Raw genomic sequence first — 57,671 nt, 5'->3', positions numbered from 1 at the left:
GTTTGGCCACGCAGATGGGGCCCATGCCGGGACCACCGCCACCGTGAGGGATAGCGAAGGTTTTGTGCAGGTTCAGGTGGCATACGTCTGCACCGATAATGCCCGGAGCAGTGAGACCTACCTGTGCGTTCATATTGGCGCCGTCCATATATACCTGGCCACCGTGTTCGTGGATGGTAGCGCAGATTTCTTTCACAGACTCTTCATATACACCGTAGGTAGAAGGGTAGGTGATCATGATACCGGCGAGGGCTTCAGCATGTAAAGCAGCTTTGGCTTTCAGGTCTTCCACATCGATGTAGCCGTTTTCCAGTGCTTTTACTACTACTACCTTGAAACCAGCCATTACTGCGGAGGCAGGGTTGGTACCGTGGGCGCTGATAGGGATCAGCATCACGTTACGGTGTCCTTCACCTCTGCTTTCATGGTATTGACGAATCACCAGCAGACCAGCGTATTCGCCCTGGGCGCCGCTGTTAGGCTGCAGGCTGCAGGAGTCGAAACCGGTGATCTGGCTGAGGTACTCGCCCAGTTCAGAAGTCATTTGCAGATAACCGCCGGCTTGTTCTTTCGGGGCAAACGGGTGCATTTTGCTCCAGTGGGCCCAGCTCAGCGGAATCATTTCAGAAGCTGCGTTCAGCTTCATGGTGCAGGAGCCGAGAGAAATCATGGACGTGTTCAGGGACAGGTCCTTGTTTTCCAGCATTTTCAGGTAACGCATCATCAGCGATTCGCTGTGATAGCTGTTGAATACCGGATGTTGCAGGTAAGGGGAAGTACGTTCCAGACCAGCAGGAACAGCGACTTTGCCGGCAGAGATGCTGGCTGCGTCTACGCTACCGGCACCGAATACACGGAGCACGTCGTTGATATCGCCAATGGTGGCGGTTTCATCGAGGGAGATACCTACCAGGCCATTAGCGAAATAACGCAGGTTGATACCGGCTGCTTCCGCTGCTGCTTTCACATCGCCGGCGTTCTCGATCACGATCGTGTCGAAGAAGTTGCCAGCGGCCAGTTTCAGTCCTTTCGCCTGTAATTTTTCTGCCAGTGCGGCCGTGAGCAACGCCACGCGGGTAGCGATGTTCTTCAGTCCTGCAGGGCCATGGTATACGGCATACATAGCAGCCATATTAGCCAGCAGCGCCTGTGCGGTACAGATATTGGAAGTTGCTTTTTCGCGTTTGATATGCTGTTCACGGGTTTGCAGCGCCATACGCAGGGCACGCTGGCCTTGCGCGTCGATGCTCACACCAATGATACGGCCGGGAATAGAACGTTTGAAGTCGTCTTTCACGGCAAAGAATGCCGCGTGAGGACCACCAAAGCCCAAAGGAACGCCAAAACGTTGTGCAGAACCGAAAGCGGCGTCAGCACCCAGCTCGCCCGGAGAAGTCAGCAGGGTCAGTGCCAGCAGGTCGGTAGCTACGCCTACAAAAGCGCCCACCGCATGTACTTGCTGGATGAATTCCTGATAATCTTCCACAGCGCCCACATTGTTAGGGTACTGTATCAGCGCGCCGAAGTAATTGGCGTCGAACTGTGCTGTTTTGTAATCGCCCACCACTACTTCAATATGCAGCGGAGTAGCGCGGGTCTGGATAACGTCCAGTGTCTGAGGGTAAACGTTGGTATCTACAAAAAACTTAGGCCTGGTTACGTGGTCATGGTCTTTGTTGAGCGCGTTGAAGAACATTGTCATGGCTTCTGCAGCGGCAGTGGCTTCATCCAGCAGCGACGCATTGGAGATCGGCAAACCTGTCAGGTCACTTACCATTGTCTGGTAGTTCAGCAGGCTTTCCAGCCTACCCTGGGAAATCTCCGCCTGATAAGGCGTGTACTGCGTGTACCATCCTGGATTCTCGAATACGTTGCGCAGAATTACGCTCGGTGTGATCGTGTCGAAATAACCTTGACCGATGTAGTTGCGCATTACCTTGTTCTTCAGGGAAACCTCTTTCAGATGGCGTAGGTAGTCGCTCTCGCTCATCGCAGCCGGAACTGCCAGCGGATGCTGCATGCGGATGGCACCGGGAACAGTTTTGCTAATCAGCTCATCCAGATTGGCTGTACCTATGGTTTCCAGCATCTGGTTTTTCTCAGCTTCATTCGGACCAATGTGACGGTGCACGAATTCAATTTGTTGGATATCAAAAAGATTCATGATGTAAGCAGGTAATTTGAAAAGAATGCGCAAAGCTATGCAGATTTTAAGCAATCGCCAAAACACTGGCCGGAGAGAGGGAAAACAGTGATAAATGATACCACCGGTTAGCATACTTCTGTCATGATTTTGTCCACCAGGTATTTACTTATCTTTGCGCCAATGAGCAAGATTTTAGAAGACTGGGAACAGAAGGCCAAAGACAAACAAAAGGCCAACAAACAATTCCTGCAGAAGTTGCAGACACGCCGCGGTAAAGGGGTGGAGAAGCTGCTGCCGGAACTTCATGAAGAGGCATTCAGCCATATCGACTGTATGGACTGTGCCCGCTGCTGCAAATCTATCAGCCCCCGCTTCAAAGCCCCGGATATCAAAAGGATTTCCAAATACCTGGGTATGAAAGAAGGCGCTTTTATTGATACCTATCTGCGTATTGACAAAGATGAAGATTATGTGGTGAAATCTAGCCCCTGCCCGTTTTTAGGGGGAGACAACGGCTGCAGCATCTACGACGTACGCCCCGGCGACTGCGCCAATTATCCCTATACAGACAGCTACGACTTTTTTAAACGTCCCAATATCACCTACGAAAACAGCACGATCTGTCCCGCTGTATTCTACATACTTGAAAAGTTGAAAGACAAGATGAAGATTTAGGAATTTTTTGATTTACGATTTACGGATTTCGGGAATAAACAACGCAGACATCAAAAAATCCGTAAATCAAAAAATCCCTAAATCCCTACGGTTTGAGGTCCAGCTTACGCATGGCCGGACTGATAACATAGGTGGTAGCCACCACGGCCAGCGTTACGCAACCCCCAAACACCACAGAGGTGACCAGTCCCAGCTGCCGCGCCATAAAGCCGCTCTCAAAAGCACCCAGCTCATTGGAGGAGCCTACAAACATAGAGCTTACGGAGGCTACACGGCCACGCATGTCATCAGGTGTTTTCAGCTGAAGAATAGTTTGACGGATAATAACACTGATGCCATCCAACGCTCCGCTGATCAGCAGGGCTGCCATAGACAGCCAGAAGCTGGTGGATACACCAAAGAGGATAATTGTCAACCCAAAAACAAATACGGCAGCGAGCAGTTTAATACCCGGCTTGTTAACCAATGGTTTGTGCGCGATGATAAACATGGTGATCAGCGCGCCGACAGCCGGCGCGGACCGCAACAGTCCATAACCCAGCGATCCCACATGCAGCACATCGGTGGCGTAAGCCGGCAACATGGCTACGGCGCCGCCAAACAGCACGGCAAACATATCCAGGGCCATAGCTCCCAACACTACTTTGGTCTGCCATACAAAACGCATCCCGCTGGTCAGTCCCTGTAAGAACGTTTCTCCCTTTTCCTTATAATAAATCGGCTTGGGCTTGATCTGTATCAGGCTGTAAAGCGGCGCCAGGAAAATAGCCACCACCAGCAACATCGACCAGTGTACACCGAACCAGTGTATACAGAGTCCGCCCAGCGCAGGTCCCAACACACCGCCGATCTGCCAGGCAGAACTGCTCCAGGTAGAGGCGTTGGCATATAAGGCGCGGGGCACCAGCAAAGACATCAGGGAGAAATTAGAAGGACTGACAAATGCCCGGACAATACCGCCGGTAAATACCAGGAAGTAGATCGAGAGTAATATCCATTGGGTGGAGAGGCCCGCCACGGCTTTGTCCCACGTTAGCAGAAAAAGACCGGTGCTGATAAAGAGGTAGGCGATCACACATTTCAATAACAGTCCCCGCTTTTCCCGCTTGTCTACCAGATGACCGGCGAAAGGCGCCAGTGTCACAGCAGGAATAACTTCAGATAGGCCTATGAGCCCAAGAGAAAAAGGGTCGTGCGACAAGGCATATACTTTCCATTCGATGATGGCGAACTGCATGGCCAGCGCAAATACTAAAGCAAAGCGGATGACCAGATAATAGTTGAACTCCTGATAGCGTAGCGATGCGTATGGGTCGTTTCTGGGTGTAGAGGCCGTTGTGTCCAAGCGGGTGTAATTTACTGCTAAGGTAAAAAGCAGGAGGGAAAAAGCAAAAAGTCATCAGTAGAGGGATAATAATCTGCTATTTTTAGTGCATCAAAATTCCGCACGATGATGAAAATACGAGGGTTGTTATGTGGGATGTTCATTCCCCTGTTATTCAACCACGCTGCACTGGCCGGAGAGCCGGACAAAGCAGCGCCTCCCGCCAGAAAAGCCAGACTGCAACTGGTAACGGACAAGTTCATTTCCCCGGTCAATATGGCCGTGCCGCACGATGGTACCGGTCGGCTGTTTTTCTGCCAGAAAGAAGGAAAAGTATGGATTGTGGACAGGAAGGGAGCGCAGTTGTCACAACCCTTTCTGGATGTCAGCTCAGATATGGTAAAGGTCAATCCTGCCTACGATGAAAGAGGCCTGCTGGGCATGGCTTTCCATCCTGATTTCAAAAAGAACCGCAAGTTCTATGTGTATTACAGCGCCCCGGTGCCCAACCCGGTAAAACGGGTGCTGGACCACAAAAGCAGGCTGGTGGAGTTTACTGCATCGGCTACCAATCCCAATGTGGCCGACCCGGCCTCTAAAAGGATACTGATGGAGATCAACCAGCCGGAGTCGAACCATAACGGTGGCCAGCTGGTCTTTGGCCGCGATGGATACCTCTACGTCGGTCTCGGCGATGGCGGCGGTGGCGGCGATAAGCACGGTACCATCGGTAATGCGCAGGACCTGAGCACCGTGCTGGGAAAGATACTTCGTATAGACGTGAATGGTACCCCCTATAAGGTACCGGCCGACAATCCGTTTGTGAAAACAGCCGGCGCAAAGCCAGAGATATGGGCCTATGGCCTGCGTAACCCATGGCGCTTCTCTTTTGACAAAGCTACCGGCAAACTGTTCGCCGGTGATGTGGGACAAGCCAAATATGAAGAAGTGGACATCATCACCAAAGGTGGTAACTATGGCTGGCGCATCATGGAAGGATATCATGATTTTAATGTCCCTGCCGACGCGGACCGCAACAAACTGACGCCTCCCATACACGAGTACGACCACGATCTGGGCATCAGCATCACCGGTGGTTATGTGTACAGAGGCTCCGCTATTCCTTCCCTGAAAGGCCTGTATGTTTTCGGCGACTACAACGGAAAAGCCTTTGTGCTCGTGCCGAATGGCAACAAATGGGAGCGGGCCGATCTGGAACTGTCCAACAGGCCCGCTGATAACCCCTTCATTCTCAGCTGGGGAGAAGATGAGCAGGGCGAAATTTATATGCTCACCAGTATGTCTACCAAAGATGGCTTTAAAGGGGCTGTTTATAAGCTGGTAAAGGATTGAGTTCACGCAGAGGCGTCACGCAAAGGCGCAAAGCAGCAAAGACGCAAAGAATTACATAAGCGAGCGAAGAAAGCAAAGGCATGGAGATCAAAAATATGATCTCCGTGCCTTTGCTTTCTTTATGTTCTTCCTCTTTTCTTTGCGCCTTTGCTGCTTTGCGCCTTTGCGTGACGCCTCTGCGAGAACCCCTTGCCCCTCCGCGCGACCGTTTGGCCCAATTTTTTGTTAAAAGGAAATAATTTCAAGTGGCAACGGACGATTTTATTTTATATTTGATCAGACAACGTTTACGTTAATAGAGATACATATGAGACTGAAAGTGATTATCCCGGTTGTGCTCCTCAGCATATCCGCCGGCGTGTTGGCTTTTAACAAGCTGGGCCATGCAGACGACCCCCCTGGCCGTTACGAAGTCATCATGAACCTGGTAGGCCAGATGCTGAAGGAAGGGCACTACCAACCCAAAGCCATTGATGACGCCTTCTCCAGAGAAGTTTTCAATAAATATGTGCGTAGCCTGGATGTGGAGAAGAAGTTTTTCCTCAAATCTGACATTAACCGTCTGGAGCCACTGGCCACCCATATAGATGATGAGTTGAAAGGTGCGCCGGTAGACTGTTTCCGCAATATCAACACCCTGATCAAACAAAGGGTGGCTGAAGCGGCGGCCATCTACCCCGAAATCCTCTCCAAACCGTTCGATTTCACCGTGGACGAGAAAGTGACCCTCGACCCGGAAAAGCTGGACTACCCGGCAGATGAAAACGCACGGAAGGAAGCCTGGCGCAAAGTGCTGAAATATCGCACCCTGGAAAAACTCACTGATCTTCAGGAGATGAGAGAAAAAGCAAAAGACGGCGACAGCGCCAAAACAAAAACCGACGCCCAGCTGGAAAGCGAAGCCCGTGTGAAGGTAAAACAGCTGTATGACCGCTACTTTGACCGCCTGAAAACCAGACAAAACGACAACGACCGTTTCAATTTATACGTGAACGCCATCACTACCACGATGGACCCGCATACCGACTACTTCCCACCCGATGAAAAACGTGCCTTTGAAGAACAAATGGCCGGTAAATTCTTCGGCATCGGCGCACAGCTGAAAGAAGAAGGCGACCGTATCAAAGTGGTAAGCATCGTTACCGGAAGCCCCAGCTGGAAACAAGGTCAGCTGAAAGCAAACGACGTTATTCAGAAAGTGGCCCAGGGCAACGCAGAACCGGTTGATATCACAGGTTATCCTGTAGAAGATGCGGTGAAACTGATCCGTGGTAAAAAAGGCACGCCTGTAAAACTGACGGTGAAAAGTGTTGACGGCACCACCAAAGATATTACCATCGTCCGCGACGAAATCGTAACGGAAGAAACATTCGCTAAATCCGCCATCATCAATGGCCAGCATAAAATCGGCTATATCTATCTGCCGGAATTTTATGCCGACTTCAACGACCGTAACGGCGCCCGCAGCGCGGAAGACGTGGCCAAAGAAGTGGCCAAACTGAAAGCGGAAAAAGTAGAAGGTATCATCCTCGACCTCCGCTTTAACGGCGGCGGTTCCCTCCAGGACGTAGTACAGATGGCCGGCCTGTTTATTCCGGAAGGCCCCGTGGTACAGGTGCGCTCCAGAGGCGGCGACGCAGTGGTACTGCGCGATCGCGATAAAAACGTGCAATACGACGGCCCGCTGGCTATCATGGTCAACGAATACAGCGCATCTGCTTCTGAGATCATGGCGGCAGCTATGCAGGACTATAAACGTGCGGTGATCATCGGTAGCGGCCAGACCTTCGGTAAGGGCACGGTACAGCGCCTGTTTAACCTCGACGATTTCTACCCGGTAAAAGACGGTGGCAGCCTCGGCGCCCTGAAGCTTACCCAACAGAAATTCTACCGGGCTAACGGCGGCTCCACCCAACTGAAAGGCGTGGCATCCGATGTAGTGCTGCCGGACCCATACTACGATGTGGCAGAACGCAAAGACAGCGACGCGCTGGTATGGGATGAAATCCCCCGCGCTTCCTTCACCCCCTGGATCAATCCGGTGCCTGCTGAAGCGCTGAAAAAGAACAGCGAAAAAAGAATGGCTACCAGCCCTGCTTTCAAGCTGCTCACCGAAAACCTGAACACGCTGAAGAAACTGGAAAAGCAGGAGACATATTCACTCAACCTGCAAACCTTTAAAGCCGAACAGAAAACAAATACCGCTGCCCTGAAAAAATATGACGCCGTAAACGATAAAGTGAAAGAACTGAGTATCGTTAACATCAGGTCAGATATGGAAAAACTCGGCAACGATTCCTCCAAGATCGCCCGTAACAAGGACTGGATCAAGGTAAGGACCAAAGATATCTATCTCGATGAAGCGGTGAATGTGATGAATGATCTGATTGCCATGTCACTGCCGAAGATGGAACGCAAACCAAACCGCTAAGCGGACCATCCAGCGAAAAAGAACATATACATAAAAGCGCATCGCCCGTTGATACTGTATCAACGGGCGATGCGCTTTTATGCTGTGATGCGTTCTTTATTTCTGTTTGCTCAGTTCTTCCAGTGCCTTCTTCACTACCGGGTCTGTAGCATTGATCGTTTCGTAGAACCCTTCCGTGCGGTACAACTGGCGGGCCAGCATGGCTTTAAGGCGGGTTTTGATCTCATTGTCGTCATGACCGCTCAGGTGTTGCAGGCCAGGGACACTGTCTTTCTGTGCGTATGTTTTGAACTCCTCGAACAGCGCAGGGCTGGTCTGGAAGCTTTTGGTGAAATCATCTGCGTCCTTATAACGTTTGAAGGCTTCTTTGTTGCTGGTATAATACTGATAAGCGAAGTTGCTCAGCGTATTACGTGTATAGATCGCCGTTAGCGTCGGGGAGAAACGGGAGGTATCAAACGGTACGAAGATATCAGGGGTGATACCGCCACCGCCGTATACGCGGCGTCCGGAGGCTGTCTTGTACGGCACCGTGTCGGTGATTTTGATACTGTCTTTATTCACCAGTTCGCCGTGATGGTAGCGTTCGAGGATATCTTCATCGTAGGAGGTGCCATCGCCGTAAGGTTTCTGGATACTTCTGCCGGAGGGGATATAATACCGGGCTACGGTGAGGCGGAGCGCGCCGCCGTTGTCCAGATCATATTGTTCCTGTACCAGGCCTTTGCCGAAGGTACGGCGGCCGATGACAGCGCCGCGGTCCCAGTCCTGTATAGCACCGGCGAGTATTTCACTGGCGGAAGCGGAGCCTTCGTCGGTGAGGATGGCCAAGGCGCCACGTTCAAACATGCCGGGGCGTTTGGTTTTATAATCGGTACGTGGGTAGTCTTTGCCTTTGGTATATACGATCAGCTTATTGTCGCCCAGCAGTTCATCTGCAATACGAACAGCGGCGTCCATGAATCCGCCGGGGTTCTGGCGTACATCGATGATGAGTTTTTGCATGCCCTGTTTTTCCAGCTTACGCATGGCTTTCATGAACTCATCGAAGGTGGTGGCGGAGAATTTGTTGATTTTGATATAACCAACGCCGGGAGCGGCCATATAGCTGGCATCCAGGCTATAGATAGGAATGATGCCTCTTTTAATAGGCACCTGGATTTTTTTCTGTTGACGCAGCAGGACGGTGTTTACCAGGGAGCCTGCGGGACCGCGCAGCAGTTTACGGATTTTATCAGGGGTGATGCCATTGCCGGCCACGAGGCTGTCGTTGACCTTCAGTATTTTATCGCCTGTTTGTACACCGGCCGCTTCTGACGGGCCGCCGCTCAGCACAGATATGATGTTTACAGTATCGGCAGTGATGTTGAATTCCACGCCGATGCCCTGAAAGTTGCCTTCCAGGTCTTCATTCACCGCCTGTAACTGAGAAGGGGGAATATAGATTGAGTGCGGGTCGAGGTGGCTCAGCAGCCCATCAATGGCTTCCTGTTGTACTTTATCGGCATCCAGTGTATCGACATATTTTGTTTTGATGAGGTCCATCACTTCCTGCAATGGTCCTTTGGTGGGCTTGGTGAAGAAGACAGTGGTACCGCCGGTGTTGGACCCTGGCATTTTATGACCGAGGAACATCCCGATGGCCAGTACTACCGCAAAGAGAAGAGGTAAAAAAACATTCAGCTTCCTGTTTGACATAATTTGATTATTATCCCGCTAATTTATGACCAATCTAACCATGTAATATAAGCCGCAGGCGGAAGGAAATCTGCTGCGTGCATGCATCATCATAGCTTAAACTCGGGGGTGGCATTTGTTTTTATGAAACCCTTTTGTTTAAATTGTGACAAAAATAGCATAAATCAGGAGCAAACGCTTACGATTCTTTAATTTCATAAATTACAGGATGGCTGCAAGAACAAAGCTGATCGCTGACAGCGGATCTACAAAGACGGAATGGGCCTTGTTGGGAGACCACGAGCCGGGGATCTTCAACACCCAGGGCGTGAGCCCTTATTTTCAGACAGCAGAACAGATCCGGCAGATCATGGAGGTGGAGCTGATCCCCCAGATGCCAGCCGGCACCGTGATCGATGAGGTGTATTTTTATGGTACCGGCCTCGCCCAGCAAAAGAATACCCAACTGGTAACCGCATGCCTGAAGGCCGTTTGGCCCTCAGCCGTGGTAGATGTCAACCATGACCTGATGGGAGCTGCCCGCGCATTGTGCGGCCGTACACCCGGCATCGCCAGCATCCTTGGCACCGGCTCCAATTCCTGCTTTTTCGACGGCACCACCATCGTGAAAAACAATCCCGGCCTGGGTTACATCCTGGGCGACGAAGGCAGCGGCGCCTATCTGGGCAGAAAAGTATTACAATACTATCTGTACAATACCTTCGATGAAGAACTGATGGCCCGTTTCGACCTGAAGTATCAAACCAATAAAGACGAAATTCTCGAGAACGTATACCGTAAGCCGCTGGCCAACCGTTATCTGTCCACGTACTCCACGTTCCTGTCAGAAAACAGGGGGCACTTCCTGATCGAAAATATCCTCGAAGATGGCCTGAACGACTTTTTCTTCAACCATCTCTATAAGTACCGGGAGAGCTGGACCACCGCGCTACACTTCACCGGCGGCATCGCCTGGCATTTCCGGGACATCCTGAAAGAGCTGTGTGAACTGTACGAACTGCCTATCGGCAAAATCCTGCGTACTCCCATGGAAGGGCTCATTGAATATCATCGTTAATCATTTCTACAACAGATCATATATGGCATTTGTAAAAGTAACTGAACAGACTTCAAATTATCGTCACCTCGAAAAGATGAGCCTGACGGAATTATTGACCAACATCAATAATGAAGACAGGTCAGTTCCCGTGGCCGTGGAAAAATCCATCCCACAGATTGAAAAGCTCGTGGCAGCAATAGCAGACAAAATGCTGGCGGGTGGACGCTTGTTTTATATCGGCGCCGGTACCAGCGGCCGCCTGGGCATCGTAGACGCTTCTGAATGCCCGCCTACGTTTGGTGTGCCACAAGGACTGGTAATAGGCCTGATCGCCGGTGGCGACGCTGCCATCCGCAAAGCCGTGGAGTTTGCAGAAGATGATCGCGAACAAGGCTGGAAAGATTTACAGGAATTTAATATCACCGATAAAGATGTGGTGGTAGGCATCGCGGCCAGCGGTACTACGCCGTATGTGATCGGTGCGCTCGATAAATGCCGCAGCAACGGTATCATTACCGGTAGTATCAGCTGTAACCCCGATTCTCCCGTATCTGCCGCAGCAGACTTCCCGGTGGAAGTAGTGGTGGGACCTGAATTCGTGACCGGCAGCACCCGCATGAAAAGCGGCACCGCGCAGAAACTGGTGCTCAATATGATCTCAACTGCCGTGATGATCCAGCTGGGCAGGGTAGAAGATAATAAAATGGTCAACATGCAGCTGAGCAACGAAAAATTAGTAGACAGAGGCGTGAAAATGCTGATGGAAAAACTGTCTATTACAGATTACGAACAAGCGCAACAGCTGCTGCTGAAGGCTGGCAGCGTGAAAAAAGCGATGGACGATTTTGCCAAAGCCTGATTTAATCTGACATTTGTAGCCGGAGACTACGCATGCATACTATCGAACCATATTATAACTGGAGGCACCTGTACGCCGCAGAGGAAGACGAACAATCGCCCTTCTATGGAAGGGAGTACAGTGAATTTGAATTCTCCAATACGGTCTACAATTACTATGTTCACCCGCAGTGGGACGACTTTGGGTCCCGTAACCTGTACCTGAAAATCCTCTTCGCCGACTACCAGTACAACTTCGCCATCATCGAGCTGCTGGGAGAATGGAACGACGCGATTGACAATGATATCATGACCCTCAAACGCGAAATCATCGATGTCCTCATCGCAGAAGGGATCTACAAGTTTATCCTTATCTCTGAAAATGTCATGAATTTCCACTCTTCAGATGACTGCTATTATGAAGAATGGTGGGACGATATCAAAGACGAAGGCGGATGGATCGTTGCACTGAATATGCCTGAACAAACCAGACAGGAGTTTGAAAGAGCACGCCTGCATCACTACGTCCACCTGCTGGATGATGAGAAATGGCGAACATATCAACCACTGCATTTGTATAATATGATAGACAACATCATGCTAAAACGTTTGGAATAATTTATATTATATTTTCAGTACAAAATGAAAGATAATATGCATAAAATGATTGATTTTCAATTATGTTATGTATTTGTTATTTCAATAATGCATGTGAAAACCTGATAAATATCATTTGGTTTTTACTTTTCCTGCGCTAAATTTGCCCGACATTTCAATCAACTTTTATACAAGGAAGCTTAGAATTTTACTTATGAAGTGGTCACAGTTTTTTAATACATCTATCGGTAAGAAGTTATTGGTAGGTGCTACCGGTTTGTTTCTTTGCAGTTTCGTTATTGTGCATCTGGCAGGTAACTTCCAGTTGCTGTACAACGACGAAGGCAAGGCATTTAACGCTTATGCCCAGTTCATGGGACATAATAGCCTGATTCAGTTCATCGCCTGGGGCCTTAAAGTGGTGATCATTCTCCACGCACTGATTGCGCTGAAACTTACATTTTCCAACAGAGCTGCCCGTCCGGTGAAATACGCCATCAATCCGGGTAATCAGACATCTTCCTGGTTTAGCCGTCAGATGGCCATCATGGGAAGCATCCTCCTTATCTTTATTGTGATTCACCTGGCTAACTTCTGGGGTAAATTCCACTACGCTGAAATGCCTACCCGCACTTATGCCGGCATCGAAGAACCACTGAAAGATCTCTATGCGCTGAGCTATGAAACTTTCCAGAACGTATGGTTGGTAATCCTCTATGTGATTGGCATGATCGGTCTCTCTTTCCACCTGATCCACGGTTTTAAGAGCGCCTTCCAGACCTTCGGTCTGAACCACAAAAAATACAACGGTTTGATCAACTTCGTAGGCGTATGGATCTTCGGTATCCTCATCCCTATTGGCTTTGCCCTGATCCCGATTGTTATCTATTTAAAAAAATAATTCTGTAAAGTAAGGATATATGTTGAACGCAAAAATTCCAGCCGGCCCATTAAATACTAAATGGGAAGACTATAAAGGACATTGTAAACTGGTAAACCCTGCCAACAAGCGCAGCCTCGAAGTGATCGTGATTGGTACTGGTTTGGCCGGCGCTTCAGCAGCGGCTTCATTAGGTGAGTTGGGGTATAAGGTTAAAGCATTCTGCTTTCAGGATAGTCCGCGTCGCGCGCACAGTATTGCTGCCCAGGGTGGTATCAATGCTGCTAAAAACTACCAGAACGACGGTGACTCCGTTTACCGCCTGTTCTATGATACCGTAAAAGGTGGCGACTACCGCGCCCGCGAAGCCAACGTGCATCGCCTGGCAGAGGTGAGTGGCAATATTATAGATCAATGCGTGGCCCAGGGTGTTCCCTTTGCCCGTGAATACGGTGGACTGCTGAGCAACCGTTCTTTCGGTGGTACACAGGTACAACGTACATTCTACGCTGCCGGTCAAACCGGTCAGCAGCTCCTGCTCGGTGCCTACTCTGCACTGGAACGTCAGGTAGCACTGGGTAACGTGAAAATGTATTCCCGCCACGAAATGCTGGATATCGTGAAGATAGACGGCAAAGCGCGTGGTATCATCGCCCGTGACCTAATCACCGGTGAACTGGAGCGTCATTTCGGCCATGCAGTACTGATCTGCAGCGGCGGTTATGGTAACGTGTTCTTCCTGTCCACCAACGCGATGGGTTCTAACGTAACAGCAGCCTGGAAAGCCACTAAAAATGGTGCGTACTTCGCCAACCCCTGCTTTACACAGATCCACCCTACCTGTATTCCCGTATCCGGCGATCACCAGTCCAAACTGACCCTCATGTCAGAATCACTGCGTAACGACGGCCGTATCTGGGTACCCAAAAAACAAAACGATACCCGCAAAGCCAGCGAAATTCCGGAAGACGAAAGAGACTACTACCTGGAAAGAAGATATCCTGCCTTCGGTAACCTCGTTCCCCGCGACGTGGCCTCCCGCGCTGCTAAGGAAAGATGTGATGCCGGCTATGGCGTAGGTACTTCCAAACAGGCGGTATTCCTCGACTTCGCCGCGGCCATCGAACGTTATGGTAACATCGAAGCCGGTAAACGCCAGCTCTCCAATCTCTCCAAAGCAGAGATCATCAAACTGGGTAAAGAAGTAGTAGCAGAAAAATATGGTAACCTGTTCGATATGTACGCCAAAATCACCGGCGAAAACCCATACGAGCAGCCCATGCGTATCTATCCTGCGGTACACTACACCATGGGCGGCCTGTGGGTAGACTACGAACTGCAGACAACCGTTCCTGGTCTGTACTCCCTCGGTGAAGCCAACTTCTCCGACCACGGCGCTAACCGCCTCGGCGCTTCTGCTCTGATGCAGGGCCTGGCCGACGGTTACTTCGTGATCCCTTACACCCTCGGTAACTACCTGGCAGACGAAATCCGCACCAAAGCCATCCCGACAGACCACCCGGCCTTCGTGGAAGCTGAAAACAAGGTGAAAGAAACCATCTCCAAACTGATGGGCATCAAAGGAACCAAGTCTGTAGACCACTTCCATAAAAAACTTGGTAAGATCATGTGGGACAAGTGCGGTATGGCACGTAACGAACAAGGTCTGAAAGAAGCCATCGAAGAAATCAAAGCACTGCGTGCCGAGTTCTGGAAAGATGTGCGCGTACCAGGTGCTGAAAAAGAATTCAACCCCGAACTGGAGAAAGCCGGCCGTGTAGCTGACTTCCTGGAACTGGGCGAACTGATGTGCATCGATGCGCTGCAACGCCGCGAATCCTGCGGTGGCCACTTCCGGGAAGAGTCTCAGACGCCGGACGGTGAAGCACAACGTGATGATGCTAACTTCAGCTACGTAGCTGCATGGGAATATAAAGGCCCGGGCCAGTTTGAACTGCACAAGGAAGAACTGAAATTTGAAGAAGTAATTCCTTCTCAACGTAGCTATAAATAAGGGTATTGGCCCATTGCTTTACAGCAGGCCAGGATTGTAAAATAAAATAATTGTCCAGCGAATATGGAACATTATAACATGAACCTCACCTTAAAGGTGTGGAAACAACAAAATAAAAACGCTCAGGGTGGATTTGAAACATATTCAGTAAAAGATATTTCTTCTGAAATGTCTTTCCTCGAAATGTTTGACGTACTGAACGAGCAACTGATCAACGAAGGAAAAGAACCCATCGCCTTTGACCACGACTGCCGCGAAGGTATCTGTGGTATGTGCTCTATGCACATCAATGGCCGTGCACACGGTCCATGGGCCGGTACTACCACCTGCCAGCTGCATATGCGTGCTTTCAAAGACGGTGATACCATCACCGTAGAACCATGGAGAGCCGGTGCTTTCCCTGTACTGAAAGACCTCACCGTAGACAGAACTGCATTTGACCGTATCATCGAAGCTGGTGGTTATGTCTCTGTAAACACTGGCAACGCACAGGACGCTAACTGCCTCCCGGTTGATAAACATAAAGCTGACCTGGCTTTCGCAGCGGCAGCTTGTATCGGTTGCGGCGCTTGCGTGGCAGCTTGTAAAAACTCTTCGGCGATGCTGTTCGTGTCTGCAAAAGTTTCCCAGCTGGCACTGCTGCCACAAGGTGATCCTGAACGCCAGACCCGTGCGCTCAACATGGTGGCGCAAATGGATAAAGAAGGTTTCGGTAGCTGTACCAACACCGGCGCCTGCGAAGCAGAATGCCCGAAAGAAATCTCCCTCACCAATATCGCCCGCCTCAACAGAGAATTCATTGGCGCTGGCTTTAGCTCTGAGAAATAAGTCTGACTATATAATGCAAAAAACGGCGCAGGTGTTCTACCTGCGCCGTTTTTTTATAGGTCATTGGTCCGTTATTTAATTCTCGCTGCAATATCCCGCCAGTCGTAGTAATGAAAAGTCCTGTCGGTACTCATTACCACAAAAACACCCCGCGGATATTTCGGGCCCAGGTTGACATTCACCACATCGGAACCATCACTGTTGATAGCGGATACCGGTATTTTAGCCAGTAAGGCGGGTTTCACATCTTCCCTGCGGTAGATGTTGAAACTGTTGGCATCCTGATCAGATACCAGGATAAAACCGGTACTGTCGCCTGTTTTATAAATGCTGATGCCTTCGTTGTCGGCCTTGAAATCGCCGCTGCCAAACAACGCCAGCTCTTGGTCTCCACGGGCAGGATCTGCATAATACCGGCGAACGCCTGTCTGCTCATCTGAATAATACACGTATCCCAGCTCATTGTCTACTGCCACACTTTCAATTTCCTTTTTGCCGCTGTAGGCGCCAAATTTACGTACAACCGTTCCCGTTACTTGTCCTTTGCCGTTGTCGGTCAACTGGTACTGCCACAGGTAACCCTGTGCCGGGCCGGATTTGCGGCTAACGATCGCAAAAATGGCTTTGTCGGTTGGCCGGGTATACAGGCTGATGCCCATCGGCCCGCGTTCTTTTTCACCGGCAAATACTTCCAGTCCGCCGTTATCGATGGGCTCCATGTCCGGCAGGCGGTAAATGCGCAGTTTATTGGTTTCGCGCTCTGTTGTCACAGCAATGTCCACGGGCTGGTTGTTCAGCAACAAACCATAGGCGATATCCACGTTATTAGGACGTTTCAGGCCGGCAATTTTCCTGACGACCTGACCATCCATATTGTACACATACAAAGCCCCGTCTGTATTTTTATCGGTGCCGATGACCAGGCTTTTGCTGCTGTCGGCTTTGTTGATCCAGATAGCCGGATCATCGCTGTCATATTGGGTGACAGGGGTCACAGCCACCGGCTTTACAGCATCAGCAGCCGGTGCCGGGATAGGCTTGTGACGTTTAATATTACAGGCAGTAAAGCCGGCAATAATGCCGGCTACCGCTACTATCTTTTTATAGTTCATATAAAATTCCAAAATCAAAAAATTCCAAAATCCGTAAATCCAATAACCCAATACTAAAATAACCAAATAATCAAATTAGTGTTGGTTGCCGCTACCATCCTGCTGATAAGCACCAATGTCTTTACCAGGACGCAGTACGTCGGCAGCAGCTTCTGTTTTGACCGTGGTGATGTTCATCGGGGCAAACTGGCTGTTACCTTTTCCAACAGCGGGAGAAGTTGGCTTCACGCGGAAGTTGGAAGTACCCTGTTGCAGCAGCGGTAAAGGCTGTTGTTTCCAGGTAACAGGGGGTGTTTTAACGGTGCCGCCCAGGGTGGTGTAATCAAACTGATCTACATCATAAGCATAAAAGGCAGGGTTGTTCTGTTTGATCTCACCATGGATATCTGTCGTGGTAAAAACAGATACACCGTCGGTTGCGTTGAATTGATTAAACAGCGTAGGGGCGTTACCGTAGAACAGGTTGTTGCCATAAGTGAGGTTGGCCAGGTCTGCACCGGTACCGGCGCCGCCTACCACGCGCATGCTTACACGACAATTGATGAAAAGGTTGTTGAACGCTTTTCCTTTCGCGAATGCTTCGAAGTTGATACCACCGCCGCGGCCTTCTTTGGTTTGACGGAAGCCACAGTTGATCATGGTATTGTTGTAGATGTATACGTTGGCCTGCACGGTTTTATCACCGGAGTTGGATACTTTGAAAGCGTTGGTGGCAGCACCGATCGCGACATTATAAGCCACGTCGCCTATCGTGCCGGATTTCATGTTCAGCGCTTCACCGCCTTTCTCGCCGCACATTTCAAAGGTATTGCGCAGGATGCTGATACGGCCGCCGTCTGTGCGGATAGCGTCGTCTTTACTGCCTCTGATCCAGCAATCTTCCAGGATGAAGTTCTTATCCACATTGGCGAAATAGATCATGTAACGGGGATCGCCTGCTTTATACACATCATTACCGATAGCCACCGGACCGCCGGCAAACTCGATATGCGTCCATTTCAGGATCAGGTCACCGCCCTGTTTGTCTTTGGCAGGCGTACACTGAATACCGCCCCAGATGCCTTTGAAAGCGTTGTCAGCGGTACGCAGTTGTTCTGATACCGTGATGTAGTTAGGCGCATCTTTGGTGCCCAGGCTGATCAGGCTTCCGTTTACCGTGATCTGCGGGCTTTTCAGCTGGCTGCTGCCGTCGCCGAGAGCGATCAGTTTTACGCCGCTTTGCATAAAGAGGGTATCGCCATCATTGATGATGATATCGCTGGCGAAATAATAGGTTTTGCCAGCCAGCAGCGTACCCTGAATAGCGCCGGACAGGGTGTCTGAAGTAATGGGTTTACTGGGAGTGATCACCGGTTTAGACACCATCACCTCTGCTTCCTTGTGGCAGGAAGTAAAGATGGTACCTATGGCGACAGCGGCAAGTATATATTGATGCAATTTCATGTTTGTAAGGTTTTAGAGTTTGAAGCGGAGGCCCAGCAGGTAAGTCTGGCCGTAAGTGTTTTTGCGGACAAATACATTTTTACCCACGGTCTGTTGCGGTACGCCGGCAGCAGATTTTTCTGTGTTAGGACTCTTGATGAACAGCTCATAAGGAGTGTTCAGCAGGTTGCCCACTTTGGCATAAGCATACAGTTTCTTCCAGATTCTTTTTTCGGCAGAGAAATCCAGTTGCACAAAGCCTTTCTGCCAGACATCGTTGTTGTAAAACTGAGACACGATGTCGATACGTTCGCCGGTATATACCATGGCCAGTTGTGCGTCGAGACCGGAATGTGCGTCCTTGTACAGCAGGGAGAGGTTACCGATATGTTTGGATTGTCCCTGCAGCGGGCGTTCCTGGCTAACGGTTTTCTGGGTGATGTTACCGTTGTCTTCACGGTACCACTGCATTTTGTTGCTGGTGATAGAAGAGTTGGTATAGGTATAGTTCAGACGGACACCAAACTTACGGATGTACTTGGCGGCTTCCAGCTCAAAACCATAGTTGGTAGCGGTACCGAAGTTGCCGCTCATCAGGTTGATGCTGCGGCCGTTTTGCACCAGCGCAGATTCAATCGGGTCTTTGATGCGTTTGTAGAATACGCCGGCCAGCAGCTGGTCCAGTGCTTTTGGGAAATACTCATAACGCAGGTCGAAGTTGTCGGAGGTAGCTCTTTTCAGGTAAGGGTTGCCTACCTCCGGATAATCCACATCAGGATCGCCGCCGCGGTGAGGAATCATTTCATAGAAACCAGGACGGCTGATAGCGGAGTAGTAGGAGAGGCGTACGTTCTGTTTATTGTCTGGCATGTATTTGAAGTGGATGCCGGGCAATACGTCAATATATTTCACACTACCGGTTTTGCCTTCCACAGAAGAAGGTACGGCAGATTCCCAGGATGCTTTGGTATGTTCTACCCTTACGCCGGCGAGGGTTTGCAGGCGGCCGATCTGGAATTTCACCTGGCCGTAGTAAGCTGCTACGTTTTCAGTGAAATCATAGTTCAGCGCGTCATCAGGAGCACCTACTCTGTTGAAGAGGGTGAGCTTGTGGGCGTCAATGTCGTTGTTGAAAGCCTGTGTGGTAGAGTCCGGGCGCAGCGTGTATTCGTCGTAGTAGCTGTGGCGTTGTTTGTTGCGGTACATACCACCCACGGAGATCTCCGTTTTTACGTTGCCAATTTTGGGTGTGTAGACAAAGTTGAGGTAGCCGCTTTTGTCTTCGTCTGAGTTACGGGCCCATTCGTGGGTAACGCCTTCCAGCGCGTCCAGCAGTACAGGCTCCTGTTTCAGGGTATTGTCTTTTTGCGGGGTAACGCCGGTATTTACATTCAGTTCGGTGCGGTTAGGTACGTTGGCGGTGGCTTTGGAATAAACGGCAGACCAGTTCATATGCAGATGGTGCGCCAGTTTGTGGTCGCCTTGTAAGGTGAAGTTGCTGATCTGTTGTACGCTGCGTTCGCTGCGGTAATTGTTGCTCACCCTGCCGGAACCCGGTACGGTACGGCCCAGTTCGAGGCTGGTGTCTGTGCTGAAGCGGAAGAGGTTCTGGCCCAGGTTCATATAGGCCGCATATAAGGATATCTGATGATCATCGTTGAACTCATAATCCACTTTTGCGTGCATGCCTGTCCGTTGTTGCTGGATGGAATAGGTCCTGTTTTTGGCGGCGGTGAAGGCAGGGGTATTATCGTTTTTGTCCACCTCTGTTTGCAGGTAGAGGGAATTGTTGGAACGATAGGTGTTTTGGTAGCTGATACCGGCGATGGCGCCCAGTTTGCCGTTTTTGCTGCGGCCGCCGGCGCTGATGCCAAATACGCTGGCAACGGGAGCTTTACCGGTATTGAGATGCAGCGGGTTGTTGGTGAAATCGCTGATGTTGGCTTCGTAGTTGTTGCCGTTGCGGATACGCGGAGATGTTTTGGCGGAGCCACTTCTGCTGAAGCGGGTGAAGTCGTTGTCAAACAGCGTTTGTGCGTAACCGATAGCGGCATTGGCATTCAGCATAAAATGTTTCGGGGCGTCTTTCATCACCATGTTGGTGGCGCCGCCGATAGCATCGCCTTCCATATTGGGGGTGATGGCTTTATATACTTCGAGGCGATCTACCAGATCGGCCGGGAAGATGTCGAGAGGAACATATCTGTTCTTGTTGTCCGGGCTGGGGATTTTAATACCATTGATCAACGTGTACTGGTATCTTTTATCCATACCACGGATGATGGCATACTGGCCGTCGCCGTTGTTGCTGCGTTCCAGCGATACGCCGGATATACGTTGCATAACGTTGGCGATGGTGATGTCCGGAGATACCTGAATAGCGGCGGCTGATACGGCGTTCAGCACCATATCTGCTTTTTGTACGGTCTTCAGGGCGCTTTTTTCGCTGCCTTTGTCGCCTTTACCGGTAACGGTAAGGGTTTTCAGGGCTACGTCTTTAGATTCCATTTCGATGGTCAGAACGCTTGCCTGTCCTTCGCAGTGGATTTTCTTTTCCACTTCATGATGTCCGAGGTCTTTTACCTTGATTTCATAATCACCTGCCGGTACATTGCGGAACACGAAACTACCATCCAGGCCGGTGGTGCCGGTAGCGGTATAGTGTTCGCTTTTCAGCTTCACCGCTGCACCTGTCAGCGGTTGACCCGTTTGTTTGTCGGTTACAGTTCCCCTCACGCCGGTAGTGGTTTGCGCCATGGCACCCATTCCCGACATGATAAAGATGAGTAGTGGTAAAAATATCTTCATACAGCATTGTTTTGTCGGGGCGAAATAACCGCTCTTCCAGCACTGTAGCACTATAGAGGCCGTTAAGTCTTTATGAAGGAATTATGAAGTTTGTATTAAGTTTTCGCCAACACGCTGAAGCGTTTTAGCAGTCCATAGAAATATGCTATCGACCGCTCATAATTCGGTTGCCCGATTGCTGATATTTTTTATTATCATAGTAACTCTTTTAAAATCTTATTAAAATCTTATTGAGATATGTCAGACCAATCCCGTAGGAAGTTTATCAAACATATAGGCAGTACGGCGGCGCTGCTGGGTATCGGCCAACTGGCGGCCCTGGGACAGGAAAATGAACCGGTGACCATCCTGCAGCCGGAGAAACCATTTTCAGCCAACGACAAAATCCGGGTGGCCTGCGTAGGCATGGGCATCATGGGCTTCGGCGATGTGGACACCGCTATCAAAGTGCCGGGTGTGGAGTTCGTGGCGGCAGCCGACCTCTATACCGGCCATCTGGACCGTGTAAAAGAGGTATACGGCTCCCAGATATTTACTACCCGTGATTACCGTGAGTTGTTGAACAGGAAAGACATTGACGCCATCATCGTGGCAACGCCCGATCACTGGCATGATACCATCTCCATCGCGGCAATGGAGGCAGGAAAGGCGGTATACTGCGAGAAACCGATGGTACAGCAGATAGAAGAAGGACATAAAGTGATTGCCACCCAGCAACGCACCAAAGCGGTGTTCCAGGTGGGTAGTCAACGGGTAAGCAGCATCGCGATGGCGGAGGCGCGTAAACGTTACCAGGCCGGCGAAATTGGCCAGCTGAATGTGGTGGAAGCCCGCATGGACCGCCACAGCGCACTCGGCGCCTGGCAGTATTCCATTCCCACAGACGCTTCCCCCGCTACCGTGGATTTTGACGCCTTCCTGAAGGATACCGCCAAAATGCCTTTTGATGCCAAGCGCTTCTTCCGCTGGCGCAACTATCAGGCGTATGGCACCGGTATCCCCGGTGATCTTTTTGTACACCTGATCTCCGGCCTGCACTTTATCACCGGCTCTCTGGGGCCTTCCAGCATCTACGCCAGCGGCAACCTGGTACAGTGGAAAGACGGCCGTGATGTGCCCGACGTTGTGGTGGCCATCTTCGACTATCCCGAAACAAAAGAACATCCGGCCTTCCAGATGACGCTCCGTGTGAACTTCGCAGACGGCAGCGGCGGTGGTGAATACACTCGCCTGATCGGCACAGACGGCGTGATGGAAATGGGATGGAACGACTTCAAAATCAAAAAACATAAACTGCCCGAAGCTCCCGGCTACGGCGGATGGGACACCTTCCGTACCTTCACTGAAAAACAACAGGCCGAATATGTAAAGGATTACAATGCCCGCTACGGCGGTAACTCCGGCAAGCCAGTCGAAACCTCCAGCAACTACGCTGCGCCGGCAGGCTATGACGACCGGCTGGACCACTTCAAAAATTTCTTTGAATCAATGCGTACAGGCAAGGCCGTAGTAGAGGACGCCACTTTTGGCCTCCGTGCTGCCGGTCCGGCACTGGTCACCAATCAGAGCTACTTCAGCAAAAAGCAGCTCCGCTGGGACCCCGTAAAAATGCGCGTACTGGCTTAATCAAAATACATTATCAAAATAGAGGCGTCATGGTATTCTTTCCATGGCGCTTTTTTATACTGAAAATATCGGCAATTGCTTAAATTGAGTAAAACCTATTTCCATGAAGAAGGTAAGCTTACTTTTACTTACAGGAATTGTGTTAATGTCTTGTCACGAAAAGAAAAAAAATATGAATAATCAGGATAACATCCAGCCACCCGTTGCAGAAAAAATACCGAAAGAACTGACCATACATGGAGACACCAGAATTGATAACTATTACTGGATGAACGATCGCGAAGATCCGAAAGTACTGGCCTGGCTAAATGCGGAAAATACCTATCTGGACACCGTAATGGCCCCCGAAAAAGAACTGCGGGCCAAACTGTTTGAAGAGATGAAAGGCCGTATCAAAGAAACGGATATGAGCGTACCCTATCTCAAAAACGGATACTACTATTACTCCCGCTACGAAAAAGGAAAGGAATATCCTATCTATTGCCGTAAGAAAGGCAGCCTCGAAGCAGACGAAGAAATTATCCTTAACGTAAACGACGTCGCTGCCGGCCATGCCTACTGCTCGGTAACAGGGCTCAGCGTTAGTCCCGATACTAAACTGCTGGCCTATGGTGTAGATACGGTTAGCCGTCGCCGTTATACCATCTTCGTAAAAAATCTCGAAACCGGTGAAATCTTCAAAGATGCTATCCAGGAAACCACCGGCGGTTCCTGCTGGGCCAACGATAACAAGACTTTCTTCTACAGCCGTAAAGATACCGTGACCCTCCGGGCTGACCGTATCATGAAACATATGCTGGGCGATAGTGCCGACAAAGAGGTTTATCACGAGAAAGATGAAACCTTCAGCCTTAGCTTACAGAAAACAAAATCCGGCAAATACATCGTCATCCACAGCGGCAGCACCCTTTCTTCCGAAAGCCGTATACTCGACGCCTCCAAACCTGATGGCGCCTTTACTGTTTTCCAGCCCCGCACCAGGGACATGTTGTATGATATCGATCACAAAGGCGATAAGTTCTACATCGTGACCAACTGGGACGCCCTCAATTTCCGGCTGATGGAAACATCATTGAACCAAACAGGCCGCGACCACTGGAAAGAAGTGATCCCTCATCGCAGTGATGTGCTGCTCAGCAGCATCGATGTATTCAAAGATTTTCTGGTACTGGAAGAAAGAAAAAACGGTCTTACCCAGATCCGGGTGATCAATGATAAAACACACCAGGACAAATACCTCTCTTTTGCCGAACCGGCTTATGATGCTTATCTGGGCATCAACCCGGAGATGGACAGCAAAGAGTTGCGCTATCAGTATACTTCCATGATCACGCCCACTTCGGTGTATGATTACAATATGGAAACCGGCAAGCAGGAACTGAAGCGTCAGCAGGAAGTATTAGGCGGTTATGATCCGAAAAGCTATACCTCCGAAAGATTGATGGCGACTGCCGCAGACGGTACGCAAATCCCCATTTCTATCGTCTACAAAAAAGATTTCCATAAAAATGGCAAAGGCCCGTTGTTGTTGTATGGATATGGCTCTTACGGCCATAGCCTCGACGCGGCTTTCAGCTCCAATCGAATCAGCCTGCTCGACCGTGGTTTTGCTTTCGCCATCGCACATGTACGTGGCGGACAGGAAATGGGACGGCAGTGGTATGAAGATGGCAAGATGTTCAAAAAGAAAAACACGTTTACCGATTTCATCGACTGCGGCGCTTATCTGGTGAAGGAAAATTATACCAATCCGGGCCAACTCTATGCCATGGGCGGTAGCGCTGGTGGCCTGTTAATGGGTGCAGTGATCAATATGCGGCCCGACCTCTTCCACGGTGTGGTGGCACAGGTGCCGTTTGTAGATGTGGTGACCACCATGCTGGATGAAAGCATTCCGCTCACCACCGGTGAGTTTGATGAATGGGGCAATCCGAAGAACAAAGACGCTTATGAATACATGAAGTCTTATTCTCCTTATGATAACGTAACGGCCAAGGCATATCCCAATCTCCTGGTGACAACCGGTTTGCACGATTCACAGGTGCAATACTTTGAACCGGCCAAATGGGTGGCCAAGCTGCGGGAGCTGAAAACAGACCATAACCTGTTGTTGCTGCATACAGATATGGAAACCGGCCATGGCGGTGCTTCCGGGCGGTTTGAGGCGTTGAAGGAAGTGGCGTTGGAATACGCTTTCCTGCTGAAGCTCGCGAAGTAATTCACGCAAAGGCGCTAAGCAGCAAAGGCGCAAAGAAAATAAATAAGATATAAAGAAAACAAAGGAGCAAAGATCATTTGATCTTTGCTCCTTTGTTTTCTTAACTCGTTTGTATGGTTCTTTGCGCCTTTGCTGCTTAGCGCCTTTGCGTGAAAAATTAGAGAGACAGCTTCTCTGACTGGACCGTTTTGCCATAGAAGATTTCTGCCATGGTATCAAAGATGGCCGGATCATCTGTGGTGAGAAAGCGGCGCTGGTTGTTCCTGTTCAGGCGGGATTCCATTTCCGGATGTCGCTTCAGGTAGTCTTTGAGGCTGTGGGCCACGATCTTGCCCTGCGACAGGACGGTGATGCCACCGGGAAGGTGTTGCCGTATTTTTTTCATCAGCAGGGGGTAGTGGGTGCATCCCAGCACCAGCGTGTCGATGTTGGACGACAGGGAAAGGATTTTGTCCAGGTATTCCCTGACGAAATAGTCGGCCCCATCGCTTTCGTGTTCGTTGTTCTCTACCAGCGGCACCCACATAGGGCAGGCCAGCTGATAGGTTTGCACCTCCGGGAAGAATTTTTTGATTTCTATCGGATAGGATGCTGAAGCAACGGTCCCTTTGGTGGCCAGAATGCCCACTTCGCCGGTCTGGGTGAGGGTCCCTACCATTTCTGTGGTAGGACGTATCACGCCGAGCACCCGTCTGTCGGGCGCTATCCGCGGCAGGTCTTTCTGTTGTATGGTACGCAGCGCTTTGGCGGATGCGGTGTTACAGGCGAGAATGACCAGCGGGCAGCCCATGTCAAACAGTTGCTGCACACACTGCAGTGTATAGGCATGGATGGTTTCAAAGCCGCGACCGCCATAGGGCGTGCGGGCATTGTCGCCCAGGTAGATATATTCGTATTGCGGCAGTTCCGCGATGATTTCTTTCAGCACGGTGAGCCCGCCGTAGCCGGAGTCAAAAACACCGATAGGCCCCATATGAGTATGCTTTATTGGTTGTTATTGTCTTTCTGCATCATACCGGAACCGGTCAGGTCGTATATCCGCTGAATTTCATGCAGTACGCCTTCGAAATCTATTTCGAGGTCTTTTAATTGGCCGTTTTTGATGTCGTACACCCATCCGTGTACCACGGGGTAGCCTTTGGCCAGATAGGATTTCTGTACTGCAGCGGTTTTGATGACATTGATGGCCTGCTCCTGCACATTCAGTTCCACGAGGCGGTTGTAGCGGTCGTGTTCATCCGTGATGGCGTTGAGCTCATCCATATGCAGACGGTACACGTCCCGGATATTACGCAGCCAGGGATTGAGAATGCCCAGGTCTTTGGGTTGCATGGCGGCTTTTACGCCCCCGCAGTTGTAATGGCCACAAACAACGATGTGTTTCACTTCGAGGTGTACCACGGCGTAGTTGATGACTGCCATCACGTTCAGATCGGTGTTGGGCACCACATTGGCGATGTTACGGTGCACAAATACCTCACCGGCTCCCAGCCCCATGATTTCGTTGGTGGGCACCCGGCTGTCGCTACAACCGATATAGAGGTACTCCGGCGTCTGGGTATCAGCCATTTTTTCAAAGAACTCCGCGTCGGTGGCCAGTTTGGACGCTATCCACTGGCGGTTGTTTTCAAATACCTGGTTATAACTTGTCATTGCCGTGATTTTTTTGTGCTAAAGATACGTACAGAAAGGTTACAGGGATACAAACCCTTAAAAATCAATCGTTAAATATTGATTTTGATATAGATCTGTTAACTTGGAATCCAGTTATAGTATTCGTACCTTTGCAGCTTCAAAATTTACATAGCCAGCATGATCAGTGTTAAAAACGTAACGCTCTCTTTTGGTAAGAGAGTATTGTTTGACGAAGTAAACCTCAATTTCACGAAAGGGAACTGTTATGGTGTGATTGGGGCTAATGGAGCAGGTAAATCTACCTTCCTGAAAATATTGTCCGGCGAAATAGAGCCGAACAAAGGCACCGTGGAAATCACCCCCGGCGAACGCATGAGCGTACTGAAACAGAACCACTTTGAGTTTGATGAGGTTACGGTACTGAATGCAGTATTGATGGGTAACAGGAAGCTGTGGGAGATTGCCAAGGAAAAAGATGAGATATATGCCAAGGAAGACTTTTCCGAGGAAGACGGTATGCGCGCCGGTGAACTGGAAGCAGAATACGGCGAAATGGGCGGTTACACAGCTGAAAGTGATGCTGGTGTACTGCTGGGCGACCTCGGTGTAAAAGAAGAATTCCACAGCGTGCTCATGAAAGAGATTCCCGGTAGCCTGAAAGTAAGGGTACTGTTGGCACAGGCACTGTTCGGTAACCCCGACATCCTGCTGCTGGATGAGCCCACGAACGACCTGGACGTGGAAACTATCGGCTGGTTGGAAAACTTCCTGGCCGACTACGAAAACATCGTGATCGTAGTATCTCACGACCGTCACTTCCTCGATGCCGTATGTACGCATGTGGCCGACGTAGACCGCGCGAAAATCCAGATCTTCTCTGGTAACTATACCTTCTGGTACGAGTCTTCCCAGTTGATGGCCCGCCAGATCGCTGATAAGAACAAGAAAATGGAAGATAAGCGGAAAGACCTCATGGACTTTATCGCCCGCTTTAGCGCCAACGCTTCCAAAAGTAAGCAGGCGACTTCCCGTAAGAAAGCCCTCGAAAAACTGGTTATTGAAGACATTCAGCCTTCTAACCGTAAATACCCGGGCATTATCTTCAAACAGCAGCGTGAGGTAGGTAACCAGATCCTGAATGTGGAAAAACTGGAAAAAGCAGTGGACGGCCGTAAACTCTTCACTGACGTCTCCTTCTCCATCAATAAAAACGATAAGGTTGCTTTCCTGTCTAAAGACCACCTGGCACTGACTACCTTCTTCCAGGTTATTAAGGACGAAGTAGCAGCAGACAGTGGTAAGGTAGAGTGGGGTACCACCGTTACCAACGCTTACCTGCCGAACGATAACTCCGCTTTCTTTACAGACCCGTCCCTGAACCTGCTGGACTGGCTGCGTCAATATGTGCCTTCACACGTAACGGATGTGGATGAGCCTTTCCTGCGCGGCTTCCTGGGTAAAATGCTCTTCGCCGGCGACGAGATCATGAAGAAAACTTCCGTATTGAGCGGTGGTGAAAAAGTACGTTGCATGGTGAGCCGTATGATGCTGCAGGACCCTAACGTGGTGATCCTCGATGAGCCTACCAACCACCTCGACCTGGAGTCTATCCAGTCTTTCAACGAAAGCATGATCAACTACAAAGGTATTGTGCTGTTCACCACTCATGACCATACGTTCATGCAGTCGGTGGCAAATCGTATCATTGAGCTGACACCTAAAGGTATCATCGATCGTATGATGACTTTCGACGAATACCTGGCCGATGAGCGGGTGAAAACACTGCGCGAAGAAATGTATAACAATGCAGTCTTTGCATAAGAAAATAAACAAAGCATAAAAACGAAGACCTGAGCACATGCTCAGGTCTTCGTTTTTTTAGTTGGAATAGTAGTTAGTAAGCAAGGACTAAAGGTATTCTTCTATTACCTTCATTTTATTCTTGTCCAGTGGCTTGGTAATATACGCCATCAGTTCAGGGGTGTGTTGCACTTTTTGCATGTCACGTACGTCCACCGAAGAGGAGCACATGATAATAGGAATATTGTTTTTGAGAGATGATTTCAGTCCGCGATATGCCTCAATAAAATCCCACCCGTTCATCCGCTGCATGTTCATGTCCAAAATGATAAGAGCAGGCAGTGTTGGTTGTGGATTACTGGATAACTGTTCCAGGGCTTCTTCTGCACACAGAAAGGAAGTAATGACAAGATTATCGTCCTGTTGCACCAACATCTTTTTGATAATGAAATGGAAAATTTCATCATCATCTACAACGTACACTATTTTGTTCATGTCTTCCATGCGAATGATTTAATTGGGCTGCTGAACTGGTCCTGTCAAATAGCATCGGCGCACAAAAAGAAGGGGAATGCAATTCCTGTATCAGAGTTCCTGTTCGCATTAAATGACCACGATTCAGGGCATAACAAATACTGAAATCGCAGATCGTTTTCATGACATAAAACGGGTTAAAGCTGGTACATTTACTCAGGTCACATCCTCGATTCAAAAGCATTGGTCCCGGTTATCCCACCATTTTTCGGTGGCCTTAGGCTATTTTGTAATTATAGTCGCAAAGAACGTTAATTTAATTTTATTTTTATATATAACTTTTTATCAATAACTAATCGTTAACAATTAGTAACGGTTAAAAAATTATCAGTATGCCGCACTGATGGCGCCTTTTGGAAGAAACCTAATACCTTCGTTCCTATTTATACCCTGAAAACTCAATTCATCATGCGTCTTACATTTTTACTTCTCCTGCTGGCAGGTAGTCTGCAAAGTGCGAAGCCTGCGCTTAAAAGCACCTCGAAAATTACCCCTCCGGACACGCTCCATCATTCCCTATTTACAGCCGGCGTCGGCTCCGCTCTTATAGGCGGCCTCTATGATGGTTTCTATCCTTATACAGCCCTTAAACAGCATGGTGATTTTGGCCTGGGAGCTCCTGACAAGCTGGATGGAGAAATAATGATCTATCAGGGAAAGATCTATCAGACCCAACACACCGGTAAGACTTTTCCGGTAGACGACAAACAACTGACACCATTCTGCATGGTTCATTTTTTTCACGCAGATAAGAAAATCGTCCTGCATCAAACACTGGATAAAACCGCGCTTTTCCATTATCTGGACAGCATTCTTACCAATGTGAACGGTATGTATGCTGTCCACATCAGCGGGAAATTCAGCTACATCAAAACCAGGGCTTTCCCTCCCGTTCAGGAACATGAACATACGCCACTGGCAGCGATGCTCGACAAACAGCAGTTCTTTGAATTTAAACAGGTACAGGGCGACCTGATCGGCTATCGCCTGCCTTACTTCATGGACAACACGAATATTTCCGGATATCACTTTCATTATCTGTCTGCACAAAAAGATGCCGGTGGGCATATCATCGATCTGAGAACGGACGATATCACCATTGAGATAGACACGCTGGACAGTTACACCATCAAGGTGCCTGTTACCAACGACTTTAATCATTTCGATTTCAAAAAGAACCGGGAGGAGGATATCAAAAGCGTGGAGAGGGGAGGGAAAAACTAAAACACTTCACTTTATGCAGGATAAATATTGCGCTGTAACAACCACATAAAAAATGGGCTAATCCTTTTGGATTAGCCCATTTTTTATATCTCTTTATCAGATCAGATTAAAACAGACCGCCTTTTCTGAGGGTAACTTTACCCTGGCCGATCTTGTAACCGTTATGATAGATTTCAACGGTATAATCACCTACTTTATAATCAGAATTCTGTTTCCAGTCCATGGTGACGGATTGTTTCTGACCAGTTGTGTAAGCCACGGTTTTTTTGGTGGTATACAGCTTTTCAGTACCGTCTTCCAGGGTGAATCTGCCGGAACCCAGTGCTTCTACCGCCAGCGGAGTATTATCCGGAGCGGTGATGGCAACGAAGATTTCTTTGTCGCCGGTAGGAGCAATTCTGTTGTCATCCAGATCGAAGCTTACCCGCATCATATCTGCACGTTTAGCTTTGGAAGTTTCCACTTCTTTGCCATTGTGTTTGATACGCAGCGGCAGCAGCTGGATATTGGAAGCATGTAATACAGAGCCCAGGTCCACTTTTTTGTTGAGGCTGTCTTTTACAACACCTACAGAGTCCCTTTCTTTACGGGCTACATCTCTTTCACCTGCCAGTACAATTTTTTCACCTTCCAGGCGCTCAATGGTCTGTTGATAACCTTCGATGCTGGATTTCAGTTGTTCAATGAGGCGACGGGCTTCAGCCAACTGGGCCTGCGTAGCATTTTTATTGCTCAGGATACTGGAAATACGAGCTTTCATATCCTGAATTTCTTTATCCTTGGTTTTCACCAGGCTGTCCATACGGGTATTCTGGGAAATCAGATCGTCCAGACGGGCGTTGGCAGCATTATATTCCTGCTGTAAGGCATCGCGGGATGAAGAAATAGAATCTACCTGAACAGTTTTTTGTGCGAGTTGCTCACTGGATTTATTTTTGTCGTACAACATATAAATCCATGTACCTGCCAGAGCCGCAATTAAAATACCGTAAATTAGACCATTGCGGCTGCGCGGTTTTTCTGGTCCGGGTGAACCCGGTGCAGGTGTGTTAAAAGTGTTCTCAGTCATAGTTGTTTGTTTTATGTTTAATTGTTATATGGTTAAAAATCGTTATTCAAAATTAGTATAATAATATAATATATTTTATCAAACGCCATAAAAGTCTTCAAACGTGTTACCTAATATAGGATTAGATCAATTATTGTTGTTGGACATAGAAACAACTCCGGCTACAGCGGCCTTGGAACAGCTGCCGGATGACATGCAACGGCTCTGGGGAGAAAAAATGGCAAAAACTGCGCCAGAATCCGAAAATGAAGCGGAACTATACGCGGACAGGGCAGGGATCTACGCCGAATTCGGAAAAATCGTATGTATATCTGTCGGCTTCTTCAGTCTGGAAAATAATGCCTACCATTTGAGGATGAAATCGTTTTATAATGACGATGAAGCAATTGTGCTCAATGGTTTTTTAGCATTGGTGGATAAATTTCATACGAAGTACCCCCACTTCCAGTTTGCCGGGCATAACATAAAAGAATTTGATATCCCTTTTATTTGCCGCCGGTCTGTTATTCATCAGTTATCTTTGCCCAAACCTTTGCAGTTACACGGCTTTAAACCATGGGAAATGCCCATGCTGGACACCCTTCAGCTTTGGCGCTTCGGAGATATACGGCATTACATTTCCCTGAAACTGCTCACGGCGGTATTAGGCATAGAAACGCCCAAAGACGATATCGACGGTAGCATGGTAGGAAAAGTATACTGGAACGACCACGACCTGGAAAGGATAGTAGCCTACTGCCAGAAAGATGTGACGGCCGTAGCCCAGTTGCTGCTCCGGTTTAAAAGATTACCCCTGTTAAAGGACGAACAGGTGACCCTGGTGAAATAATCCAGGCAAACCCACAAAAACAGATCATGGAATATCAGGATATTATACGCGACTGGAAACAAAAGAAATTCCGGCCCCTCTACTGGCTGGAAGGAGAAGAAGAGTTTTTTATTGATCAGGTGACCGCCTACGCGGAACATGACCTGCTCGATGAAGCGGAAAAAGGATTTAACCTCACCGTACTGTATGGCAAAGACACCGACTGGACGGCCGTGGTCAACGCCTGCCGCCGCTATCCCATGTTTGCGGAAAAACAGGTGGTCGTGCTCAAGGAAGCCCAGTCTATGCGCGATCTGCTCAAGCTGGAAGGCTATATCGAAAACCTGATGCCGTCTACCGTGTTTGTCGTGGCCCACAAACAGGGCAAAATAGACGGCCGCAGCAAAATGGCCAAACTGATCAAGGAAAAAGGCGTGCTGCTATCCACCAAAAAAATGTACGATAACCAGCTCCCCGCCTGGGTGGAAGCCTACGTGAGCAGCAGGGAACTGGCCATTACGCAGAAAGCCGCTATCCTGCTGGTGGATCATATCGGCAACGACCTTTCCCGTATCGCCAACGAAATAGATAAACTGCTGGTCAATCTGCCGGCAGGCAAAAAAATCGATGAAGGGGACATCGAAAAATATGTGGGCATCAGCAAGGAATACAATGTATTTGAACTGCAAAACGCCCTCGGACAAAAGAACGCCGACAAAGTGTTCCGCATCATCTCCTATTTTGCTGCCAACCCCAAAGCCGCACCTATTCAAATGACGCTGCCGGCGCTGTATAACTTCTTTGCTAAAGTGAACCTGATCTTTGGCGTGAAAGGAGCCGAAAAGGAAGTGGCCGCCGCATTGGGCGTACATCCGTTTTTTGTGAAGGATTATATGGCGGCCGCCCGCCAGTATGGCCCGGAAGGCACGGAAAAAGCGATTCTGTTGTTACAGCAATACAACTTACGCAGCATCGGTATCAACGACGCAGGGGTGGAAGATGGTGAACTGATGAAGGAACTGATGTATAAAGTAATGAACTGATTAAACTTATCTGAGATGCACCCTGTATTACGCATCATACTCGGCATCGTTATACTCCTGGCAGGATCTTATGCGCTATTCTGCAGTATTACATTCGTCAGGGTAATGATCAACCTCCATCCGGTAATGAAAAACGGTGGCTATACCCCGGGCTATATTTTTCAGGCAGGGGGGATGGTGGCTGCGGGACTGCTGCTCACCGGCTATTTTTTCTATAAAGCCTATAAGCTATTGAGGCCCCGGAAGAAAGAGGAGCCTATCGAATTGCTGGGAGAAGAGCTCTAAGCCTTTGCTCCCAGTATCTCTCTTGACTGCACAGAGTCTTTGTCCATCTGCACGATCAGATCTTTAATATCGTCAAATTTCTGATTGGAACGGATATAGGCGATGAAATAAACGGTCAGCTCCTGATCGTAGAGGTCTTCATTAAAATCAAACAGGTGTACTTCCAGCCGGAGGTCGGTACCATTAAAGGTAGGACGGAAGCCGATGCTCATCACGGCGGGCAACAGGCTGTCATGGCCAGGTGCTTTTACCCGTACCGCGTAAATGCCTTCTGCCGGGATAAGTTTTCGTTCGTCTTTCAGGTGCAGGTTAGCAGTCGGATAACCCAGCTGCCGGCCCATCTTATCGCCATGTACCACGGTGCCGCTCAGAAAATACGGATAGCCCAGCAGCTCGTTGGCCAGTAATACCTCGCCTTCCTGCAGGCTTTTACGGATTTTGGTAGAGCTCACGGTGAGATCGTTGACTACCTGCTGGGGTATTTCCACCAGCCGGAAACCGTATTGTTGTTGTTCTGCTTCCAGCAGTTCCAGCCCACCTTCGCGGTTGTGGCCAAAACGGTGGTCGTAACCAATAATAATAGTATGTGGCTTGAAACGGGCTACCAGGAAGTCTTCCAGGTATTCGCGGGCGGAGAGCTCGGAAAAAGCTTTGGTGAAGGGGACCACCACCAGATGATCGATACCGGCCTGCTCCAACAAGGCTATTTTTTCCGGCAGCGTGGTAAGCAGCCTGATATTGTTGGGGCGGGGCATTAATACTTCCCGCGGATGTGGGTCAAAGGTGACGATCACAGTCTCTCCGTCACACTCCGCAGCTGCCTGCTCCAGTTGTTGTATAATGAAGCGGTGTCCTGCATGTACGCCATCAAAAGTGCCTATCGTGATAATCGCATTACGGAATTCCGGTAAATGCTTTAAGTCCCTGTGAACCTGCATATAATTCAATAACATCAAAAATGCCATGCAAATCTAACACATTCAGCGGGCATTATGCAGGGAATCTGTTACTTTTGCAGCCAGATTGTTTCTTTATTCTCATTTTTATTTGATTTCCGGTGGATAATAATATTTACGCCAAACGTGGTGTTTCAGCTGGCAAGGAAGATGTGCACAATGCCATTAAAAATATTGATAAAGGCCTGTTTCCGAAGGCTTTCTGCAAAATAGTGCCGGATATCCTCGGTGGCGACGAAGCTTATTGCAATATCATGCATGCGGATGGCGCAGGCACCAAATCCTCCCTGGCTTACATGTACTGGAAGGAAACCGGCGATCTGAGCGTATGGAAAGGTATTGCACAGGACGCTATTATCATGAACATGGACGACCTGCTCTGCGTAGGCGCTACTGATAATATCCTGTTGTCTTCCACCATCGGCCGTAATAAACAACTGCTGCCGGGTGAAGTAATCGCTGCTATCATCAATGGCACCGAAGATATTCTGGCAGAACTGCGCAAACATGGTATCAGCATCTATTCCACCGGCGGGGAAACCGCAGATGTGGGAGACCTGGTACGGACCATCATCGTGGATTCTACGGTGACTGCCCGCATGAAACGCAGCGACGTAATTTCCAACGATCGTATTCAGGCCGGCGATGTGGTAGTGGGACTGGCCTCCTACGGGCAAGCCACCTACGAAACGGAATACAACGGTGGCATGGGCAGCAATGGCCTTACCAGCGCCCGTCACGATGTGTTCAATAAAGCCATGGCCGCAAAATATCCGGAGAGCTATGATCCCGGTATTCCGGCTGAACTGGTGTTCAGCGGTAAAAAAGCCCTGACAGACAAAGTGGATATTCCCGGCTTCGGCGCTATAGATGCCGGTAAACTGGTACTGTCACCCACACGTACCTATGCACCGGTGATCAAAAAAGTATTGGAACAGTTCCGTCCACAGATACATGGCATGGTGCATTGCAGCGGTGGCGCACAAACCAAAGTGCTGCATTTCATCGAAAACCTGCATGTGATCAAAGACAACCTGTTCCCTGTTCCGCCACTGTTTACCCTGATCCAGGAGCAGTCCGGAACTTCCTGGAAAGAGATGTATCAGGTGTTCAATATGGGCCACCGGATGGAATTGTACGTACCGGAAGCAATTGCGGCAGATATCATCCATATCTCCAAAAGCTTTAACATCGATGCGCAGATTATCGGACGGGTAGAAGCTGCGGCACAGAAACAAGTCACCGTAAAAGCGCCGGCAGGCACTTTTATCTACCAATAGAAAAAATGCTTTAGCATAAAAAATAAGCGCCGGGCCCTTCAGGTCCGGCGCGCTTGTTTTAGTTTTAGCAAAAATGGATTATTGATATTGATATTACTCTTGTAAGGTAAAACGGATAGGTAGATTAAACTGCACGTTTACGTCCCTGCCGTTTTGTTTTCCCGCATGCCACCGGGGCATGGCACTTACCACCCGGATCGCTTCGTCTTCAAGGCCGTTGCCCTTTGCAGCGCCAACAGTACGGGTGTCTTTTATATACCCTTCCTTGTCTACCACAAACTGAACGAATATGGTGCCGCTGGTGCCTTTTTCCTGTGCTTCCCTGGGATAACGGATATTTCTTGCCAGATAGCGGCTCAGGGCTTCTTCACCACCCTCGAAGGTAGGCGGGTTTTCCACAAAGGTGAATACCTCATCAGCACCTGATAGTGTGTTCTGCGTCACTTCTTTGGTTGAGTTGGCATCTCCGACAACAATCATCCCCAGATTTTTCTCCAGTTTGAATTGTATGGGAATCATGTAATCCACGGCTACTTTCCGGCCATCTTTCTCTGCCGGTTTCCATGAAGGCATGGCTTTGACTACCCGGATGGCCTCTTCTTCGAGTCGGGCTCCCAGCGGAGTATTGATGGCTTCGGCATGGGTGATATTGCCATGTGCATCGATAATGAAATGAACTTTCACCGTACCCTGGATACCTTTCTCGAAGGCCACCTTCGGGTAACGGGTGTTACGGCTCAGATAGAGGGCCAGCGCCTGGTCGCCGCCGGGGTAAGAGGGAAAAGCGGTCAGGTCGGCGGGGTCTACCCGCATTACAGAAACAGTGCTATCGATGATGCCGGTTTTAGGACGGATGGTATCGCCAGGCATTGGTGTAGCCTGCGTCACCGGGGTAGGTGCTTCCGGTTGCACGGACTGATTTAATATACTGCCGGAGGGGACCAGCGCCCGAATGGCGGATGGACGCTGGTCGACCACAAAGGCTAGTGAGCAGAAGATGGCGGCGCCGAGCGGCAATACCAGTATCCTGCGCAAATAACTGAATCGGGGTTGACGGAATTGGGTAAGCATAAAAATTCGCCGTTTTATCGGCGGATGGAAAAAATCGTTGGTAATCGAGAACTGCCTGCTGTTAAAGGCATTGCGGAGAATGTTTTCAGCATAACCCTTTACTTCGTTGCCGGCTGCTTTCTGGTCTGCGATGAATTCATGCACGAGGGACAATTCCCTTTTTATCAGATAGAAGAAAGGATTGATCCAGCAAACAGCGGTGATTACTTCCAGCAGCATTTTGTCGATGCTGTGTTTTTCACGCAGATGTACCAGCTCATGTTGCAGCACCTGTTTGTTGTCCGGCGTATCGAGGCTGGAATCCATGTCCCAGAAGATATACCGGAAGAAAGAAAAAGGTGCTTTTACCTGTGGGTGACGGGCAAAACGGAACGGTGGAATTTCCTGCACCGTGCTGCGTCGTATCAGTCTGCGGATCCCGAAGATGCCGGCCAGTAAACGGCACAGCAGGAAGGCGACTACGATAGCATATATAACGGTGAGGGCTATACGTAAATAGACAATGGGGTCTGTGGTAGGAATGGCGGCGGCAGGTTCCCGCAGCGTAAGGATTTTGCTGGTGTAAGTCAGTACCGCAGCGGTTTTTTCGTTGTTATTGGGTAGCGGTATCCGTAGCAGCGGGGTGACTAACGATACCAGGGTAATAAGCATCAGGTAGTACCGGTTCCATTGGTGAAACCGGTTATTACGCAGGGCCAGATGGTAATAGCCATATAGAAGGGCACTGCACAGTACAACTTTCTCCAGATAGATAAGCGCTGTCATGTGGAATTCTTTTAAATCGGATGATAAAGATGAGCGGTCCTGCTGTTATTATTTGTCGTGGTCCTTGATTTTCTTTATCAACTGTTCCAGATCGTTAACACTGATTTCTTTTTCCTTCACAAAAAAGGACACCATGTTGCTGAAAGAACCACCGAAATAGCTTTTGGCCAGGCTATTCAGTGTTTTATGGCTATAGGCTTCTTTTGTGATCAGGGCATGGTACTGATGGGATTTACCAAAAGCCTTGAAGTCCACAAATCCTTTTTCAATGAGGATTTTTACCAGGGTGGATACCGTGTTGTAATGCGGTTTTGGTTCCGGCATTGCTTCTATGATATCTTTCACGAAGGCCGGCCCTGTTTGCCATAGCGCCTGCATGATCTGTTCTTCCGCTTTGGTAAGTTGCTTCATGGCTGGTGGAAATTAATGTTACCAAGTTACAACTAAATTTTTAGTTCTGCAACTATTGTTTTAGTTTTTAAGATGGTATCTGCCGGTGGAGATAATTTTTCAGGCAGTTGTTTGCCGGGTTAGGAGGGGAGTGTTGGGCTGTGGTGAAATTTTGTTGCCGCAAGACACAACGAATTATTTTTTAATTGGTTATTTTTGTCGCCATAACGCAGTTTAGCATTAAACAGAACATGTACATGACACCCGAACAGCCGATTATCCAGTTAACGAATGCCAGTATTTACCAGGGAAATTCTTTGATTTTGTCTGATGTGAATATAACGGTGAATAAAGGAGAGTTTGTATATCTTATTGGTAAAACGGGGACAGGCAAGTCCAGTCTGTTAAAGACTCTTTACGGGGATTTGCCTTTAAAGGACGGAACGGGTCAGGTAGTAGGGTTTGATCTGAAGAAGATGGACTGGAAGAAGGTGCCTTACCTGCGTCGTAATCTGGGCGTGGTGTTCCAGGACTTTCAGTTGCTGACCGACCGGAACGTGCATGACAACCTGAAATTTGCGCTGCGGGCTACGGGCTGGCAGGACAACAAGCAGATGGAAGATAAGATAGCCGATGTGCTGGACAAGGTGGGGTTGAGCACTAAAGGTTTTAAGATGCCGTATGAATTGTCTGGCGGAGAGCAGCAGCGTATCGACATTGCGCGGGCCATGCTTAATTCGCCCCGGCTGATCCTGGCCGACGAGCCTACCGGTAACCTGGACCCTGAAACTTCCGATGGTATTATGCAGCTGTTGTTCCGTATTTGCCGGGAGGGTACCGCTATTGTGATGGCTACCCACGACTATATCGTTTTACAGAAGTTCCCTTCCCGTGTGTTGCGCACTGAAAACGGACATGTGACCGACAATGCCGCCCTGAATTTTTCTGCCTAATTGATCTGAAGTGGTTTACAGATATAAAATATTCAGAATTAATTATAAATTCCGGCTTTATTGGTAATTCGTATTTTTTAAATTACCTTTGCACCGGAAAAATAGCGACAAAAAACATTATTATTACTTATTATTATTAAAGATGTCTTACTTAACTGTTGAAAAGAAAGCCAATATTTTTAAGGAATTTGGTGGAAGCGAGAAAAATACAGGCTCCGTGGAAGCGCAAATTGCCCTGCTGACTGAGCGTATCAACAGCATTTCCGGTCACCTGAAACAAAACAAAAAAGATTTCTCCACTCATCGTGGTCTGATGAAAATGGTAGGTCAGAGAAAGCGTTTGCTCGCTTATCTGTCTAAAACCAACCTCACTGGCTATCGTGCCCTCATTGAGAAGTTAGGTATCAGGAAGTAACCATGACTTAATTATAGCGCTATTCCCAACTATTATGTTGGGAATAGTTTTTTTGTATGTATACGTTTTGTTATCCTTGTGATTGTAAATGGATAACGTTATCTAATTAATCCTCACTTTTTTATGAATCTGACACCTATCTCAGTGAAGTTCGATATAGGAGACGGTCGTATCGTGACCATCGAGACCGGCAAGTTGGCCCGTCAGGCTGACGGAGCGGTAACGGTGCGTTTGGGGAATGCAATTCTGCTGGCCACTGTGGTAGCGAATAAAGAACCTAAACCCGGCCAGTCATTCTTCCCGCTTACTGTTGACTACCAGGAAAAATTTGCTTCTGCCGGCCGCATACCCGGATCTTTTTTCAAACGCGAAGGCAGACTATCCGATTCTGAAGTCCTGATCTCCCGCCTGATTGACCGTGCATTACGCCCGCTGTTCCCCGACAACTATTTCTGTGAAGTACAGGTACTGGTTACACTCATCTCTTCTGATCCTGAAGTAATGCCCGATGCACTGGCCTGTCTGGCTGCATCTGCTGCGCTCGCAGTGTCTGACGTTCCCATCCAGGAAATCATCTCCGAAGTACGTGTGGCCCGCATCGAGGGTAAATATGTGATCAACCCGAACCGTTCCGATCTGGCGAAAGCTGATATGGACTTCATCATTGGTGCTACTGAAAAGAACATCATGATGGTGGAAGGGGAGAGCAAGGAGTGCCAGGAAGAAGACCTGATCGCCGCCATCGAAGCCGCACACGCTGCTATCAGAATACAGGTGAAAGCTCAGGAAGAACTGCGCGACCAGAAAGGTGTGAAAGGCAAACGTGAATACACGCTGCCTCACCAAAACGAAGAACTGAAGGCAAAAGTGATCGCTTTTGCGAAAGATAAAATTTACGCGGTAGCGAAATCCGCTTCTGCCAAGCACGACCGCAGCGATGCGTTCAAAAAAATCGCTGAAGAGCTGAAAGAAAGCCTCGGTGAACTGCCGGAAGAAGATGCACCGCTCGTAGGTGAATACTTCCACGACCTGGAAAAAGAAGTGATCCGTAACATGATCCTGGATGAGTCTATCCGTCTGGATGGCCGTTCCCTGGACCAGGTACGTCCGCTGGCGATGGAAACAGACATCCTGCCTTCTCCGCACGGTTCTGCACTGTTCACCCGTGGTGAAACCCAGTCCCTGACAACTGTTACCCTGGGTACACCGGAAGATGAGCTGCTGATCGAAAGCGCTGCTGTTTCCAACTACGTTAAATTCATCCTGCACTACAACTTCCCGCCATTCTCCACCGGTGAGGTGAAAATGATGCGCGGCCCCGGCCGTCGTGAAGTTGGGCACGGTAACCTGGCGATGCGCTCTCTGAAGCAAATGATGCCGGGCTCCGAATACCCTTACACGGTACGTGTAGTATCCGATATCCTCGAGTCAAACGGTTCTTCCTCCATGGCTACCGTATGTGCCGGTTCACTGGCACTGATGGACGCAGGTGTTCCATTACCGAAACACGTTTCCGGCGTGGCAATGGGGCTGATCTCCCGTGCTTCTGATGGCAAATGGGCGGTACTGACCGACATCCTGGGTGATGAAGACCACCTCGGTGATATGGACTTTAAAGTAACCGGTACCCGCGACGGTATCGTGGGCATTCAGATGGACATCAAAGTGGATGGCCTCAGCATGGATGTAATGCGTTCCGCACTGGCCCAGGCCAAGAAAGGACGTCTGCACATCGTTGAAGCGATGTATGCTGTTGTTCCTGCTGCCCGTCCTGAACCGAAACCACACGCACCACGTATGGAGAAGATCATCATCGACCGCGAATTTATCGGCGCAGTGATCGGACCCGGTGGTAAAATTATACAGGAGATCCAACGCGAAACCGGTACTACCATCAACATTGAAGAGGTAGGCGAAACCGGCGAAGTGAGCATCTTCTCTGCACAGAAAGATGGCCTGGACAGAGCTGTGGCATGGGTAAAAGGCATCGTAGCCGTTCCGGAAGTAGGAGAGGTATACGAGTCTGTGGTAAAATCCATTATGCCTTACGGTGCATTCGTAGAGTTCATGCCAGGCAAACAAGGCCTGCTGCACATCTCCGAAGTGTCCTGGAAGCGCCTCGAAACCATGGAAGGCGTATTGTCTGAAGGTGAAAAGGTAAAAGTGAAACTCACCGGCACTGATCCTAAAACCGGTAAGTTCAAACTGAGCCGTAAAGTGCTGATGCCTAAACCAGAAGGTTATGTAGAACGCGAAGAAGGCGATCGCGGCGAACGCCGTGACCGTGGTGATCGCGGAGATCGTGGTGGTGATCGCGGTGACAGACGTGACCGTGGCCCTCGCGACGACAGACGCGGTGGTGGTGATCGTGGTGACAGACGCGGCCCTCGTGAAGATCGTGGTCCCCGTGAAGACCGTGGTCCTCGCCCGGAACGTCAGGACTACCCTGAAAAACCACAGGAACCTACCTTCGACGAAGAATAGTTTATAACTGAAATTAGATAAATGAAAAAGCAGCTACTGTCTAGTAGCTGCTTTTTCATTTTAAGAAGGTCCAAAATGATTTGTTCGTTAAACGTAAAAAAACCTTCATTTGAAAGGAATTGAACAACATCATAGCCAGGGCTTTAATGGTTTGTTCGTTAAACGTAAAAAACCTTCATTCGGAAGGAATTGAACAACATCATAGCCAGGGCTTTAATGGTTTGTTTATATGTTCAGAAGCATAAACGTAAGAAACCTTCATTTGAAAGGAATTGAACAACATCGTAGCCCAGGGCTTTAATGGTTTGTTCGTTAAACGTAAAAAACCTTCATTTGAAAGGAATTGAACAACATCGTAGCCCAGGGCTTTAGCCCTGGGAATCCGGGATCCCGCGAACGTTTATCGATGCGTGATTTGTTCCACGCAGAAGGTGCTTTCGCGGAAAATTTCCTTGCCGTTGTTCATCCGGAATACCCGATAGTTATTGTTATTAATCGGTTCAAAGATGAGTTTGTATGCCGGTTGTACAATTTTGCTGCCGCGTTCTACGATCTTCAGGTTACCGGTGGCCAACAGGTCGGGCAGTATTTCTTCCACGTAAGGCATCAGGATACCGCAGTCTTCGGCCCATAACAGGTTCATTTTATCCGTGCGGAAGTTGATTTCCTTGTTGAGCGTGTCTTCCACGAAGCAGTAGGCTTTCAGGAAGTGGTTGGCCATGTCGTTGTTGTTGAGCCTGGAAAACTGGATGTTACGGAATACTTTATTGCTGTTTTTGTTGTTGCGTAGGGTCGTATCCATGGTGATCATGTAATCGAGCAGATGCTGGCGGTCGAAGATCAGTACGGCGTTGTCTCCCTGATATACGATGGAGTCTCTGAATGGCTCGGAGGGCGGTTGTACTTTGATCACTGTTTGTGCTGTGGCGGCCCATGAGCAGGCAATGCCTGCGAGCAGGAGCAGTAATGTTTTCATAGGTAATATTGGTTAATTTTTATATGTCAAATATAATGATATTAATATAAAATGTTATAAATTGATGCCGGGGTAAATATTTTCTTACTATTTCGCTGTGCTGGCGGATGTTTCAGGCAAATGATTATATTTGCCGCATATGTCACATATTGCTATTACGCTGCGGGCCAACGCTGAACAGGCTGACCTGCTGATTGCCCGGTTGTCGGATACAGGTTATGAGGGATTTGAGGAGCAAGCGGACCAACTGATTGCCTATATTCCGGAAGCTGACTTTGATGAAGCGTTATTGCAGTCGATGCTGGTACCTTACGGTATAACCTATACGAAAGAGACGATTGAGCAGACCAACTGGAATGCAGTGTGGGAAAGCAATTTCGAACCTGTGCAGGTAGATGACTTTTGTGGCATCAGGGCCGGTTTTCATCCGCCTTTTACGCCGGCGCCAACCTATGAGATTGTGATCACGCCCAAGATGTCATTTGGTACAGGGCATCACGCCACTACCTCTTCGATGATACGGTTGATGCAACACCTTTCGTTTGAAGGAAAAAAAGTATTCGATTTTGGTACCGGTACGGGCATTCTGGCTATCCTGGCCGATATGATGGGAGCAGCACAAACAGATGCGATCGATTACGATGAATGGGCTGTGAACAATACGCTGGAGAACATCCATACGAATCACACCCAACATACAACGGTATGGCAGGCTGACAACCTGGATGCGGTGACGGGTACATATGATATTATCCTGGCCAACATCAATCTGAACGTACTATTGAAGTTTATGAACGATATGCGCCGTTTGATGGTGCCGGATGGCATCCTTTTGCTGAGCGGCATTATGCCATCAGATGAACAGCAAATACTCGCATCAGCAGTTCCGGCAGGCTTCGTGCTCCTGGAAAAAATCGAAAAAGACAACTGGCTGGCACTGAAACTGAAGGCTGGTAACAAGGAATAGTTTAAAGTTTTATATGAAAAGTGCTGATAATCCAACTTTTGTGTTACAAACTTTTCTAATGTTTGCTTAATTTTAACACAGAATTTGTTATCTTAGCAATCCTAACTTATAGTGATGACAGAAATTTTATTGCTTTTTTGTGCTTATCTGATCGGTTCTGTTCCTACAGCTGTATGGGTAAGTAAAGGCGTCTTCGGGATGGATATCAGGGAATATGGCAGCGGTAACGCCGGTGCTACCAATACATTCCGGGTACTGGGCCCCAAAGCAGGAACTTTTGTGATGGTGGTAGACATGTTGAAAGGTGTACTGGCTGTACGGTTAGCATATCTCGTATCTTACTATCATGATCCCGAACACCTTACCCAGTTGGTGAACCTTCAGATCGGACTGGGCCTGACTGCGGTAGTAGGGCATATTTTCCCTATCTGGGCTAACTTCCGTGGCGGTAAAGGTATCGCTACCCTGTTCGGCCTGGTACTGGCCATTCAGCCGGTAGTGGCATTGTGCTGCGTAGGCGTATTTCTGATGATCCTCTTCCTGACCCGTTATGTGTCTTTAAGTTCTATCATCGCCAGCATCGCATTTCCTGTCCTGATTCTCTATATCTTTAATGAACCTGAAATATACTATCGCATCTTCGCCATAGCAGTGGCATTGATGGTAGTGTTAACACACCAGAAAAACATTACCCGTCTGTTGAAAGGCAACGAGAGTAAAGTTCCTTTGTTCAGGAACAGAAAGGAAAAACATTAATTCAACTTTTTAGTCATAAACTTCAAAGCATAAAGCAGAAAGCCGGGCCAACTAAAGTGTGCACGCTTTTTGCTTTATGCTTTTCTGCATTATAAAGCTTTTCTGCATTATAAATTTGATTCACCCATGAAAAAGATCGCACTTATCTTTACTGCCGGCATCGGACTGTTAGCAGCGTGTACCCGTGTACCTATAACAGGACGTAGCCAGTTAAACCTGCTCCCCGAAAGCACCATGCAATCTATGGCGCTCCAGGAATACCAATCATTTCTCTCCTCCAACAAAGTAGTGTCACAAAGCAGCAACAGGGACGCGGAAATGGTGAAAAGGGTAGGGCAACGTATTGCCGGCGCCGTTACAGCTTACATGAACCAAAACGGCATGGGCAGCCAGATCGCTGATTACAAATGGGAATTTAACCTGGTCGATAGTAAAGAGGTGAACGCCTGGTGTATGCCGGGAGGTAAAGTGGTGGTATATACCGGATTATTGCCTGTAACCCAGAACGAAACCGCACTGGCCTGTGTAATGGGTCACGAAATTGCCCACGCTATCGCTCGTCATGGTAACGAACGTATGAGCCAGGGATTGATCGCACAAGGTATCCAGGTAGCTGGTTCCGTAGCGCTGGGTAAAAATCCTACCGCGGTTAACCTCTTTAATCAGGCTTTTGGCGTAGGCGGTAACCTCGGCATCATGGCTTTCTCCCGCGCCAATGAACTGGAAGCAGATCACCTCGGTGTTATCTTTATGGCCATGGCCGGTTACAACCCACAGGAATCCATTCCTTTCTGGCAACGGATGGCTAATATGAGCAACGGTCAGAAACCACCGGAGTTTATGAGCACTCACCCCAGCGACGCCAGACGTGTACAACAGCTCCAGCAATTGATGCCGGAAGCCATGAAGTACTACAAACCCAGATAATTTGGCTATTTAATCATTTGGATATTAAAAAAGCAGCGGAGAACACATTCATATTTGTGTTCTCCGCTGCTTTTTTAAAATATCTAAATATCTAAATAACTAAATGATCAAATGACTACATGTTTATCTCGATCACCTTCTTGTTCTTCTGCACTTTGGTCTTCTCCGGCACATGTGCCAGTATCTCTTTTTTGAAGGCTTCTATCAGGGCCTGTTTGATAAAATGACGATGCGTAACAAGACTGATCTCCCTTACCGGTTCAGGCGTTTTAAAATAACGGACCATATTCAGCTGGCGGCTGGAGAGGTCCTGCAGGGACAACTCCGGTAAAATGGTATATCCTTCATTCAGATCTACCATTCGTTTGAGTGTTTCTACGCTGCCGGTATTGTATTCCAGGTTTTTATGCTCACCCATCGTGAATTTATCCTTACAGATATTCAGCACCTGATTACGCATGCAATGACCTTCATTAAGCAGCCATACATCTTTTAGCTCCAGCTCTTCTGCCCGCACTATCTTCTTCTCAAACAGCGGATTGCTCTTAGCGGTATACACTACAAACGATTCATAAAACAGCGGGTGCTCCTCCAAATGAGGATTATGCAGCGGCGTGGCCAGCAACCCACAGTCCAGCAGCTCCTGCTTCAGCTGTTGGATGATCTGTTCGGTAGGATATTCCCAGATTTCCAGTTTTACTTTGGGATACTTCTTCATGAATCCCGTCAGGATGCGGGGAAGAAGATAAGGCGCCAGCGTAGGGATAATGCCTACTTTCAGGTTGCCCTGTACTTCCTTTTTCTGGTCAGCGATGATTTCCCGGATCCGGGCGTTTTCCTTCAGGATAATCCTGGCCTGCGCTATTACAGCAATGCCTATTTCGGTAGGTACCACCGGCAGTTTACTGCGGTCAAACAGTTTAATGCCCAGCTCATCTTCCAGTTTTTGTATCTGCATGCTCAGCGTAGGCTGTGTAACAAAGCATTTTTCCGCTGCTATCACAAAGCTTCGGTAGGTGTCTACCGCAACGATGTACTCCAATTGAACCGTTGTCATACTACAAAGGTATTGATAAAATCTATAGATAGACAATTACAAATTACGAATTGCGAATTACGAATTGAGGGCTTTCTTATAGAGCGGTTAATAAGTAACCTTTCCATAAAAGAGCCCTCAATTCGTAATTCGCAATTCGTAATTAGAATATACGGTAGCGGTATTTGATTTTTTCGGTGTTGCTGTACAGTTCCCTGATGTTGATAGACGCCTGGATTTCCTGTACGGCATCGGTTTTCAGGTTGCGGAACTCAGCCTGTTTGTTGTCGATAATATTTTTTTCAGCCAGTCCGTTGTCCTGTGCAATCTTCAGTGAATTGTTCACCTTCGTGTAATAGGAATCCAGCAGGGTGAAGTATTCGTTATAAAGATTTTCAAAGCGTTTGGTTTGCAGCACCAGGTCTTCCAGTTGATTGTTCACCTCTTTCAGATTGGGATTTTCCCGCAGCAGCGACTCATAGTCGATGCGTTTGTTTTTGGTATACTTTGTTTCGAGCTGACCAAAATAGTCTACCACTTTTTCTTTTTTGAACTCATAGAAATACTCGTTCATCGTTTGGCTCAGCGGCTTGGCGCCTTTCTGCGGAGCCGGGAACTTCAGGGAAGTAGCGGTAAACGACAGGTGGTCAAACAGATTGTCCTGCAACAGGCTGAGCTGGTCCTTGTTGAAGTTGAGGCCATACTCAAACTTCTGGTTGGCATCATTCAGTGCAGTGTAATACACTACATATTTGTTCAGTTCCTTTTCAAAATCCTGTAGTGACTTCTGATTGATCTGTTTATTGTTGACGCTGACGCTGTGCAGGAAGTTCATCACCGAGTTGGCGATGGCCAGCGGTGGTGTCAGTGAGGTGAAGCTCTGGAAGATAGGGCTGTTGATAATGGACTTGGTAGACTCCACGATCTTGGAATTTTTCTCGCCCTTATCGGATTTGTTTTTCAGGATGATTTTTTCCACCAGTTCCACGATGCGATCGCTCAGCGAAAAGCCTAAGGCCTTACTTTCCGGGTTGTTGAGCGAGGTAATGAATACATCGAGGTTATTGGTGGTGGTACGCGATTTCAGGTCAATGATCTTTTTGTTGAGCAGATAATAAGTCTCACTTGCGTTGATGATATTATTTTTGATAAGATCGTACTTACTCATGTTATCGATCTCTTTACCCTGCAGCAGGGCCTGGATGGCATTGGAATTCGTTTTATCGTTGTCCGTGATGCGCTGCATTTCTTCCACCAGTTTCCGTATGGTGGTGTCCTGTGTCTTGATGACTGGTGAGGTGATGGCTTTTAATTCCGGGTCCTGCGCTTGTGCGGCCTGAAAGGTTAACAAAAAGATAAAGGGTGCAGGCAGCACTTTCATCCATTTGAAAGTCCGGGAATTTTTTCCGGGCTGTACTAACGGCAATGAATGATTACGGGTGGCCTCCAGACCATTACCATGCTTCATCTCCGTTGGTAGGTGTTTTAACATGTTCTTTTTGCTTTTTGTTAACAAAAATTTTAGAAAATATGATGCCAAAATCATCAAGCTACAAAGATAAATAATTAATAATAGTTAAAATTAAATCATGATAGGTGGTACACATGGGCATTTAAGCAATATATTTTGAATTATCAGCAGGTGAGTTACCTTTGCACCCAAATTTGATCCACTTTTCATGCTGAATGACAAAAAGATAGTGGTTGTGTTACCGGCCTACAACGCAGCACTTACACTGGAAAAGACGTTCCGGGAAATCCCTTTCGACATCGTAGACGATGTGGTACTGGTAGACGATGCCAGTAAAGATGAGACCCTGGAAATTGGAAGACAATTGGGGATTAAACACCTGATCCGCCACGATAATAACAAAGGATATGGCGGTAACCAGAAATCCTGCTATAACAAGGCGCTGGAACTGGGTGCCGATGTGGTGGTGATGCTTCACCCGGATTACCAATATACGCCCAAGCTGATCACTGCCATGTGCAGTATCATTGCCAACGGGCTGTACCCGGTGGTTTTTGGCTCCCGTATTCTGGGTAAAGGCGCGCTGAAAGGAGGTATGCCGATGTATAAATATATCTTCAACCGTATGCTGACGCTGACCCAGAATATCCTGATCGGTCAGAAGCTGAGCGAATACCACACCGGCTATCGCACCTTTTCGGGAGAAGTGTTGAAAAATATCAATTACATGGCCAATAGTGATGACTTTGTCTTTGATAATGAAATGATTTCGCAGATATTCATGAAAGGATACGATATTGCGGAAATAACCTGCCCCACCAAATACTTTGAAGAAGCATCCAGCATCAACTTCAAACGGAGCGCCATTTATGGCCTTGGTGTGTTAAGGGTGTCTTTACAGCACCGTTTGCATATGTGGGGCCTTCTTAAAGGAAAGATTTATTAAAAAATTCGTATAGTCAGTGAGTTTAGCGCAGCAGTATCGATTAGCTACCAAATACATCCGGTATTATTTTACCTCCGGTAACCGTCATGATGTTCATTCCCCTTTCGTTTTCTCCCTTATAGAAGACGTATTGCTGGATAAGACCCGTCATGCCGCCTTCGGCGAGATAGAACAGCTGCGCAAACAGTTACTGGCTAGCACCGAAACCCTTCAGGTCACCGACCTGGGGGCCGGTTCCCTTATTTCTTCCGGCAATGAACGGAAAGTCAGCGACATTACCCGTTACGCTGCCAAACAACCTAAATTCGGGCAGTTGTTTTATCGGTTGGTGCAATACCTCCAACCGAAACAATTGCTCGAATTAGGCACTTCTATGGGCCTTTCCTCTGCCTATATGGCTAAGGCGGCCCCTGATGCCCACGTATATACGATCGAAGGCTGTCCTAATATTGCTGCCAGAGCCCGCAAAAACTTCGATGCGCTGCACCTCGACAATATCACCCAGGTAACGGGCAATTTTGATACGGTACTGCCGGACGTGCTCCGACAGATACAGCGGCCCGATTGGGTGTACATCGACGGGAACCACCGTAAAGAGCCTACACTGGCCTATTTTGAGCACTGTCTCCGGCATGTGCACGAATACTCCCTCCTGATTTTCGATGATATCCACTGGACCCCGGACATGGAAGCGGCCTGGCATACCATTCAGGACCACCCGCAGGTGACCATGACCATCGACCTGTTTTTTATCGGGCTGGTGTTTTTCCGGAAGGACTTCAAAGTGAAGCAACATTTCACGCTGAAATATTAAAAAAATTTAAAAATACCGGTCGGCGGGTAGTATATTAGGAACAAATTCCTCATATGAACTACTGCAGATACCTGTTCTTTTGTTGTTGCCTCCTGCTGGCCGCCATACACAGCCGGGCACAGGAGCTGGACGCTTTCAGCTATGAAACCTATTACCATCACGGTGACACCCTGCGCTACCGCCTGCTGACGCCCGCCAATTACGACACACATAAAAAATACCCGTTGATCGTTTTCCTGCACGGCGCCGGAGAGCGGGGGTATGACAACAATGCACAGCTGCTGCATGGCGGCACCATGTTCCTGCGCGACAGCCTGCGGACCAACTATCCGGCCTTTGTGCTGGTACCGCAATGCCCTTCCGGCAGCTCCTGGGCCCCCATGACTTTCAAACGTGACAGCGCCGGCAAGATCATCAGCGCAGACTTTCCGCTGGACGCCCCGGCGCCGCCCGCCACCGCCGCGCTCAATGTGCTGCTCGACAGCCTGCTGGGCACCGGAAAAATCGATACAAAAAGAGTGTATATCGGTGGCCTGTCTATGGGTGGCATGGGCACTTTCTACATGATCACCAAAAGACCGGGATTGTTCGCCGCGGCATTCGCTATCTGCGGTGCAGGCAACGTTGCGGAAGCCGGCCGTTTTGCCCGTAAAGTGCCGGTTTGGATCTTCCACGGTGATGCGGACGGCGTAGTGCCGGTAGATGGTTCCCGGGTATATGACGCGAAACTGAAATCATTGCGTGCGGAGTACAGATACACAGAATACCCTGGCGTAGGCCACAACAGCTGGGATAATGTGTTTGTAGAACCAGATCTCTTCCGATGGCTGTTTTCTCATAAAAAGAAATAATACATCCCGGCAGATGTAAAAATAAAAAGCCCCTGACCATACAGTCAGGGGCTTCGCTCTATAAAACCTTCCGGGTCAAACCAACATCACTTTGTCCATCCTTAAGAAGGTTTTATTCATCACACTCATCCTTACTCCAATCTGCCATTCTACTCTTCAGGTGATCATCTATCTAAAACAATCCACTATTAACGTGCGGAACCTCCCAGAGACCTATACAGCGACACCAGTCCCTGGTACACGCCTTTCCGTGTATTCACCAACGCCAGTTCCGCTTCCAGCACACTTTTCTGGGCAGTGATCACTTCCAGATAGTTGGCATATCCTGTGGTAAAAAGGATATTGGCGGTAGACACGGCCTGCTGCAACACCAGTACCTCTTTGGATTTGAGGGAAAACGCCTGGTGCTGGTTTTCTACTTTGTTCAGTGCGGTGGCCACTTCCTGATAACCATTCACAATAGCCTGTTGATATTCATAGAATGCCGTATAGGCGTTAGCGGTAGAAATATTGTACTGTGCCTTCAGTTGTTTTTTATTGAAGATGGGAGCAGTGATGCTGCCCAGTGCGCCCCATGCAATGGAGGCGGGTGTTTTAAATAACAGCCCTGCTTTGAAAGCGTTGAACCCGGCATACGGCGTAATGGTCAGTCCCGGGAAAAATGCGGCCCTGGCGGCTTTTACATCGGCCTTGGTAGCGCTCAGCTCCAGCTCCGCCCGTTGGATATCCGGACGATGTAATAACAGATTGGCCGGAATACCGGAGGGGACAACCGGCGGCAGGTTGGTGGTATCTACCAGATCCGCCACAGCGCTACGCTCAATATGTTGCGGCAGTCTGCCCATCAGCGCATTGAGCTGATTTTCGAGGGCGGCAATTTCCTGTTTCACGCCAAATTCCAGCGCTTGTGTGCTCAGCAGTTGTGCGGTGAACTGCTGTAAGGCCAGTTCGGTAGCGCGACCGGCATCTTTCTGGATATGCACCGTGGCTACTGCGGTCTCCTGCAATTTGATGTTACGGCGGATGATCACCAGTTCGTTGTCCATGGCCAGCAGCTCATAATAAAGGCCGGTAACGCCTGCCACAATTTGTGTGGTGAGCAGGCGGCGTGCCTCACTGGTGGCGAGGAAACGCGCCATGGTAGCGTGGCGTTGCTGCTTCAGTTTACCCCAGATGTCTATCTCCCAGGAGCTTCTGATACCGGCGAAGTATTCAGGGGTAGGGTCAGACACGCGCTGGTCGTCGTTGATGTTGGGCGATTTGTTGGTATCGAAGTTACCGACACCGGTCATGGTGTAGTCCGCGAAGTGATCTACTCCGGCCGTCAATGAAAGATTGACGGAAGGCAGCCATGCGTTGCGTGCCATCATCAGGTTAGTCTGCGCAGCGGAGATACGGCGGGAGGCGGCCAGCAGGTCATAGTTATTCAGCAGGGCACTGTCTACCAGATTTTTCAGGTACTGGTCCTGGAAAATGCGGTCGAAGCTTGCCAGCGATAAGGTATCAGCAGCCGGCGCGGTAGTAACGGGAGCGACTGTACGTTCCGGCAGCTGCAGTTCTTTCTGGGTGGTGCAGGCGCCGGCACCTGTCAGCAGACAGGCACCCAGCGCATATTGATATATTCGTTTATTCATTGGTGTAAGCTTTCAGTTCAACTTTCTTTTTCGGAATCATGGAGGCAAACAGCACATAGAGGCCGGGGATGATAATGACACCGAAGATGGTGCCTATCAGCATGCCGCCGGCAGCAGCGGTACCAATGGACCTGTTGCCCATCGCACCTGCGCCTGAAGCGATACACAGCGGGATCAGGCCGGCGATAAAGGCGAAGGAAGTCATCAGAATAGGTCGCAGCCTGGACACCGCGCCTTCTTTGGCGGCATCAAGGATGGATGCACCGTGTTTATTACGCAGAATCGCGAATTCGACGATGAGGATCGCGTTTTTCCCGAGCAGGCCCACCAGCATAACCAGTGCTACCTGTGCGTAGATATTGTTTTCCAGTCCTACCAGTTTCAGCGAGATGAAAGCCCCGAAAATACCCGCCGGCAGCGAGAGTAATACCGGCAGTGGCAATAAAAAGCTCTCATACTGTGCGGCCAGCAACAGGTATACGAACACCAATACGATGGCGAAGATGTATATCGCCTGGTTACCGGAGAGGATCTGTTCACGGGTCATGCCGCTCCATTCATAGCTGAAGCCTCTCGGCAGTTCTTTGGCGGCCACTTCCTGTACTGCTTCAATAGCCTGACTGCTGCTATATCCGGGGGCGGCGTCACCGTTGATCATGGCGGCGGTGTACATGTTGTAGCGGGTGAGCTGTTCTGGTCCGTATACGCGTTCCAGTTTGACGAAGTCGGCGTAAGACACCATTTCTCCCCGATCATTTTTAACATGCAGCTTTAGCAGGTCTTCCGGTTTGCCTCTGTAGGCAGGATCTGCCTGTACCATCACTTTGTACATCTGTCCGAAGCGGATGAAGTTGGAGGCGTAGTAGCTGCCCATCAGTGTTTGCAGGTTTTTCATGGCATTTTCAATGCTGACGCCTTTTTTGGCTGCCATGCCCTGGTCCACATGAATGAGATATTGCGGGAATTCGGCGTCGAAGCTGGTGAAGGCGCTGCCTATTTCCGGCCGTTTCTTCAGCGCATCGATGAAGTTGTTGGTGATATGGGCGGTTTGCCGCAGATCGCCGCTGCCGCTACGGTCCAGCAGGCGCAGTTCGAAGCCGCTGGCGTTACCGAAGCCGGGCACGGTAGGTGGCGGGAAAAATTCGATGCTGGCATCCGCAATGCCGGCTGATAGTTTTTGCAGTTTGGCGATGATATCGTTGACAGTGGCTTTACGGTCATCCCATGGTTTGAGGTTGACCATGCCCATGCCATAGGAGGCGCCTGCCACCTCGTTTACGAGGCTGTAGCCTGCGAGGGTGGACACGGATTCTACTTCCTCCAGCTGTGCAGCGAGGGCCTGTATCTGGTCCAGCACTTCTTCGGTACGTTCTACTGTGGCGCCGGGAGGGGCGGTCACGTTGACGTAGATCATGCCCTGGTCTTCCGTGGGAATAAAGCCGGAAGGCAGGATGGCGCTGGCGCCCCAGGTGGCCACGAAGAAGCCCGCGAGGGCTATCAGTGTAATGAGTTTACGACCGGCGATGAAGCTCACCAGTTTGGCGTATTTATTTTCAGTAGCGCTGTATCCTTTGTTGAAGCCATTGAAGAACCGCTGCAGCAGGTTCTTTTTACGTGGTTGGCCATGCGTGTCTTTGAGCATGATAGCACAGAGTGCAGGCGTTAACGTTACGGCATTGATGCCGGATATGACGATGGAGATAGCGAGCGTGAGGGAGAACTGGCGGTAGAATACGCCCACCGGTCCGGAGAGGAAGGCCACGGGTATAAACACGGCCGACATCACCAGGGTGATAGCCACCAGTGCGCCGCTGATTTCCCGCATGGCGGCAATAGTAGCCTGCATGGGCGGGAGATGGTCTTCACTCATTTTTACGTGCACCGCTTCTACCACCACGATGGCGTTGTCCACCACGATACCGATCGCCAGTACCAGCGCGAAGAGCGTGAGCAGGTTGATAGAGAAGCCCATCATCTGCATAAAGGCGAGCGTACCGATCAGGGCTACCGGTACGGCCAGTGCGGGGATGAGCGTAGACCGGAAATCCTGGAGGAAGATGAACACTACGATAAACACCAGCAGGAAAGCTTCAAAGAGGGTGCGTACCACTTCATGGATGGAGGCATCGAGGAAGCGGGACACGTCGTAGTTGAAGTTGTAGGTCATGCCTGGAGGGAAAGAGGTGTTTTTCATCTCTTCCATCTTCTTCTTCACGTTGTTGATTACCTCGCGGGCATTGGAGCCGGGCCTTTGTTTGAGCATGATGGAAGCAGAGGGTTTACCATCTGTTTTGGATACCATGCTATAAGTGAGGGCACCGAATTCCACGTCTGCCACGTCTTTGAGGTGGAGCACCGATCCGTCGGCGCCGGCCCTCAGAACGATCTGCCTGTATTGTTCCGGTTCAAAGAACTTGCCGGTATAGCGGAGCACATATTGCAGCAGCAGGGGATTTTTATCGGAGCTTTCACCGGTTTTACCGGGAGCGGCTTCGATGTTTTGTTTGCGGATGGCGTCGATGACTTCATCGGAAGATACGTTGTAGGCCAGCATGCGGTCGGGCTTCAGCCAGATACGCATGGCGTATTCCTTGGCGCCCATGATTTCGGCGCGACCTACCCCGTCAATACGTTTCAGTTCCTGCAATACGTTGATATCGGCGAAGTTGTAGATGAACTGCTCGTCCAGTGAGGTGTCTTCACTCATCACGTTGAGATACAGCAGCATACTGTTCACTTCTTTTTCGGTGGTCACACCGGCTTTAATTACCTCTTCCGGTAATTCATCGATAATGGTGGCGACCCTGTTTTGCACGTTTACCGCGGCCTGGTCGGGGTCAATTCCTACCTGGAAGAACACTTGTATGACAGTGATACCATCGTTACTGGAAACGGACGACATGTAAGTCATGCCGGGAACCCCGTTGATGGCGCGTTCCAGTGGTGTAGACACTGCTTTGGCCGCTACTTCGGCGTTGGCGCCGGTATATTTGGCGGTAACGGTTACCGAGGGCGGCACGATATCCGGGAACTGGGTGACCGGCAGCGTGAAAAGCGCCAGCAGGCCTACCAGTGTGATAATAAGCGATATGACCAGTGATAACACCGGTCTTTTAATAAATATTTCAAACATTGATCTCTCTTTTACAGCTAATAAGCAGGGTGATTTATATTCTCAGCAGACTGTCCATCGGCACCGTGCGGGGGGCGATCTGTACGCCGTCGCGGATGTTGCGCACGCCTTCGCATACGATGCGTTCACCGGGTTTAAGGCCGGATTTTACGATGTAGAAATGAGAGAACCGGGCTTGCGGAACGAAGTTCCGCATCGTTACCTTGTTGGAGGCGTCTACCACGAAGACATAGTTTTTGTCCTGCATTTCAAACACCGCTTTTTGCGGGATGATGATAGCGCTGTCCATTTCTGTGGTGAGCCGTACTTTGCCGCTGGCGCCATGTTTCAGGAGTTTGGCGGGGTTGGGGAAGCGGGCCCGGAAAGCGATGGAACCGGTGTTCTCTTCAAATTCGCTTTCCATGGTTTCGATTTTGCCGACGTTGGAATAATCACTGCCATCGGCGAGTACCAGGTGTACCTGGTTGTAGCTGTTGTCGCCTTTGGCGATGGCTTTGCTGTATTGGAGATACTCTGTTTCGGATACGTTGAAGTAAGCGTATACTTCGCGGGTGTCTGACACGGTGGTCAGCAGGGCGCCTTCACTGATCAGGCTTCCTTTTTTCAGTGGTATACGGTCGATGATGCCATCGAAGGGCGCGCGGACGCTGGTGTAGGAGAGACGCATGGCAGCATTGCTTTCCGCAGAGCGGGCTTCGTCTATTTTAGCCTGCGCTGCGGCCAGGCGGGCCTTGGCCACTTCCAGCTCGGAGGCGGCGATGACTTTTTTCTCTACCAGCATTTTCACACGTTCCAGCTCCAGCGAAGCTGATTTTGCTTCCGCTACCATGTTGCTGAGGACAGCCTTGGCTTTGGTCAGTTCTGCACTATATTCCGCATCGTTGATGCCGAACAGCAGCTGTCCTTTTTTTACTTCCTGTCCTTCATCCACATAAATTTTATCGAGAAAACCACTCACACGGGCACGTATCTCCACGTTCTGAACGGCTTGTATATCGGTAACATATGTGCGATGCAGCATGGTGTCCTTTACCGTAAGACTGGTAACAGGCAATGATTTCAGTTCCTCGTTTCCGGTACTTTCTCCTTTGGTAACGCAGCCTGCCACGAATAACGCGAGCAGCGATACGTAAATCCCTGTATTTTGACGCATAGATATAACAGTATTGTTTCCGGGGTAAGCCGGAAAGTTTTAGTTCAACACATAGGAAGGCTCATTCCGCGTCAAATAGCGGCGATGGTTGTCATCTTCCTGAAAAATGAAAAAAGAAAAACAATAAAAACTAAAGGAGACAGGTACTCAGAAGGGGGTAAACCGGAAAAGAAAACTGTAGTAGGCGGGTAAAAAAGCCTTTTGCCGGCCATATTCGCCGGGCAAATTTTCTTTGATTAGACAATATTGGGAAAGGTTGCCGCCCTCTATATAAGCTACGCGGGTGGCTATACTAAATTGTTGGGAAGAAGCGCTGAGGTAGTACCGCGTTTTACGGCGGTGTTTGGTAGCGTGTATGCATTCCAGATCATCATCGGCATCATCTGTTTCCAGTTGAGGAGGCAGTTTGGCGGCGAGGTCCTCCAGGGAATCTTCCAGGGCGGCCTGCCGGTGGATCTGTTCAAACAACAGGTGTTTGTGCGCTGCCATCGAGGGCAGCACGCTTGCTGTCAGCTGGGTTATCATCAGCAGACAAACAAACATCCAACGTTTGAGTATGTGTGACGGCATACGCATCGGGCACAAAAATAGTCCTATTTTTTGATTTGCTTATTTGGTTATTTGATAACCGGTATGTTACCTTTTTGAAAAGCGTATAAAAAAGGGTTGGCGTAAGCCAACCCTTCCACTCAGCACAGGATTTAATTCTTAACTATTGTTTGATGGCCAGCATGGCTGACTTAGCAGCCTGTATGGTGGCATCGAGTTCTTCTGTGGTCAGCGCATTACACATAAACCAGCTTTCGAACGCTGATGGTGGCAGGTATACGCCGCGTTCGAGCATGGCATGGAAGAAGCGCCGGAATAATTCGTTATTGGCAGCGGAGGCGCTGGTGAAGTCAATAATCGGATATTCGGTAAAGTGCACGCTGAGCATGGAGCCCAGGGTATTGATCTGATAAACGCTGCCGGATGCGCCAAAGGCTTCCCGGAGACCGCTCACCAGATAATCGGCTTTTTCCTGTAGCTGCTGGTAGATCACCGGATTGTCGTTCAGTGTCTGCAACAGCGTGTAGCCGGCGATCATGGCGATAGGGTTGCCGCTCAGGGTACCTGCCTGGTACACTTTTCCGGCGGGCGCCAGATTCTCCATGATGGCTTTAGGACCTGCCACTGCGCCTACGGGCATACCGGCGCCGATGATTTTACCGAAAGTAACCAGATCAGCACGGATACCGAACAGTTCCTGTGCACCACCGCGGGCGAGGCGGAAGCCGGTCATCACTT

47 protein-coding genes (2 of these 47 cut by a window edge) are annotated in these 57,671 nt (G+C 49.2%); 26 read left to right on the top strand and 21 right to left on the bottom strand.

Annotated elements, in window-relative coordinates; all coding sequences use genetic code 11:
* On the bottom strand, positions 1-2,164 hold the 5' portion of the coding sequence (gene gcvP, locus ICL55_RS17220; RefSeq protein WP_188099462.1) for an aminomethyl-transferring glycine dehydrogenase. Its footprint begins 701 nt before the window's first position; 2,164 of the gene's 2,865 nt are visible here — the first part of the coding sequence; it begins with the start codon at positions 2,162-2,164; the stop codon falls past the left edge of the window.
* Between the two features lie 162 nt (positions 2,165-2,326).
* Between gcvP and ICL55_RS17215 the strand changes: the two genes are divergently transcribed.
* Positions 2,327-2,821, top strand: coding sequence for a YkgJ family cysteine cluster protein (locus ICL55_RS17215; protein WP_188099460.1), 495 nt, complete (start codon positions 2,327-2,329; stop codon positions 2,819-2,821).
* A gap of 85 nt (positions 2,822-2,906) precedes the next feature.
* Here the strand turns inward: ICL55_RS17215 and ICL55_RS17210 are convergent, their stop codons facing one another.
* Positions 2,907-4,166: an MFS transporter gene (locus tag ICL55_RS17210; protein ID WP_188099458.1), complete on the bottom strand. Its 1,260-nt coding sequence runs from the start codon at positions 4,164-4,166 to the stop codon at positions 2,907-2,909.
* Positions 4,167-4,271: 105 nt separating this feature from the next.
* Here ICL55_RS17210 and ICL55_RS17205 point away from each other — a divergent pair, with 105 nt between their 5' ends.
* Positions 4,272-5,498, top strand: a complete 1,227-nt coding sequence (locus tag ICL55_RS17205; RefSeq protein ID WP_188099456.1) for a PQQ-dependent sugar dehydrogenase — start codon at positions 4,272-4,274, stop codon at positions 5,496-5,498.
* A gap of 307 nt (positions 5,499-5,805) precedes the next feature.
* Positions 5,806-7,929, top strand: coding sequence for a carboxy terminal-processing peptidase (locus tag ICL55_RS17200; RefSeq protein WP_188099454.1), 2,124 nt, complete (start codon positions 5,806-5,808; stop codon positions 7,927-7,929).
* 96 nt (positions 7,930-8,025) lie between these two features.
* Here ICL55_RS17200 and ICL55_RS17195 read toward each other — a convergent pair whose 3' ends face one another.
* The gene (locus ICL55_RS17195) at positions 8,026-9,627 is read right to left on the bottom strand and encodes a S41 family peptidase (RefSeq protein WP_188099452.1); all 1,602 of its coding nucleotides are present in this window, start codon (positions 9,625-9,627) and stop codon (positions 8,026-8,028) included.
* A 208-nt stretch (positions 9,628-9,835) separates the two neighbouring features.
* On the opposite strand from ICL55_RS17195, the gene ICL55_RS17190 reads away from it, so the two are divergent.
* From ICL55_RS17190 to ICL55_RS17165, 6 genes are all read left to right on the top strand, one after another.
* Complete coding sequence (locus ICL55_RS17190) at positions 9,836-10,684, top strand: N-acetylglucosamine kinase (RefSeq protein WP_188099450.1); 849 nt, start codon at positions 9,836-9,838, stop codon at positions 10,682-10,684.
* A gap of 22 nt (positions 10,685-10,706) precedes the next feature.
* Positions 10,707-11,525 carry an N-acetylmuramic acid 6-phosphate etherase gene (murQ, locus tag ICL55_RS17185; RefSeq protein ID WP_169228761.1) on the top strand — a complete coding sequence of 273 codons (819 nt, stop codon included), beginning with the start codon at positions 10,707-10,709 and terminating at the stop codon, positions 11,523-11,525.
* Between the two features lie 32 nt (positions 11,526-11,557).
* Positions 11,558-12,121, top strand: coding sequence for a hypothetical protein (locus ICL55_RS17180; protein ID WP_188099448.1), 564 nt, complete (start codon positions 11,558-11,560; stop codon positions 12,119-12,121).
* A gap of 193 nt (positions 12,122-12,314) precedes the next feature.
* A complete protein-coding gene (locus ICL55_RS17175) occupies positions 12,315-13,001 on the top strand; it encodes a succinate dehydrogenase cytochrome b subunit (protein ID WP_188099446.1) in 687 nt (228 codons plus the stop codon).
* A 19-nt stretch (positions 13,002-13,020) separates the two neighbouring features.
* Positions 13,021-14,994 (top strand): fumarate reductase/succinate dehydrogenase flavoprotein subunit, encoded by a 1,974-nt coding sequence (locus tag ICL55_RS17170; RefSeq protein ID WP_188099444.1) that lies wholly within the window; start codon positions 13,021-13,023, stop codon positions 14,992-14,994.
* A 63-nt stretch (positions 14,995-15,057) separates the two neighbouring features.
* On the top strand, positions 15,058-15,822 hold the full coding sequence (locus ICL55_RS17165) for a succinate dehydrogenase/fumarate reductase iron-sulfur subunit (protein WP_188099442.1): 765 nt from the start codon (positions 15,058-15,060) through the stop codon (positions 15,820-15,822).
* A 71-nt stretch (positions 15,823-15,893) separates the two neighbouring features.
* Here the strand turns inward: ICL55_RS17165 and ICL55_RS17160 are convergent, their stop codons facing one another.
* From ICL55_RS17160 to ICL55_RS17150, 3 genes are all read right to left on the bottom strand, one after another.
* On the bottom strand, positions 15,894-16,934 hold the full coding sequence (locus ICL55_RS17160; RefSeq protein ID WP_188099440.1) for a phytase: 1,041 nt from the start codon (positions 16,932-16,934) through the stop codon (positions 15,894-15,896).
* Between the two features lie 75 nt (positions 16,935-17,009).
* Positions 17,010-18,377 carry a hypothetical protein gene (locus tag ICL55_RS17155; RefSeq protein WP_188099439.1) on the bottom strand — a complete coding sequence of 456 codons (1,368 nt, stop codon included), beginning with the start codon at positions 18,375-18,377 and terminating at the stop codon, positions 17,010-17,012.
* A 12-nt stretch (positions 18,378-18,389) separates the two neighbouring features.
* Entirely contained in the window at positions 18,390-21,164 is a 2,775-nt protein-coding gene (locus ICL55_RS17150) for a TonB-dependent receptor domain-containing protein (protein ID WP_188099437.1), read from the bottom strand.
* Positions 21,165-21,401: 237 nt separating this feature from the next.
* Here ICL55_RS17150 and ICL55_RS17145 point away from each other — a divergent pair, with 237 nt between their 5' ends.
* Together ICL55_RS17145 and ICL55_RS17140 are read left to right on the top strand one after the other, a co-directional pair.
* Complete coding sequence (locus ICL55_RS17145; protein ID WP_188099435.1) at positions 21,402-22,790, top strand: Gfo/Idh/MocA family protein; 1,389 nt, start codon at positions 21,402-21,404, stop codon at positions 22,788-22,790.
* Positions 22,791-22,962: 172 nt separating this feature from the next.
* Positions 22,963-25,008 carry a S9 family peptidase gene (locus ICL55_RS17140; protein WP_246496412.1) on the top strand — a complete coding sequence of 682 codons (2,046 nt, stop codon included), beginning with the start codon at positions 22,963-22,965 and terminating at the stop codon, positions 25,006-25,008.
* A gap of 157 nt (positions 25,009-25,165) precedes the next feature.
* Here ICL55_RS17140 and murI read toward each other — a convergent pair whose 3' ends face one another.
* Positions 25,166-25,981 (bottom strand): glutamate racemase, encoded by an 816-nt coding sequence (murI, locus tag ICL55_RS17135; RefSeq protein ID WP_188099430.1) that lies wholly within the window; start codon positions 25,979-25,981, stop codon positions 25,166-25,168.
* A gap of 11 nt (positions 25,982-25,992) precedes the next feature.
* The gene (locus tag ICL55_RS17130) at positions 25,993-26,661 is read right to left on the bottom strand and encodes a carbonic anhydrase (RefSeq protein WP_188099427.1); all 669 of its coding nucleotides are present in this window, start codon (positions 26,659-26,661) and stop codon (positions 25,993-25,995) included.
* A gap of 159 nt (positions 26,662-26,820) precedes the next feature.
* Here ICL55_RS17130 and ICL55_RS17125 point away from each other — a divergent pair, with 159 nt between their 5' ends.
* Positions 26,821-28,464, top strand: coding sequence for an ABC-F family ATP-binding cassette domain-containing protein (locus ICL55_RS17125; protein WP_188099425.1), 1,644 nt, complete (start codon positions 26,821-26,823; stop codon positions 28,462-28,464).
* An 87-nt stretch (positions 28,465-28,551) separates the two neighbouring features.
* Here ICL55_RS17125 and ICL55_RS17120 read toward each other — a convergent pair whose 3' ends face one another.
* Complete coding sequence (locus tag ICL55_RS17120; RefSeq protein WP_188099423.1) at positions 28,552-28,947, bottom strand: response regulator; 396 nt, start codon at positions 28,945-28,947, stop codon at positions 28,552-28,554.
* A gap of 438 nt (positions 28,948-29,385) precedes the next feature.
* On the opposite strand from ICL55_RS17120, the gene ICL55_RS17115 reads away from it, so the two are divergent.
* Entirely contained in the window at positions 29,386-30,201 is an 816-nt protein-coding gene (locus tag ICL55_RS17115; protein WP_188099421.1) for an acetolactate decarboxylase, read from the top strand.
* A 106-nt stretch (positions 30,202-30,307) separates the two neighbouring features.
* Here the strand turns inward: ICL55_RS17115 and ICL55_RS17110 are convergent, their stop codons facing one another.
* On the bottom strand, positions 30,308-31,150 hold the full coding sequence (locus ICL55_RS17110; RefSeq protein WP_188099419.1) for a hypothetical protein: 843 nt from the start codon (positions 31,148-31,150) through the stop codon (positions 30,308-30,310).
* Positions 31,151-31,373: 223 nt separating this feature from the next.
* Here ICL55_RS17110 and ICL55_RS17105 point away from each other — a divergent pair, with 223 nt between their 5' ends.
* Genes ICL55_RS17105 through ICL55_RS17095 form a run of 3 tightly spaced genes read left to right on the top strand, consistent with a single transcriptional unit; the run spans position 31,374 to position 33,406 of the window.
* Positions 31,374-32,099, top strand: a complete 726-nt coding sequence (locus ICL55_RS17105; RefSeq protein ID WP_188099417.1) for a ribonuclease H-like domain-containing protein — start codon at positions 31,374-31,376, stop codon at positions 32,097-32,099.
* 26 nt (positions 32,100-32,125) lie between these two features.
* Positions 32,126-33,121 carry a DNA polymerase III subunit delta gene (gene holA, locus ICL55_RS17100; RefSeq protein ID WP_188099415.1) on the top strand — a complete coding sequence of 332 codons (996 nt, stop codon included), beginning with the start codon at positions 32,126-32,128 and terminating at the stop codon, positions 33,119-33,121.
* Between the two features lie 15 nt (positions 33,122-33,136).
* Positions 33,137-33,406, top strand: a complete 270-nt coding sequence (locus ICL55_RS17095; RefSeq protein ID WP_188099413.1) for a hypothetical protein — start codon at positions 33,137-33,139, stop codon at positions 33,404-33,406.
* Here the strand turns inward: ICL55_RS17095 and ICL55_RS17090 are convergent.
* Positions 33,403-34,344 (bottom strand): bifunctional riboflavin kinase/FAD synthetase, encoded by a 942-nt coding sequence (locus ICL55_RS17090; protein ID WP_188099410.1) that lies wholly within the window; start codon positions 34,342-34,344, stop codon positions 33,403-33,405. The genes ICL55_RS17095 and ICL55_RS17090 overlap by 4 nt on opposite strands.
* A gap of 119 nt (positions 34,345-34,463) precedes the next feature.
* Here ICL55_RS17090 and ICL55_RS35590 point away from each other — a divergent pair, with 119 nt between their 5' ends.
* Positions 34,464-35,642, top strand: a complete 1,179-nt coding sequence (locus ICL55_RS35590; RefSeq protein WP_188099409.1) for an AIR synthase related protein — start codon at positions 34,464-34,466, stop codon at positions 35,640-35,642.
* 93 nt (positions 35,643-35,735) lie between these two features.
* Here ICL55_RS35590 and ICL55_RS17080 read toward each other — a convergent pair whose 3' ends face one another.
* Positions 35,736-37,478 (bottom strand): M56 family metallopeptidase, encoded by a 1,743-nt coding sequence (locus ICL55_RS17080; protein ID WP_188099407.1) that lies wholly within the window; start codon positions 37,476-37,478, stop codon positions 35,736-35,738.
* Positions 37,479-37,526: 48 nt separating this feature from the next.
* Positions 37,527-37,889 (bottom strand): BlaI/MecI/CopY family transcriptional regulator, encoded by a 363-nt coding sequence (locus ICL55_RS17075; RefSeq protein ID WP_188099406.1) that lies wholly within the window; start codon positions 37,887-37,889, stop codon positions 37,527-37,529.
* Between the two features lie 236 nt (positions 37,890-38,125).
* On the opposite strand from ICL55_RS17075, the gene ICL55_RS17070 reads away from it, so the two are divergent.
* From ICL55_RS17070 to ICL55_RS17060, 3 genes are all read left to right on the top strand, one after another.
* Positions 38,126-38,821, top strand: a complete 696-nt coding sequence (locus ICL55_RS17070) for a cell division ATP-binding protein FtsE (RefSeq protein WP_169228781.1) — start codon at positions 38,126-38,128, stop codon at positions 38,819-38,821.
* Positions 38,822-38,963: 142 nt separating this feature from the next.
* The gene (gene rpsO, locus ICL55_RS17065; RefSeq protein ID WP_168806334.1) at positions 38,964-39,236 is read left to right on the top strand and encodes a 30S ribosomal protein S15; all 273 of its coding nucleotides are present in this window, start codon (positions 38,964-38,966) and stop codon (positions 39,234-39,236) included.
* A gap of 123 nt (positions 39,237-39,359) precedes the next feature.
* Positions 39,360-41,720 (top strand): polyribonucleotide nucleotidyltransferase, encoded by a 2,361-nt coding sequence (locus tag ICL55_RS17060; protein WP_188099404.1) that lies wholly within the window; start codon positions 39,360-39,362, stop codon positions 41,718-41,720.
* A gap of 400 nt (positions 41,721-42,120) precedes the next feature.
* Here the strand turns inward: ICL55_RS17060 and ICL55_RS17055 are convergent, their stop codons facing one another.
* Positions 42,121-42,696 carry a hypothetical protein gene (locus ICL55_RS17055; RefSeq protein WP_188099403.1) on the bottom strand — a complete coding sequence of 192 codons (576 nt, stop codon included), beginning with the start codon at positions 42,694-42,696 and terminating at the stop codon, positions 42,121-42,123.
* Positions 42,697-42,835: 139 nt separating this feature from the next.
* Here ICL55_RS17055 and prmA point away from each other — a divergent pair, with 139 nt between their 5' ends.
* From prmA to ICL55_RS17040, 3 genes are all read left to right on the top strand, one after another.
* Positions 42,836-43,663: a 50S ribosomal protein L11 methyltransferase gene (gene prmA, locus ICL55_RS17050; RefSeq protein WP_188099402.1), complete on the top strand. Its 828-nt coding sequence runs from the start codon at positions 42,836-42,838 to the stop codon at positions 43,661-43,663.
* Between the two features lie 114 nt (positions 43,664-43,777).
* Positions 43,778-44,419: a glycerol-3-phosphate 1-O-acyltransferase PlsY gene (gene plsY / locus ICL55_RS17045; RefSeq protein ID WP_078667324.1), complete on the top strand. Its 642-nt coding sequence runs from the start codon at positions 43,778-43,780 to the stop codon at positions 44,417-44,419.
* Between the two features lie 126 nt (positions 44,420-44,545).
* The gene (locus tag ICL55_RS17040) at positions 44,546-45,346 is read left to right on the top strand and encodes a M48 family metallopeptidase (protein ID WP_188099401.1); all 801 of its coding nucleotides are present in this window, start codon (positions 44,546-44,548) and stop codon (positions 45,344-45,346) included.
* Positions 45,347-45,461: 115 nt separating this feature from the next.
* On the opposite strand, the gene ICL55_RS17035 is transcribed toward ICL55_RS17040, so the two are convergent.
* A complete protein-coding gene (locus ICL55_RS17035) occupies positions 45,462-46,403 on the bottom strand; it encodes a hydrogen peroxide-inducible genes activator (RefSeq protein WP_188099398.1) in 942 nt (313 codons plus the stop codon).
* Between the two features lie 142 nt (positions 46,404-46,545).
* Positions 46,546-47,874 (bottom strand): hypothetical protein, encoded by a 1,329-nt coding sequence (locus ICL55_RS17030; RefSeq protein WP_188099397.1) that lies wholly within the window; start codon positions 47,872-47,874, stop codon positions 46,546-46,548.
* Between the two features lie 187 nt (positions 47,875-48,061).
* Between ICL55_RS17030 and ICL55_RS17025 the strand changes: the two genes are divergently transcribed.
* From ICL55_RS17025 to ICL55_RS17015, 3 genes are read left to right on the top strand one after another with little or no spacing between them, the layout of a single operon-like run.
* A complete protein-coding gene (locus ICL55_RS17025) occupies positions 48,062-48,799 on the top strand; it encodes a glycosyltransferase family 2 protein (protein WP_188099395.1) in 738 nt (245 codons plus the stop codon).
* A 16-nt stretch (positions 48,800-48,815) separates the two neighbouring features.
* A complete protein-coding gene (locus ICL55_RS35585) occupies positions 48,816-49,613 on the top strand; it encodes a class I SAM-dependent methyltransferase (RefSeq protein WP_188099392.1) in 798 nt (265 codons plus the stop codon).
* A 53-nt stretch (positions 49,614-49,666) separates the two neighbouring features.
* Entirely contained in the window at positions 49,667-50,464 is a 798-nt protein-coding gene (locus ICL55_RS17015; RefSeq protein ID WP_188099389.1) for a carboxylesterase family protein, read from the top strand.
* Positions 50,465-50,652: 188 nt separating this feature from the next.
* Here the strand turns inward: ICL55_RS17015 and ICL55_RS17010 are convergent, their stop codons facing one another.
* From ICL55_RS17010 to hemL, 5 genes are all read right to left on the bottom strand, one after another.
* Positions 50,653-52,098 carry a TolC family protein gene (locus tag ICL55_RS17010; RefSeq protein WP_188099387.1) on the bottom strand — a complete coding sequence of 482 codons (1,446 nt, stop codon included), beginning with the start codon at positions 52,096-52,098 and terminating at the stop codon, positions 50,653-50,655.
* The gene (locus tag ICL55_RS17005) at positions 52,091-55,231 is read right to left on the bottom strand and encodes an efflux RND transporter permease subunit (protein WP_188099385.1); all 3,141 of its coding nucleotides are present in this window, start codon (positions 55,229-55,231) and stop codon (positions 52,091-52,093) included. Before ICL55_RS17005 ends, ICL55_RS17010 begins: the two co-directional genes overlap by 8 nt.
* 34 nt (positions 55,232-55,265) lie before the next feature.
* Positions 55,266-56,384: an efflux RND transporter periplasmic adaptor subunit gene (locus ICL55_RS17000; RefSeq protein WP_188099383.1), complete on the bottom strand. Its 1,119-nt coding sequence runs from the start codon at positions 56,382-56,384 to the stop codon at positions 55,266-55,268.
* Positions 56,385-56,531: 147 nt separating this feature from the next.
* Positions 56,532-56,954: a hypothetical protein gene (locus tag ICL55_RS16995; protein ID WP_188099381.1), complete on the bottom strand. Its 423-nt coding sequence runs from the start codon at positions 56,952-56,954 to the stop codon at positions 56,532-56,534.
* 142 nt (positions 56,955-57,096) lie between these two features.
* Positions 57,097-57,671, bottom strand: partial view of a glutamate-1-semialdehyde 2,1-aminomutase gene (gene hemL, locus ICL55_RS16990; protein WP_188099379.1) — the final stretch only. 721 nt of this gene lie beyond the right edge of the window; the window shows 575 of its 1,296 coding nt (coding positions 722-1,296); the start codon falls outside the window, past its right edge — the gene reads right to left on this strand; its stop codon occupies positions 57,097-57,099.

This window comes from Chitinophaga varians (genome assembly GCF_014529945.1).
Taxonomy (GTDB): domain Bacteria; phylum Bacteroidota; class Bacteroidia; order Chitinophagales; family Chitinophagaceae; genus Chitinophaga; species Chitinophaga varians.
Note: the sequence above shows the minus strand (reverse complement) of the source record. Positions and strands in the feature narration are given on the sequence as shown.

Coding starts and splice junctions, on each gene's coding strand:
- ICL55_RS16995 (WP_188099381.1), bottom strand. CDS start 56,954: ATGCCGTCACACATACTCAAACGTTGGATGTTTGTTTGTCTGCTGATG.
- ICL55_RS17000 (WP_188099383.1), bottom strand. CDS start 56,384: ATGCGTCAAAATACAGGGATTTACGTATCGCTGCTCGCGTTATTCGTG.
- rpsO (WP_168806334.1), top strand. CDS start 38,964: ATGTCTTACTTAACTGTTGAAAAGAAAGCCAATATTTTTAAGGAATTT.
- ICL55_RS17155 (WP_188099439.1), bottom strand. CDS start 18,377: ATGAAATTGCATCAATATATACTTGCCGCTGTCGCCATAGGTACCATC.
- ICL55_RS17025 (WP_188099395.1), top strand. CDS start 48,062: ATGCTGAATGACAAAAAGATAGTGGTTGTGTTACCGGCCTACAACGCA.
- ICL55_RS17075 (WP_188099406.1), bottom strand. CDS start 37,889: ATGAAGCAACTTACCAAAGCGGAAGAACAGATCATGCAGGCGCTATGG.
- ICL55_RS17030 (WP_188099397.1), bottom strand. CDS start 47,874: ATGTTAAAACACCTACCAACGGAGATGAAGCATGGTAATGGTCTGGAG.
- ICL55_RS17120 (WP_188099423.1), bottom strand. CDS start 28,947: ATGGAAGACATGAACAAAATAGTGTACGTTGTAGATGATGATGAAATT.
- ICL55_RS17040 (WP_188099401.1), top strand. CDS start 44,546: ATGAAAAAGATCGCACTTATCTTTACTGCCGGCATCGGACTGTTAGCA.
- ICL55_RS17165 (WP_188099442.1), top strand. CDS start 15,058: ATGGAACATTATAACATGAACCTCACCTTAAAGGTGTGGAAACAACAA.
- ICL55_RS17070 (WP_169228781.1), top strand. CDS start 38,126: ATGACACCCGAACAGCCGATTATCCAGTTAACGAATGCCAGTATTTAC.
- ICL55_RS17140 (WP_246496412.1), top strand. CDS start 22,963: ATGAATAATCAGGATAACATCCAGCCACCCGTTGCAGAAAAAATACCG.
- ICL55_RS17205 (WP_188099456.1), top strand. CDS start 4,272: ATGATGAAAATACGAGGGTTGTTATGTGGGATGTTCATTCCCCTGTTA.
- ICL55_RS17175 (WP_188099446.1), top strand. CDS start 12,315: ATGAAGTGGTCACAGTTTTTTAATACATCTATCGGTAAGAAGTTATTG.
- holA (WP_188099415.1), top strand. CDS start 32,126: ATGGAATATCAGGATATTATACGCGACTGGAAACAAAAGAAATTCCGG.
- ICL55_RS17115 (WP_188099421.1), top strand. CDS start 29,386: ATGCGTCTTACATTTTTACTTCTCCTGCTGGCAGGTAGTCTGCAAAGT.
- ICL55_RS17195 (WP_188099452.1), bottom strand. CDS start 9,627: ATGTCAAACAGGAAGCTGAATGTTTTTTTACCTCTTCTCTTTGCGGTA.
- ICL55_RS17055 (WP_188099403.1), bottom strand. CDS start 42,696: ATGAAAACATTACTGCTCCTGCTCGCAGGCATTGCCTGCTCATGGGCC.
- ICL55_RS17010 (WP_188099387.1), bottom strand. CDS start 52,098: ATGAATAAACGAATATATCAATATGCGCTGGGTGCCTGTCTGCTGACA.
- ICL55_RS17190 (WP_188099450.1), top strand. CDS start 9,836: ATGGCTGCAAGAACAAAGCTGATCGCTGACAGCGGATCTACAAAGACG.
- murQ (WP_169228761.1), top strand. CDS start 10,707: ATGGCATTTGTAAAAGTAACTGAACAGACTTCAAATTATCGTCACCTC.
- ICL55_RS17090 (WP_188099410.1), bottom strand. CDS start 34,344: ATGCAGGTTCACAGGGACTTAAAGCATTTACCGGAATTCCGTAATGCG.
- ICL55_RS17080 (WP_188099407.1), bottom strand. CDS start 37,478: ATGACAGCGCTTATCTATCTGGAGAAAGTTGTACTGTGCAGTGCCCTT.
- ICL55_RS17215 (WP_188099460.1), top strand. CDS start 2,327: ATGAGCAAGATTTTAGAAGACTGGGAACAGAAGGCCAAAGACAAACAA.
- ICL55_RS17200 (WP_188099454.1), top strand. CDS start 5,806: ATGAGACTGAAAGTGATTATCCCGGTTGTGCTCCTCAGCATATCCGCC.
- plsY (WP_078667324.1), top strand. CDS start 43,778: ATGACAGAAATTTTATTGCTTTTTTGTGCTTATCTGATCGGTTCTGTT.
- ICL55_RS17150 (WP_188099437.1), bottom strand. CDS start 21,164: ATGAAGATATTTTTACCACTACTCATCTTTATCATGTCGGGAATGGGT.
- ICL55_RS17095 (WP_188099413.1), top strand. CDS start 33,137: ATGCACCCTGTATTACGCATCATACTCGGCATCGTTATACTCCTGGCA.
- ICL55_RS17180 (WP_188099448.1), top strand. CDS start 11,558: ATGCATACTATCGAACCATATTATAACTGGAGGCACCTGTACGCCGCA.
- ICL55_RS17160 (WP_188099440.1), bottom strand. CDS start 16,934: ATGAACTATAAAAAGATAGTAGCGGTAGCCGGCATTATTGCCGGCTTT.
- ICL55_RS17060 (WP_188099404.1), top strand. CDS start 39,360: ATGAATCTGACACCTATCTCAGTGAAGTTCGATATAGGAGACGGTCGT.
- prmA (WP_188099402.1), top strand. CDS start 42,836: ATGTCACATATTGCTATTACGCTGCGGGCCAACGCTGAACAGGCTGAC.
- ICL55_RS17170 (WP_188099444.1), top strand. CDS start 13,021: ATGTTGAACGCAAAAATTCCAGCCGGCCCATTAAATACTAAATGGGAA.
- ICL55_RS17005 (WP_188099385.1), bottom strand. CDS start 55,231: ATGTTTGAAATATTTATTAAAAGACCGGTGTTATCACTGGTCATATCG.
- murI (WP_188099430.1), bottom strand. CDS start 25,981: ATGGGGCCTATCGGTGTTTTTGACTCCGGCTACGGCGGGCTCACCGTG.
- ICL55_RS17145 (WP_188099435.1), top strand. CDS start 21,402: ATGTCAGACCAATCCCGTAGGAAGTTTATCAAACATATAGGCAGTACG.
- ICL55_RS17125 (WP_188099425.1), top strand. CDS start 26,821: ATGATCAGTGTTAAAAACGTAACGCTCTCTTTTGGTAAGAGAGTATTG.
- ICL55_RS17130 (WP_188099427.1), bottom strand. CDS start 26,661: ATGACAAGTTATAACCAGGTATTTGAAAACAACCGCCAGTGGATAGCG.
- ICL55_RS17035 (WP_188099398.1), bottom strand. CDS start 46,403: ATGACAACGGTTCAATTGGAGTACATCGTTGCGGTAGACACCTACCGA.
- ICL55_RS17110 (WP_188099419.1), bottom strand. CDS start 31,150: ATGTTGTACGACAAAAATAAATCCAGTGAGCAACTCGCACAAAAAACT.
- ICL55_RS17015 (WP_188099389.1), top strand. CDS start 49,667: ATGAACTACTGCAGATACCTGTTCTTTTGTTGTTGCCTCCTGCTGGCC.